This is a genomic window from Gammaproteobacteria bacterium (assembly GCA_029884425.1).
In the GTDB taxonomy this organism is placed as follows: Bacteria; Pseudomonadota; Gammaproteobacteria; order S012-40; family S012-40; genus JAOUHV01.
In genome coordinates, this window is the sequence record JAOUHV010000004.1 from 57,672 (window position 1) to 101,130 (window position 43,459).

The 43,459-nt window shown below is 52.4% G+C and carries 40 protein-coding genes (1 of these 40 running past the window's edge); 23 read left to right on the top strand and 17 right to left on the bottom strand.

Annotated features, from left to right (window positions below):
- On the top strand, nucleotides 1-2,980 hold the 3' portion of the coding sequence (gene carB / locus OEW58_01825) for a carbamoyl-phosphate synthase large subunit (protein MDH5300084.1). It extends 248 nt beyond the left edge of the window; 2,980 of the gene's 3,228 nt are visible here — the last part of the coding sequence; the start codon falls outside the window, past its left edge; its stop codon occupies nucleotides 2,978-2,980.
- Nucleotides 2,977-3,453 (top strand): transcription elongation factor GreA, encoded by a 477-nt coding sequence (gene greA / locus OEW58_01830; protein MDH5300085.1) that lies wholly within the window; start codon nucleotides 2,977-2,979, stop codon nucleotides 3,451-3,453. Before carB ends, greA begins: the two co-directional genes overlap by 4 nt.
- Nucleotides 3,454-3,495: 42 nt before the next feature.
- Here the strand turns inward: greA and OEW58_01835 are convergent, their stop codons facing one another.
- From OEW58_01835 to OEW58_01850, 4 genes are all read right to left on the bottom strand, one after another.
- The gene (locus OEW58_01835) at nucleotides 3,496-5,295 is read right to left on the bottom strand and encodes a long-chain fatty acid--CoA ligase (GenBank protein MDH5300086.1); all 1,800 of its coding nucleotides are present in this window, start codon (nucleotides 5,293-5,295) and stop codon (nucleotides 3,496-3,498) included.
- A 293-nt stretch (nucleotides 5,296-5,588) separates the two neighbouring features.
- Nucleotides 5,589-6,389, bottom strand: a complete 801-nt coding sequence (locus OEW58_01840) for a hypothetical protein (GenBank protein MDH5300087.1) — start codon at nucleotides 6,387-6,389, stop codon at nucleotides 5,589-5,591.
- A 1-nt stretch (nucleotide 6,390) separates the two neighbouring features.
- On the bottom strand, nucleotides 6,391-6,915 hold the full coding sequence (locus tag OEW58_01845; GenBank protein MDH5300088.1) for a DUF2062 domain-containing protein: 525 nt from the start codon (nucleotides 6,913-6,915) through the stop codon (nucleotides 6,391-6,393).
- Nucleotides 6,916-6,932: 17 nt separating this feature from the next.
- Complete coding sequence (locus OEW58_01850; GenBank protein MDH5300089.1) at nucleotides 6,933-7,595, bottom strand: Smr/MutS family endonuclease; 663 nt, start codon at nucleotides 7,593-7,595, stop codon at nucleotides 6,933-6,935.
- A gap of 29 nt (nucleotides 7,596-7,624) precedes the next feature.
- On the opposite strand from OEW58_01850, the gene surE reads away from it, so the two are divergent.
- The 6 genes from surE to OEW58_01880 all read left to right on the top strand — a co-directional run bounded on the left by surE (nucleotide 7,625) and on the right by OEW58_01880 (nucleotide 12,432).
- Entirely contained in the window at nucleotides 7,625-8,371 is a 747-nt protein-coding gene (surE, locus tag OEW58_01855) for a 5'/3'-nucleotidase SurE (GenBank protein MDH5300090.1), read from the top strand.
- A gap of 6 nt (nucleotides 8,372-8,377) precedes the next feature.
- Complete coding sequence (locus OEW58_01860) at nucleotides 8,378-9,037, top strand: protein-L-isoaspartate(D-aspartate) O-methyltransferase (GenBank protein MDH5300091.1); 660 nt, start codon at nucleotides 8,378-8,380, stop codon at nucleotides 9,035-9,037.
- Nucleotides 9,037-9,615, top strand: coding sequence for a DedA family protein (locus tag OEW58_01865; GenBank protein MDH5300092.1), 579 nt, complete (start codon nucleotides 9,037-9,039; stop codon nucleotides 9,613-9,615). Before OEW58_01860 ends, OEW58_01865 begins: the two co-directional genes overlap by 1 nt.
- The gene (locus tag OEW58_01870) at nucleotides 9,612-10,376 is read left to right on the top strand and encodes a peptidoglycan DD-metalloendopeptidase family protein (GenBank protein MDH5300093.1); all 765 of its coding nucleotides are present in this window, start codon (nucleotides 9,612-9,614) and stop codon (nucleotides 10,374-10,376) included. The genes OEW58_01865 and OEW58_01870 overlap by 4 nt, the downstream gene beginning before the upstream one ends.
- An 87-nt stretch (nucleotides 10,377-10,463) precedes the next feature.
- Complete coding sequence (rpoS, locus tag OEW58_01875) at nucleotides 10,464-11,396, top strand: RNA polymerase sigma factor RpoS (GenBank protein ID MDH5300094.1); 933 nt, start codon at nucleotides 10,464-10,466, stop codon at nucleotides 11,394-11,396.
- Nucleotides 11,397-11,607: 211 nt separating this feature from the next.
- The gene (locus OEW58_01880; protein MDH5300095.1) at nucleotides 11,608-12,432 is read left to right on the top strand and encodes a M15 family metallopeptidase; all 825 of its coding nucleotides are present in this window, start codon (nucleotides 11,608-11,610) and stop codon (nucleotides 12,430-12,432) included.
- Between the two features lie 49 nt (nucleotides 12,433-12,481).
- Here OEW58_01880 and OEW58_01885 read toward each other — a convergent pair whose 3' ends face one another.
- Nucleotides 12,482-14,539: a monovalent cation:proton antiporter-2 (CPA2) family protein gene (locus tag OEW58_01885; GenBank protein ID MDH5300096.1), complete on the bottom strand. Its 2,058-nt coding sequence runs from the start codon at nucleotides 14,537-14,539 to the stop codon at nucleotides 12,482-12,484.
- Between the two features lie 26 nt (nucleotides 14,540-14,565).
- Between OEW58_01885 and OEW58_01890 the strand changes: the two genes are divergently transcribed.
- Nucleotides 14,566-15,432, top strand: a complete 867-nt coding sequence (locus OEW58_01890) for a ferritin-like domain-containing protein (protein MDH5300097.1) — start codon at nucleotides 14,566-14,568, stop codon at nucleotides 15,430-15,432.
- Between the two features lie 8 nt (nucleotides 15,433-15,440).
- Nucleotides 15,441-16,169 (top strand): hypothetical protein, encoded by a 729-nt coding sequence (locus tag OEW58_01895; protein MDH5300098.1) that lies wholly within the window; start codon nucleotides 15,441-15,443, stop codon nucleotides 16,167-16,169.
- On the opposite strand, the gene recJ is transcribed toward OEW58_01895, so the two are convergent.
- The 5 genes from recJ to OEW58_01920 form a co-directional block, all read right to left on the bottom strand.
- Nucleotides 16,133-17,902, bottom strand: coding sequence for a single-stranded-DNA-specific exonuclease RecJ (recJ, locus tag OEW58_01900; protein ID MDH5300099.1), 1,770 nt, complete (start codon nucleotides 17,900-17,902; stop codon nucleotides 16,133-16,135). The two genes, OEW58_01895 and recJ, sit on opposite strands and share 37 nt — an antisense overlap.
- A 39-nt stretch (nucleotides 17,903-17,941) precedes the next feature.
- Complete coding sequence (locus tag OEW58_01905) at nucleotides 17,942-19,066, bottom strand: GAF domain-containing protein (GenBank protein MDH5300100.1); 1,125 nt, start codon at nucleotides 19,064-19,066, stop codon at nucleotides 17,942-17,944.
- 90 nt (nucleotides 19,067-19,156) lie between these two features.
- Nucleotides 19,157-19,636, bottom strand: coding sequence for a L,D-transpeptidase (locus OEW58_01910; protein MDH5300101.1), 480 nt, complete (start codon nucleotides 19,634-19,636; stop codon nucleotides 19,157-19,159).
- Nucleotides 19,633-21,117 carry an ABC transporter substrate-binding protein gene (locus OEW58_01915; protein ID MDH5300102.1) on the bottom strand — a complete coding sequence of 495 codons (1,485 nt, stop codon included), beginning with the start codon at nucleotides 21,115-21,117 and terminating at the stop codon, nucleotides 19,633-19,635. The genes OEW58_01910 and OEW58_01915 overlap by 4 nt, the downstream gene beginning before the upstream one ends.
- 3 nt (nucleotides 21,118-21,120) lie before the next feature.
- Nucleotides 21,121-21,591 (bottom strand): CYTH domain-containing protein, encoded by a 471-nt coding sequence (locus OEW58_01920; GenBank protein MDH5300103.1) that lies wholly within the window; start codon nucleotides 21,589-21,591, stop codon nucleotides 21,121-21,123.
- A 59-nt stretch (nucleotides 21,592-21,650) separates the two neighbouring features.
- Between OEW58_01920 and OEW58_01925 the strand changes: the two genes are divergently transcribed.
- On the top strand, nucleotides 21,651-22,046 hold the full coding sequence (locus tag OEW58_01925; GenBank protein MDH5300104.1) for a S4 domain-containing protein: 396 nt from the start codon (nucleotides 21,651-21,653) through the stop codon (nucleotides 22,044-22,046).
- Nucleotides 22,047-22,222: 176 nt separating this feature from the next.
- Here OEW58_01925 and OEW58_01930 read toward each other — a convergent pair whose 3' ends face one another.
- From OEW58_01930 to OEW58_01945, 4 genes are all read right to left on the bottom strand, one after another.
- Entirely contained in the window at nucleotides 22,223-23,575 is a 1,353-nt protein-coding gene (locus OEW58_01930) for a hypothetical protein (protein MDH5300105.1), read from the bottom strand.
- 5 nt (nucleotides 23,576-23,580) lie between these two features.
- Nucleotides 23,581-24,366: a M48 family metalloprotease gene (locus OEW58_01935; protein ID MDH5300106.1), complete on the bottom strand. Its 786-nt coding sequence runs from the start codon at nucleotides 24,364-24,366 to the stop codon at nucleotides 23,581-23,583.
- A 65-nt stretch (nucleotides 24,367-24,431) separates the two neighbouring features.
- The gene (locus OEW58_01940; GenBank protein ID MDH5300107.1) at nucleotides 24,432-24,914 is read right to left on the bottom strand and encodes an SH3 domain-containing protein; all 483 of its coding nucleotides are present in this window, start codon (nucleotides 24,912-24,914) and stop codon (nucleotides 24,432-24,434) included.
- Nucleotides 24,915-25,041: 127 nt separating this feature from the next.
- A complete protein-coding gene (locus OEW58_01945) occupies nucleotides 25,042-27,213 on the bottom strand; it encodes an adenylate/guanylate cyclase domain-containing protein (protein MDH5300108.1) in 2,172 nt (723 codons plus the stop codon).
- 169 nt (nucleotides 27,214-27,382) lie between these two features.
- Between OEW58_01945 and OEW58_01950 the strand changes: the two genes are divergently transcribed.
- Entirely contained in the window at nucleotides 27,383-27,787 is a 405-nt protein-coding gene (locus tag OEW58_01950) for an NUDIX domain-containing protein (GenBank protein ID MDH5300109.1), read from the top strand.
- A 65-nt stretch (nucleotides 27,788-27,852) separates the two neighbouring features.
- Nucleotides 27,853-30,639, top strand: coding sequence for a chemotaxis protein CheW (locus tag OEW58_01955; GenBank protein ID MDH5300110.1), 2,787 nt, complete (start codon nucleotides 27,853-27,855; stop codon nucleotides 30,637-30,639).
- Here the strand turns inward: OEW58_01955 and OEW58_01960 are convergent.
- Nucleotides 30,626-31,570 carry a 2-hydroxyacid dehydrogenase gene (locus OEW58_01960; protein ID MDH5300111.1) on the bottom strand — a complete coding sequence of 315 codons (945 nt, stop codon included), beginning with the start codon at nucleotides 31,568-31,570 and terminating at the stop codon, nucleotides 30,626-30,628. The two genes, OEW58_01955 and OEW58_01960, sit on opposite strands and share 14 nt — an antisense overlap.
- A 111-nt stretch (nucleotides 31,571-31,681) precedes the next feature.
- Here OEW58_01960 and OEW58_01965 point away from each other — a divergent pair, with 111 nt between their 5' ends.
- The 6 genes from OEW58_01965 to OEW58_01990 all read left to right on the top strand — a co-directional run bounded on the left by OEW58_01965 (nucleotide 31,682) and on the right by OEW58_01990 (nucleotide 36,471).
- Nucleotides 31,682-32,611 carry an ABC transporter permease gene (locus OEW58_01965; GenBank protein ID MDH5300112.1) on the top strand — a complete coding sequence of 310 codons (930 nt, stop codon included), beginning with the start codon at nucleotides 31,682-31,684 and terminating at the stop codon, nucleotides 32,609-32,611.
- On the top strand, nucleotides 32,611-33,408 hold the full coding sequence (locus tag OEW58_01970) for an ABC transporter permease (protein MDH5300113.1): 798 nt from the start codon (nucleotides 32,611-32,613) through the stop codon (nucleotides 33,406-33,408). The genes OEW58_01965 and OEW58_01970 overlap by 1 nt, the downstream gene beginning before the upstream one ends.
- Nucleotides 33,409-33,423: 15 nt before the next feature.
- Entirely contained in the window at nucleotides 33,424-34,455 is a 1,032-nt protein-coding gene (gene nagZ / locus OEW58_01975) for a beta-N-acetylhexosaminidase (protein ID MDH5300114.1), read from the top strand.
- Nucleotides 34,456-34,674: 219 nt separating this feature from the next.
- Nucleotides 34,675-35,043, top strand: coding sequence for a DsrE family protein (locus tag OEW58_01980; GenBank protein MDH5300115.1), 369 nt, complete (start codon nucleotides 34,675-34,677; stop codon nucleotides 35,041-35,043).
- A gap of 128 nt (nucleotides 35,044-35,171) precedes the next feature.
- On the top strand, nucleotides 35,172-35,732 hold the full coding sequence (locus OEW58_01985) for a hypoxanthine-guanine phosphoribosyltransferase (protein ID MDH5300116.1): 561 nt from the start codon (nucleotides 35,172-35,174) through the stop codon (nucleotides 35,730-35,732).
- On the top strand, nucleotides 35,725-36,471 hold the full coding sequence (locus OEW58_01990; GenBank protein MDH5300117.1) for an S-methyl-5'-thioinosine phosphorylase: 747 nt from the start codon (nucleotides 35,725-35,727) through the stop codon (nucleotides 36,469-36,471). The genes OEW58_01985 and OEW58_01990 overlap by 8 nt, the downstream gene beginning before the upstream one ends.
- 2 nt (nucleotides 36,472-36,473) lie before the next feature.
- Here the strand turns inward: OEW58_01990 and OEW58_01995 are convergent, their stop codons facing one another.
- Complete coding sequence (locus tag OEW58_01995; GenBank protein ID MDH5300118.1) at nucleotides 36,474-37,487, bottom strand: peptidoglycan binding protein CsiV; 1,014 nt, start codon at nucleotides 37,485-37,487, stop codon at nucleotides 36,474-36,476.
- 111 nt (nucleotides 37,488-37,598) lie between these two features.
- Between OEW58_01995 and def the strand changes: the two genes are divergently transcribed.
- Nucleotides 37,599-38,150 carry a peptide deformylase gene (gene def / locus OEW58_02000; protein ID MDH5300119.1) on the top strand — a complete coding sequence of 184 codons (552 nt, stop codon included), beginning with the start codon at nucleotides 37,599-37,601 and terminating at the stop codon, nucleotides 38,148-38,150.
- A 50-nt stretch (nucleotides 38,151-38,200) separates the two neighbouring features.
- Here the strand turns inward: def and mfd are convergent, their stop codons facing one another.
- Complete coding sequence (gene mfd, locus OEW58_02005) at nucleotides 38,201-41,689, bottom strand: transcription-repair coupling factor (GenBank protein ID MDH5300120.1); 3,489 nt, start codon at nucleotides 41,687-41,689, stop codon at nucleotides 38,201-38,203.
- A 207-nt stretch (nucleotides 41,690-41,896) separates the two neighbouring features.
- On the opposite strand from mfd, the gene OEW58_02010 reads away from it, so the two are divergent.
- The 3 genes from OEW58_02010 to OEW58_02020 all read left to right on the top strand — a co-directional run bounded on the left by OEW58_02010 (nucleotide 41,897) and on the right by OEW58_02020 (nucleotide 43,221).
- Nucleotides 41,897-42,130: a type II toxin-antitoxin system HicA family toxin gene (locus OEW58_02010; GenBank protein ID MDH5300121.1), complete on the top strand. Its 234-nt coding sequence runs from the start codon at nucleotides 41,897-41,899 to the stop codon at nucleotides 42,128-42,130.
- Between the two features lie 15 nt (nucleotides 42,131-42,145).
- Nucleotides 42,146-42,589: a type II toxin-antitoxin system HicB family antitoxin gene (locus tag OEW58_02015; protein ID MDH5300122.1), complete on the top strand. Its 444-nt coding sequence runs from the start codon at nucleotides 42,146-42,148 to the stop codon at nucleotides 42,587-42,589.
- A gap of 68 nt (nucleotides 42,590-42,657) precedes the next feature.
- Nucleotides 42,658-43,221: a hypothetical protein gene (locus OEW58_02020; protein MDH5300123.1), complete on the top strand. Its 564-nt coding sequence runs from the start codon at nucleotides 42,658-42,660 to the stop codon at nucleotides 43,219-43,221.
- The last annotated feature ends 238 nt before the right edge of the window (nucleotides 43,222-43,459 follow it).

Genomic DNA, 43,459 nt, shown 5'->3' on the forward strand with positions numbered 1-43,459 from the left:
TGATGCGTTGTTACCGACCATGGGTGGCCAAACGGCGTTGAACTGTGCGCTGGATCTGGATCGTCATGGCGTGCTGGAAAAATTCAACGTTGAAATGATCGGTGCTTCCAAAGATGCCATCGACAAAGCGGAAGACCGTGAGCGTTTTCGCGAGGCGATGACCAAAATCGGTTTGTCCACGCCGCGCTCTTTTGTGGCACACAGCATGGAAGAAGCCGAGCAGGTGATTCCGTCCATCGGTTATCCGGCGATTATTCGTCCGTCATTCACCATGGGTGGCAGCGGTGGCGGTATTGCGTACAACCACGATGAATATCGCGAAATTTGCGAACGCGGTTTGGATTTGTCACCGACCAATGAACTGTTGATCGAAGAATCCGTGCTGGGTTGGAAAGAATACGAAATGGAAGTGGTGCGTGACCGCAAGGACAACTGCATCATTATCTGTTCCATTGAAAACTTTGACCCTATGGGTGTGCACACCGGTGACTCTATCACCGTGGCGCCAGCACAGACGCTGACGGACAAAGAATATCAAATCATGCGCAATGCCTCGCTGACGGTGTTGCGTGAAATCGGTGTGGATACCGGCGGTTCCAACGTTCAGTTTGCGATCAATCCTGATGACGGTCGCATGATCGTTATTGAGATGAATCCTCGCGTGTCACGCTCATCGGCGCTGGCTTCCAAAGCGACTGGTTTCCCGATTGCCAAAGTGGCGGCAAAATTAGCCGTGGGTTACACCCTGGACGAACTGCAAAATGACATTACTGGTGGTGCGACACCGGCGTCATTTGAGCCGTCCATCGATTACGTGGTTACCAAAATTCCACGTTTCACATTTGAAAAATTCCCTCAGGCGGATGCCACTCTGACGACACAGATGAAATCTGTGGGCGAGGTGATGGCGATTGGTCGTTCCTTCCAGGAATCCATGCAAAAAGCATTGCGTGGCCTGGAAACCGGCAAAACCGGCTTGGATGAAATCGTTGATCGCAATTTGCCAGACGAAGAGCGCAATAATCTGATTCGCCACAATCTGGCAGTGCCATGCGCTGATCGTATGTACTACATCGGTGATGCATTCCGCGCAGGTTTTTCACTGGATGACGTGTTTAATTTGTCCAAGATTGATCGCTGGTTCCTGATCCAAGTTCAGGAGTTGGTGGAGATGGAAAACGCAATCCGTGGCAAATCCTTGAATGACATCGATGCCAATACGATGCGCCAGTACAAACGCAAAGGTTTCTCTGATGCGCGTTTGGCAAAAGTGTTGGGCAGCTCGGAAAACAGCGTGCGCGAATATCGTCATAAACTGGCGGTGCGCCCGGTGTACAAGCGGGTTGATTCGTGCGCGGCGGAATTTGCGACAGCAACGGCGTACATGTACTCAACTTATGACGAAGAGTGCGAATCACAGCCGACCAATAAAGACAAAATCATGGTGTTGGGCGGTGGTCCAAACCGTATCGGTCAGGGCATCGAATTCGACTACTGCTGTGTGCACGCTGCATTGGCCATGCGTGAAGATGGTTACGAAACCATCATGGTTAACTGCAATCCTGAAACGGTTTCTACGGACTACGACACATCGGATCGTTTGTACTTTGAACCGCTGACACTGGAAGATGTGTTGGAAGTGATTCTCAAAGAGAATCCCAAGGGCGTGATCGTGCAGTATGGTGGTCAAACGCCGCTGAAATTGGCTAACGCGCTGGAAAAAGCTGGTGCGCCAATTATCGGTACGTCGACTGACGCGATTGACCGCGCAGAAGACCGCGAGCGCTTCCAGCAAATGGTACAAAAACTGGGCTTGAAACAGCCGCCAAACTTTACTGCGCGCAGTGAAGAGCAGGCGCTGCAATTGGCCAAAGAAATTGGTTTCCCACTGGTTGTTCGCCCATCTTATGTATTGGGTGGACGCGCGATGGAAATCGTTTACAGCGAAGAAGATTTGGCGCGCTACATGCGCGAGGCCGTATCTGTTTCCAACGATTCGCCAGTATTGCTGGATCGTTTCCTGGATGACGCGATTGAAATTGACGTTGATGCGGTGTCCGATGGTGAAAATGTTGTTGTTGGCGGCATTATGCAACACATCGAGCAGGCGGGAATTCACTCTGGCGACTCCGCGTGTTCGTTGCCTCCATACAATCTGAGCGAATCCATTCAGGAACGCATCCGCGAACAAATTCGCATGATGGCGTTGGAATTGGGCGTGAAAGGTTTGATGAATACGCAGTTTGCGGTTAAAGGCGAAGAGATTTATCTGATCGAAGTTAATCCGCGTGCGTCTCGTACCGTGCCGTTTGTTTCCAAGGCGATGGGTGTGCCTTTGGCCAAGATCGCAGCGCGTTGCATGGTCGGTCAAACATTGCCTCAGCAAGGTCTGAAAGAAATGCCGAAAACGCCGTATTTTTCGGTCAAAGAAGCCGTGTTCCCGTTCATTAAATTCCCTGGTGTTGACCCTGTGTTGGGTCCAGAGATGAAATCTACCGGTGAAGTCATGGGCGTGGGTAGGACTTTCGGTGAGGCATTTGCCAAGGCGCAGTTGGGCGCAGGCGTAATTTTGCCTTCTTCAGGCAATGCGTTTATCAGCGTGAAGGACAGTGACAAGTCCAAAGCGATCGAAGTTGCGAAGCTGCTGGTCAGCAGTGGTTTCAATATTTTCGCTACTGGCGGCACGTCAGATGCGTTGACCAAGGCAGGTGTTGCCAACGAGCGCGTGAATAAAGTGACCGAAGGTCGTCCGCATATCGTGGATATGATTAAGAATGGTCAAGTGAATTTGATTATTAACACTGCGCAAACCAAACAGGCGATTGCTGATTCGTTTGACATGCGTCGCGCAGCGTTGCAGCACAAAGTGTGTTACACCACGACAATTGCAGGTGGTTTGGCGACGGCTGAAGCGATCAAACAACTGGATAAAAACAGCGTTAATTCAATTCAAAGTTTACATAAGGAGCTGGCGGGATGAGTAGAGTACCTTTGACAGTGCGCGGTGCGGAAAAACTGCGTGAAGAATTGAATCATCTAAAAACTGTCGAGCGTCCTCGTGTCATCCAGGCTATTGCTGATGCGCGTGAACACGGTGATTTGAAAGAAAATGCGGAGTACCACGCTGCGCGTGAGCAGCAGGGTTTTATCGAAGGTCGCATTCAGGAAATTGAAGGCAAGTTGTCGAACGCGCAAATTATCGATGTGACCGAAGTTAATGCCAATGGCAAAGTGATTTTCGGCGCCACGGTGGTTTTATCCGATGAGGAAAACGGTGGTGAGGTAACTTACCAGATCGTGGGTGACGACGAGGCGAACATCAAGGAAGGTCGCATTTCAGTGAACGCACCGATTGCGCGTGCGTTGATTGGTCGTGAGGAAGGCGATTTCGTGAGTGTACAAACACCAGGCGGTGTTCGTGAATACGAAGTCGTTGAAGTGCGATACCTGTAACTGATTTTCATCCGAAAAAAAGCCCTCTTACGAGGGCTTTTTTTATGCGTAGAGTTTTTCAATTTCCTGCTGATAAAACTCCATCAGCGGTTTGCGGCGCATTTTTAGCGAGGCGGTCAATAATCCATTGGCGTCGGTCCAGGTGTGCAGCGACAAATGTATCTTGCGAATCTGTGCGTAACCTGGGAAGGCGTGCATGCATTGGCTGACGCGGCTGAGTGCATGATCCATCACCACTTTGCTTTGTAAACTGTCTGCGCTGATTGGTACGTTGAGTTTGGCGGCGAGTTTTTTCCATGCCTCATGTTCAAGAACGATCACAGCGGTGAGGTAGGGACGTTGCTCGCCAATCACAATGGCTTGTTCAAACAGCGGGTCCAGTGTGATGGCCATTTCGATATCCACCGGCGGTACTTTCTCACCGTTGGACAATACCATGATCTCTTTTTTGCGACCGGTGATGTAAATGTAGTTGTCAACGATTCGCGCCAGGTCGCCAGTTTTGAGCCAGCCATCGGCAGTGAAGGTTTCTTTGGTGGCTTGCTCGTTTTTCCAGTAGCCCAGCATGTTGCCCGGGCTCAGTGCCTGCAGTTCACCGTCATCGGCGACGCGAACAGCTATTCCAGGCAAGGCAGGGCCGATGCTGCTGGGGTGATTGTTGTGGTCAGGGTTAACGCTGATGACCGGGCTGGCCTCGGTTAAACCATAGCCTTGCAAAATGGGTAGCCCTAAGCCGATGAAGGTTTGGGCAATGGTTTCGGGCAGTGGTGCACCGCCACTGATGGCAAAGCGCAGCCGACCACCTAATTTGGCGAGTACTTTGGCCGCGACCAGTTTGTTGAGCACGGGCCATAACAACATGGAAGGCGTAAAGTGGCCTCGTCCCTGTTGTTGCTCGAACCGATGCCAACCAATGTGGACGGTGGAGTGGAATAGCTTGCGCGCCAAGGGGGATTTTTCTTCCAGTTGATTGGAGATTTTGGCGTACACTTTTTCGAAAATTCGCGGCACGGTGATGATGACCGTGGGGCGGATTGTCAGCAGATCTTCGGCTAGCTGTGGAATACTGCGGGCAAAGGCGACGCTCGCGCCGCACAGTATCGGGATGTAAAGTCCGACAGTGCGCTCCAAGGCATGGGACAGCGGCAAAAATGACAGAAACAGGTCGTCGTTGTATACCGGTTGGGCTTTTACCCCGGCCCGGGCATTAAACAGGATGTTTTGATGCGACAGCATGACGCCTTTGGGCTGGCCGGTGGTGCCAGAGGTATAAATAATGGTGGCAAGATCTTCGGTCTTGGCTATGTGCATCTCGTCGTCACGGCAGGGTGTGGCACCGACCAGCCAGTCATTGACTGTCTGTGTTGGTAGTGACGCCTGGGTGGGAAAACGCTCCAGCGATAGTAGCATGGGGGTGTTTTCAAAGCTGTGGCTGGCTTCGCGGACGATATCGTACTGCGCTTGTGATTCGATAAGAACAACTTTGATATTGGCCTGATTGACGATGTGGCTGACATTGTCCGGGCGATCGTTGGGATACAACGGGACGGTAATTGCGCCGAGGCGCAGCGCTGCGACCTCCATGAGAACCCACTCGGGGCAGTTTCGCAGCATGATGCCGACGCAATCGCCAGCTTTGATCTGGAGCTGCTTTAGCCCCCCTTGAAAATGGCAGATGCGCTGCTCGAACTGGCGCCAGGTGTAGTCTTGCCAGCGGTTTGTCGTTTTATCGAAATAACGGAATGCGAGTTTATCTGCCGAACGTTTGCTGCGTTCTCTGACGACCGAGCAAAGGGTGTTGGCCACATCGCTTTGAATAACGTCTAACTTCCCTTCAGTCATGATTCAACCCTGATGATGACAATGAACGTGGTTGCTGCAACGGCTATACCGTTGACCTGCTATTTTTGTGCTAATTCGCGGCGTTGGCTTTAAGCTTATGTGATTCAGTGGGGATGCGCAATTTATCGTTTGCAATGTTTTCGGGGGGTGTATGTGGTTGTTTGATATGCCCGAAATTAACCGAGTGGATGAAATTTTAAGCGCTAAGCCAATGTTTTCTGGTGTGATTTATCGATGGTAACGAGAGCGTCAAAATTTTGTTCCACGTGGAGCAAAATTTAACCAAGTCAAAATTATTGACTTGGAGGCGGTAGCGGGATGTTGGTGGAGGTTAGCAGGCCCAGCGAAAAATTAGTTGTGCCCTGATCGTTAAACAGCAGCCAACTGAATTTGACGGGCCCCAGCGGTGGGTAAATCCAGCTATGACCCGAGATCCGTAAGTTCAACTCAGGATGACTGGCAACGCCGACGATCTCCAATTGGTATTGGTAACGCAGAGTGTCGAAAACTGCGTAGGGGGTTTCGACTTTTTCTATGCCCAGGTATTGATAACCTTCGGTGACGTTAGCGACTTTTTCGCTACAGACACCGTTATTGCATCGCCATAATTCGTAGCTCAGCAAGGCGGGGGCTTCGGGGGTGGGAGCACCCAGCGAGGCGATGCCAGCATCCGGGCCGCTGCCGTTGAGCGGCGCAGCCCAATAGATCTCGCCTTGCGCGCTTAGGCGAAAGCCTGCGTACACGAGTTGTCCGTTGTCTTGTTGCCAGAACGTACGTTCCATGAAAAACGGTGGGTAATTGACGATATTGCTGCGCCACTGCTCGGTGAACAAGGTTTTATTTTGTAATGCGGAGATACCAGCGGTGGTCGCAGTGTTGGGTTGCCAGGTGAGTGTGATGTCGCCACTAATGCTCAACGGTGCGTCTTGCCCCGTGTACTGGCCGCTGATGACGTAGTTTGCCTGTTCTGTGCCCTGGTACTGACGCAGGCTTAAATTGTCGGGCAGAGCATAGCTTGGGGTGTGTTCTGAGCTACACCCTGTTAGCCAAACCAACGCGAGCAAAAGTGCAAAAGCCGCGGCAGATTTCATCATCTTATCGTTTGGACTGCATTTTTTTCTGACGCTTTTTCCAGTTATGTATAACCAGCATGCGCCAGCCGAACCTTGCCAGAATGTTGCCTAGAACCGCTGCGCTGATCGCAGAGATAATGCTACCCAGCAAAAATGGTTTCCAGATGTGGTCAAGCTCATGACTTAGCCAGTCCCAGGAAAGTTCGAATTCGAAGGGGCTGGGAGGAATATTCAGGATCCAGGCACCCAATTGATAGGTAACGTAGAAAACTGGGGGCATGGTAATGGGATTGGTTAACCAAACCAATGCCATGGAGATTGGCAGATTGACGCGGAATATCAGCGCGCAAGCGGCCGCTGGCAGCATTTGGAATGGCATGGGGATGAGCGCCCAGAACAAGCCAACGCTGAATGCGCCGCTGACCGATTTGCGGTTCAAGTGCCAAAGGTTGTTGGCTAAAATTAAATCACCAAATATTTTCAATGACTTATGATTCGACAGCGTGTGCTTGTCGGGAATATATCGTTTGATACGGCGTTTTATCATCGGGATGCTGAGTGAGGTTATTTTCTTAGGAGTACATAAACTGCCCCGGTGCCGCCGTCTTGCGGCTGGGCAGAGCAGTATGCCAATACGTTAGGGTGTTGACGCAGCCAGTAGGCGACGCGTCGTTTGAGTATCGCTTCCCCTTGTGGGGAGCTCAGGCCTCGGCCATGCACAATGAGCAGATTTTGCCCGTATCGATCTGAGTTTTCCAATACTTGTGCGAGGATGAGTTTGGCCTGTTCAACTGTTTTTCCATGCAAATCAATTCGTGTACTTGGTGGGAGTTGGCCGCGGCGAAGTTTTCGTAAAACGGAACGCTGCAAGCCGTCTGTTTGGTAGGCAAGGAATTCCTGCTGGGGCAAATCCTCAGGAAAAGCAGCGTCGTGAATTGATATGAGCTGAGCACTTTGCGCCAGGGGATCATTCCGCAGAGGACGTTTTGCAGCGCGTTTTGGCTGCTCCAAGCTGACGCGGTCGTGCTGTAAACGACGGGCACCTTCCACTGCGTCCAGGAACAGGGCTCGCTCAGCGTCAGATATTTTTGTTGTTTTAGATGACGTCGCCATTGCCCGAATTTTTCCGGTAAAACCAAGTCGCTCAGTATACGGCAGCGCACATTGCGATGGAAGAGCCGTCCAAACGCTTCGCTGTTGCCTCAGATGAAACCAAGGTATACTCAACCGATTTGGATATTTCCTTGAAAAATAACATGAAGATTCTAGTCAGCAATGATGATGGCTACACCGCGCCGGGCATACTGGCGCTGGCTCAGGCGATGCGGTCGCTTGGTAACGTATCGGTGGTGGCTCCCGACAGAAACAAAAGTGGTGCAAGCAGCTCGCTGACCCTGGATTTGCCCATTCGCGCGCAGAGAATGAGTGACGGCGTGATTCGAGTGGAAGGAACGCCGTCGGACTGCGTCCACTTGGCATTGACTGGCTTACTGAGCGAGGAACCCGACCTGGTGGTTTCTGGCATCAACAATGGCGCCAATCTGGGGGATGATGTCATTTATTCCGGTACAGTGGCGGCAGCGATTGAGGGCCGTTTCTTGGGCTTGCCTGCAGTTGCTGTGTCTTTGGTGGGGCATGATGGTCAGCACTTGGCCACGGCTGCAGCGGTGGCGGTGAGGGTAGTAAAGCATTTGGCGAATGCGCCGATTCCTGCCAACACTATTCTGAATGTGAATGTACCTGATATTCCCCTGCATGAATTGAAAGGAATTTTGCCTACCCGGCTGGGTAATCGGCATAAGGCCGAACCTGTTGTTCGTCAGCTCGATCCGCGTGGCAAAGAGGTTTACTGGATCGGCCCGGCGGGACCCGAAGCGGACGCAGGTGAGGGCACGGATTTTTGGGCGGTCAACCAGGGATATGCCTCGGTCACCCCTATCCAGGTGGACCTGACGCGGCATCAGGCATTGAAGGAATTGTCTGTTTGGCTAAAGGGTGTGTAGGGCTGAATGAATAGTCGGTTGCAAGGTATAGGCATGACGTCGCAACGCACCCGCGAACGACTGGTACAGCGGCTCCAGGCGCAGGGAATTCGGTCGTTGCCGGTGCTTGAGGCGATGCGCAGTACTCCACGCCATATTTTTATGGACGAAGCCTTGTCCAGTCGCGCCTACGAAGATACGGCGTTGCCTATTGGATTTGGCCAAACGATTTCCCAACCCTACATTGTTGCGCGGATGACAGAGTTGCTACTGGCTGGCGGGCCACTGCAAAAAGTGCTGGAAGTAGGCACTGGTTCCGGATACCAGACGGCGGTGTTGGCACCACTGGTTGGTGAAGTATTTACCGTGGAGCGCATTCGTGCGCTGCAAATGCGTGCGCGCGGCAGTTTGCGCGAACTGAAAATTTCCAATGTGCGTTTTAAATACGATGACGGAAACCTGGGGTGGCCGGAACACGCGCCATTTGATGGAATATTGGTGACTGCTGCGCCAGTTGGCGTGCCGCCCGCGTTGCTGGCGCAATTACGTATTGGTGGTCGGCTGGTGATTCCATCGTCGGAAAATGGCCAACAATTTTTGAAGCTGATCATTCGTGAAGAAGAAGGCTATCAGCAACAAATTCTTGATGCAGTGCAGTTTGTACCGTTGTTAGGTGGTGTTCAGTAATGCGCATGTTTTCCAAAATGTACGACAAGGTTCTTGTTTGGGCGAAGCATCGTCGGGCGAGTTACTATTTGGCTGGTTTGAGTTTTACTGAATCTTCTTTTTTTCCGGTTCCGCCGGATGTGATGTTGGCGCCGATGTGTTTGGCAAATCCTTCGCGTGCGCTGCATTTTGCGATGATTACCACGATTTTCTCGGTGCTTGGTGGTGCGTTCGGATATTTCATCGGTGTGTTTGGTTTTGATCTGGTCGAACCCATCATTCAAGCCAATCCAAGTTACCAGTCTGCGTATGAAACGGCGGTACGCTGGTTTGGTGAATGGGGTGTATGGGTGGTGTTTATTGCGGGTGTGTCACCGATTCCCTACAAAGTTTTCACTATTGCGGCAGGTGTTGCCGGAATGGCATTGGTGCCGTTTTTACTCGCATCGCTGATTGGGCGCGGCCTGCGGTTTTTTGCCGTGGCGCTGGTGATTCGTTGGGGAGGTGAGCGCATGGAAACAACTTTGCGACATTACATTGAATACATCGGCTGGTTACTGGTGGCAGCTATCGTTGTCATCTACGTAGTGAGCAGATGATACAAACTGTGATTGCCCAGCTTGGCCGGGTCTGCAGCATTTTTTTCATATTATTGCTCTCTGGCTGCGGAACTTTGGTGCATCACAAGGTTGAGCGTGGCGAAACACTGTATTCCATTGGTTGGCGATATGGTCAGGATTATCGCGATGTTGCCCGCTGGAATAAGCTACGACCTCCCTATCAAATTTCTGAAGGCCAGTGGCTGCGGGTTGCGCCGCCAGAGCCACAATGGTGGGAGGACGAATATCCTGATCGTGTGCGTAAATCGACTGCTCCGCGTGCTCAAGCGCCGACACCGGCCAAGAAAATTTCTCCTGAGAAACCTGTTCAGCAGCCCGCAGTAAAAACTGCGCCATTGCAACCTGTTGTTCCTGCGGATGGCGCGCTCGCATGGCGTTGGCCAACAGCGACAAAATCTCGCGCGCAGATACATCAACACGATAATCGGCAGAAAAAGGGCATTGACATTGAGGGCCAGCTAGGGCAGAACATATATGCAGCTTCTGCGGGTAAAGTGGTGTATGCTGGCGGTGGCTTGGTTGGCTATGGACAGCTAATTATCATCAAGCACAATGGAGCTTTTTTGAGTGCGTATGGTCATAACCAGTTGTTATTAGTGAAAGAGGGGGAAACGGTCAAGTCAGGGCAAATGATAGCTAAAATGGGACAAACCGATGATGGTCGCAGTCTGTTGTATTTTGAGACGCGCCGCAATGGTCAAGCAGTTGATCCTTTGTCGATTTTGCCAGCGTTACCGTGATAGTTTTCGTGTTGAGCAACGGCTGCCCAGGCGGCGTGAATACAATACTAGAATAAAAACTTAGCGCCACGCTAGAAGGAGGACAGGATGGTTCCCACGGAAGATGACGTGAGTTGGATCGAGCAGGATGAGCTCGTCGAGGATGAGAAAGACGAAGACGTTGCCGTCGTCGTTGATGTATCCGAGGGCCAATTGGATGCTACGCGGTTATATCTGAATGAAATTGGCTTTTCGCCATTGTTAAGTGCCGAGGAAGAAGTGTATTTCTCGCGTCTGGCACAAAAAGGCGATGAGTCTGCTCGCAAGCGCATGATTGAAAGCAATTTGCGTTTGGTGGTAAAGATTGCTCGACGTTACCTGAATCGAGGCTTGGCATTTCTCGATTTGATCGAAGAAGGTAATTTGGGACTGATCCATGCCGTCGAAAAATTTGATCCAGAACGCGGGTTTCGTTTTTCCACTTACGCAACGTGGTGGATAAGGCAAACAATAGAACGCGCGCTGATGAATCAAACCCGTACCATTCGCCTTCCTATTCACGTTGTCAAAGAACTAAACACCTACCTTAGAGTTGCCCGTCAATATGCCCAGACGGTTGATCATGAACCAAGCCCTGAAGAAATTGCCCGTTTTCTGGAAAAGCCAGCCGAAGATGTGAAGCGCATTATGGCGCTGAATGAACGCGTCACTTCGGCAGACGTGCCAATTGGTCAGGAAAACGGTCGTTCGGTGTTGGACTCCATTCCTGATGAAAACAACTCTGACCCGATATTGAAACTGGAGGACGAGGATTTTAGTCGTCATCTTGATGAGTGGTTGGAGCAGCTGAACGACAAGCAGCGCCAAGTGGTCATCGGTCGGTTTGGTTTGAATGGCCAGAATATGGCAACGCTGGAAGAAGTGGGTGACCAGATTGGGGTAACCCGTGAGCGTGTCAGGCAAATTCAGGTGGAGGCGCTGCATAAGCTGCGCACCATTATGGAAAAAGAGGGATTTTCAGCCGAGGCGGTATTCTTGTAGGCTTTTAACTGCTTAATTTATAAAGAATTGGCCAGCCGATAAAAAGCTGGCCTTTTTTTTATTTTTGCTGGCAGAATGTTTAAGAATTGACTTAAATAGTGCGATATAGGAAGGAAGAGGACAGGTCGATGGTCCCGGTTTGTGGCATGGCAGGGGCTGCTGGTCGAGATACGGGTCCATTGGTGCGTGAAGGATTGATGGGGTTGATCAAGTGGATAGACGTTCGTTTTTAAAGAGCATGGCAACCGGATTGGTCGTTGCGGGTTCTCCGGGCTTGGCGACGGCGGCGGGCGATATGGACACGGTGGCGGATCGCCACGTAAAGGATTATCTCACCAAGATTAAAAATTTTAATGAGCACTTTCAAGACGATATTATTCTGGATGAACGTCAGTTCGCCTTGTTGAAAAAAGTGGCTAATCGACTTAATAACGTTCAGCGAATGGTGGGCTATGCCAATTTTTCCATGTTGGACATGGATGGAGCGTTATCGGTAGGGCGACGCTACAGCAGCGTGGGTGAGTTCACTGCCGAGGAAAAGGATTTTCTCGAGAAGCTGTTTTATACCAATGCCGGTGAATACGGCTTTTATGGTGAGAAAGTGTTTGCCGGGTTTACCGCCAAAGTGGCAGATAGAGATACCTTGAAGATTCCTGGCAGTGGTCATTATTTGTTCCGTGGCAAGCCCGAGGCGCTATACAACAAGATCGCCAGAGACCTGCGTAACAACGTTGTGCTGACGTCCGGTGTGCGTGGTTTGGTCAAGCAGATGCATTTGTTTGTGCTGAAGGCGATCGAATCGAAGGGGAATTTGTCCATGGCTTCGCGTTCACTGGCGCCTCCCGGGTATTCGTTCCACGGCATTGGCGATTTTGATGTGGGCAAGCGTGGTTATGGCTATCGTAACTTTACCGAAGATTTTGCGCAGACCGATGAGTTCAAACGCTTGTCGGATTTGGGTTACATCAATATCCGCTATTTCGAGAATAATCCGTTTGGCGTGCGCTTTGAGCCTTGGCACATCAAGGTGGTTTGATGCTGGCGACAACGAAAAAATTAAAATAGCTGCCTAGGCAGCTATTTTTTTATCCACGTAACAAGATGGCTTCGGCATGCTCCAAATCTTCTGGTGTGCCGTACAACACGACAACGTCCAGTGTTTGTAGGCGCGTATCCATTCCAGGATTGGTAACGATATTGTCACCGCGGCGCAAGCCGGTGATGCTGATACTGCAGGCGTCCAGTTTCATTTCGCGCAGTGTTTTTCCAACCGCAAACGCGCCATTGGTAATCTCCACGCTGTGCAGACCTTCGCGGCTGACATTGGCACCCGTAATGTCAGTCATCTCCCGTCCGGGGAAAAACTGGCGCAAAATTTTGTAGCGATTGGTGCGCACGTCCTGCACGTGTTTGACGATGCGTTTGACGGGTACATTCAGTAGCATCAAAACATAAGAAGACAGCATCAGGCTGGCCTCTAGCGTTTCTGGCACGACTTCAGTTGCGCCGGATGCCAGCAAATTATCGAGACTGGAGTCGTCGCGCGTCCGTACCAGGACGGGAATGTCTGGACGAAGTTGCTTGGCCTGCTGCAGGATTTTTTCGGTGGCGCGATTGTCGTCAAAACTCAATACCAGCACCTTGGCACGCATCAGGCCGGCGGCTTCCAATATTTCGCGATGGGTGGAGTCACCGTAGTTGACATTTTGCCCGGCAGCGCGGGCTTCGCGTACCCTGACTGGATCAAGATCGAGCGCGGTGTAGCGGAAGTTTTCCTGCTCGAGAAAACGCGCAATGTTTTGTCCAATTCGACCAAACCCGCAGATCAGTACGTGATCTTTCAAGTTTTTGTTGGCCGCATCAATTTCAGCCTGTGCCTTTTGGCGATCACTGCCATAGGTGGATGCGAAGACGAACTTGGCGACGTGACCGTTGTAGCGGATCAAGGCGGGTGTCAGTGCCATGCTGAGAATGATCGCCGCAAGCACAATTTGCGAGTCGGTTTCCGAAATGATGCCATCACCGAAAGCCAACGAGAGCAGCGCAAAACCAAATTCACCACCTTGTGCCAAGGTAATTCCGGTACGCAGTGCAACGCCTTTTTCATGCCCTATGCCGGCACACAGTAAGGTGATCAGCAAAATTTTCAGTACGATCAATCCCACGAGTACCAGCAACACCCAATGGATGACTCCGGGCAGGGCGTGGATGTCCAGCAACATGCCGACAGTGATGAAAAACAGACCCAGTAGCACGTCGCGGAAAGGGCGGATATCGGCCTCAACCTGATGGCGGAATTCTGTTTCGCCCAGCATCATGCCCGCCAGGAATGCACCCAGTGCCAATGACAAGCCGGACAAATGTGTGGTCCAGGCCGCCGACAGCGCAAACAACAGAACCGCAAGGGTGAAAAGCTCGGAAGAATGCGAGCGGGCAATTTCGTGGAAAATCGGTCGCAACAGCCAATGACCGATCGCCAGCATGGCGGCGAGTACGACCACACCTTTGGCCAGCGCCAGCCCGAGTTCCATTGTCAGTGAGGTTTCTCCCTGTCCGGCGAGCACCGGCACCACGATGAGCAGCGGTACCACCGCCAGATCCTGGAACAACAGAATGGCGACCGACAGGCGGCCATGGCGTGAGTTCAGTTCGATCTGTTCCGACAGTTGTTTGATGACGATCGCCGTTGACGACAAAGCCAGTGCACCACCGATGACGATAGCCGCTTCGCCGCTGGTGCCCAGCAACCAGGCAGTGACGCCGATGACGAGCATGGTCAGAACAACCTGTGTGCCGCCCAAGCCAAAAACATCCCGGCGCATGGCGACGAGCTGCGGCAGTGAAAATTCCAGACCCAGCGTAAACAGCAGGAACACCACGCCAAACTCGGCAATGAAGCGCGTTCCCTCGGTGTCGGCAATCCACCCCCAACCATGCGGACCAACCAGCACACCGACAAACAGGTAGGCCAGGATAGGTGGTAAATTCAATCGACGGAACGCAGCCACGGCGATAACCGAAACCGCGAGCAGGATGACGATCTCTTGTAGAATAGTGTGCTGCATGTCTTTGTTGGGAAAGGGGTTATGAAAACGATTATCAGCCCATTCTACCTGAGCCAACAGTTGGGCGCACCTTGTCATTCAGGTAGAATCAGCCTGTGAATTTTATGGATGAGCGCTCAGACAAAGGTGTATCGGTCATGGTGGTAGAAAACGCGAGTCCAGAGCTAGAACCCGGTCAAGGTTTGTTCGATGTTGCGCGCTATTGTTTGCTGCTGAGAAATCCAGAGCAGAAAGTTGCGGCAACGCTGCTGGCGGCCCAGCGCTGGGCGCAGGGGGACTATCCTCTGGCGGGCAGTTCATTGATCGAGCCGGTCCCCGATCCGGGCAGGCCGGAGCGCCCCCATTTGGTCACCAATCACGAATTGCCCATGCGTCGCCTGGGTAGTCAGGAAGGTCACGCTGCGTTCATGCACGCGATCGCACATATTGAATTTAACGCGATCAATCTGGCCTGGGATGCGGTGTACCGGTTTCGTGATTTGCCGCGCGGTTTCTACGATGACTGGGTGCGCATTGCCTGCGAAGAGGCTAGTCATTTTTCCTTAGTGCAGGCCTACATGCAGAAGCTGGGTTTTGAGTACGGCAGTTTTGATGCGCATAACAACTTGTGGGACATGGCGGTACTCACCGATGATGACGTGCTGCGACGCATGACCCTGGTGCCCCGCGTACTAGAGGCGCGTGGTCTGGACGTGACGCCTGGAATGATGACCCGTTTGCAGAATCAAAAATACCACGATGCGGTGGCGATTCTCGAGGTGATTTATCGTGAGGAAATCGGCCATGTCGAATCCGGAACGCGCTGGTTCCGATATCTCTGTCAGCAACGGGGTATCGACGACCTGCAAAAGTTTGAAGAACTGATTGATGATTGGGCGAGGCACCGTATCCGTCCCCCCATCAATGAGCAGGCCCGGCGGGAAGCCGGTTTTACCCAGGAAGAAATCAATTATCTTTATTCATTGCTTTAGGAGGCAGGATGCGTGTTTGGATGGGATTGATGGTTGTGGTCATGCTGATCGGATGCAGTTCCAATCCATTGCGGACGGGCGGCCCGGAAACCGTCGGCGAGGTACTGATTTTTCTGGAACAGTCCTCCGGTCAATCTCAGCGTTACGTTCGTTACCTGATGTCTGACAATGGGATACGAATCGAAGTTGGAGGGAATAATCAAAAGTACTGGCTGTTTGATGCAGAGCAATATCAGTTATTTTCGGTGGATATGAGCAGCCGTACGGTAGAGGTGTTCGCCAAGGGTATGCCGGATGATCAGCGGATTCCATTGGCCTGGACGCATCAGGAAGATGATAGTTTCGCCATGCCCCGCAATGTTGCCCGCACACAGTCCGGCGTTTCGGCGCGTCACCACCGATTGGATTTGGCTGGTCAGCCCTGTCTGGAGCTGGTGGCGGTGCGCTCAATGCTGCCGGCGAGCTTGCAAAAGCTGAGTGATTATCGCCGCTACATGGCGCGCTATGCTGCTGCCGGTTGGCAGGATGCATCATCCGCCGCCCGGGATTGTCAGCGGGCGATGTTTATTCAGCAGCCCGAGTTGGCGTTTTCCCAGGGATTCCCACTAAGGGAGTGGAATGTGGCAGGTGATCAGCGATTCTTGCAGGATGCCAGGGAAAACGTGAAGATGGATGCTCAATTATTTGAAATTCCAAAGAATTATTCCAAAGTCTCAGGTGCCACGCCGACGTTTTGAGGCAACAGGCACTCCATCATCAATTGTAGTCGGGTATCACCACGGAATTCGTTGATGTCGAGTTTGTAGGCGAGGTGTACCCGGTCACCGTTTTGTACCGCCGGGGATTCTCCCGGTTCCAATTGGTTAAAACCAACCGCTTCCACTGGCTGAGGCAGCCTGGGGTGACGCAGAGTGAGCTTCAAATGTTTGTCGCTCATCACGCGTACCTGTAAAACCTCAAAGTGGCCGTCGAACACAGGCTCCGGGAACGCCTGCCCCCAGGGGCCGGATTGGCGCAGGCTGATGGCCGTTTCCAGGTTGAATTCGTCCGGCTGCAGTTCGCCATCGCTGTAGACCACCCCTTGCAGTTGTTCGCGGCTGAGATAATGGGCGACCTCGTCGGCGAAAGCCTGCTGGAACGCCGGCAGATGCGCTTTGGCCAACGACAGACCGGCGGCCATGGCGTGACCGCCAAACTTGTTCAGCAGGTGAGGATGACGTTTGCTGATGGCATCCAGAACGTCGCGGATGTGGACACCGGCCACCGAGCGCGCGGAGCCTTTCAGGTGTTGTTCGTCTTCTTCGGCCAAGGCGATGACGGGGCGGTGCAGGTGGTCCTTGATGCGCGAGGCCAGGATGCCGATGACGCCCTGGTGCCACTCGGGCTGGTAAATGCAGACCCCCAGCGGCAGCCGATCCACACTGCCCAAATTCAGTCGGCGCAGGTCGTCCAGCGCCTGACTTTTCATTTCCTGTTCAATGACTTTGCGTTCCTGGTTAAGGTTATCCAGTTGAACGGCCAGTTGCCGGGCCTGTCCCAAGTTGTCCGCCAGCAGGCAGTTGATACCGATGCTCATGTCCTCCAGTCGGCCCGCCGCGTTCAGGCGCGGGCCCAGGCCAAATCCCAGATCATTGGCGACCAGTTTGGTCAGGGGGCGTTTGGATACCTCAATCAATGCCTGGATACCCGGGCAGGCCATGCCTTGGCGAATGCGCTGCAGACCTTGCGATACCAGAATCCGGTTGTTGTGATCCAGGGCGACCACGTCGGCGACTGTGCCCAGTGCGACCAGATCCAGCAGGGTTGCCAGATTGGGCTCGGCCAGGGTGCGTTGTTCGAACCAGCCAATGCTGCGCAAGTGGGCGCGCAAGGCCAGCAGCACGTAAAAAATCACGCCAACGCCGGCGAGGTTTTTGGATTCAAACAGATCCCCTGGCTGATTGGGATTCACGATGGCATCGGCAGCGGGCAGTTGGTCAGCTGCCAGATGATGGTCGGTGACCAGCACCTGCATGCCCAGGGTTTTGGCGGTGGCAATGCCATCAAAGCTGGCAATGCCGTTGTCCACGGTGATGATCAAATCCGCGCCCAGCTGGTGGACTTCTTCGACAATGCCGGGGGTGAGTCCATAGCCGTATTTGAAGCGGTTGGGAACATGAAAGCTGACGCGGCGAGCGCCCAGCATGCGCAATCCCTTGATGGCAACGGCGGTGCTGGTGGCGCCATCGGCGTCAAAATCACCAACCACCACGATGCGTTGCTCGGTCTGCATGGCGTGATGCAGCAGCGCGACTGCTTGGTCCATGCCCTTGAGCGCATGGAAAGAGAGTAATTGTTTGAGGCCGCAGTCGAGGTCATTGCTGTGCTGTAATGGGCGGCGCTGGAAAACCCGCTTGAGCACCGGGTGTAACTTGTCGTCAAACGAGAGATGGTCGGAGATGATGGGGCGTTGTTTGATGATCTGATTCATGCTGCGGCCACGCAAAAAACAAGGCCGCAGTATAGCAGATCAATAGTTGAAAAAACGGCGCGCCATTTTGACTGATTTGGACTGCATTAGAGCCTTGACGACCTTGGGATCAAATTTTCGCCCGGCGCTGCGTTCCAGTTCCAGCAGCGCACTGTCGTACCCCAGGCATGTGCCGTAAGGGCGATCATTCAGCATCGCGTCCAAATGATCAGCAACGACAATGATGCGCGCTAGCAGCGGAATTTTTTCACCCACCAGACGATGAGGGCCGCTGCCATCATACAGTTCGTGATGAAATTTGATGATGGGTAGCAGATGATGCAGCGGCTTGACGGTATGCAATAAATCCGTGCCCATTTCCAAATGTTTTTTGATGATTTGCTGCTCACGGAATTTGCTGACATCGCCACCGCGACGGCGCACCAGCATGTCGTCGGATAGGCTCATCATGCCTACATCGTGTAGCAGTGCGGCCAGCTTCAGATTGACCAGTTGGGCACGATCCAGTCCCATTTCCTTACCGATGGCGACGCTGTACATGCTGACGCGTTTGGCATGGCCGGCGGCGTTGGGATCACGTTTTTCGATGGCTTCAATCAGCACCTGAATCACCGCATGAAACGTATCATTGAGGGCGTGATACAGTCGGGCGTTGTCCAGCGCGACACCAATTTGTGCGGCCAGACTGGCCAGCATACGACTGTCGGTGTCGTTGAAGGTACCTTGTTTTTTGTTGAGTGCTTGCAGCACGCCAATTAGTTTGCTGCGCACCATGATGGGCACACACAGCATGTTGCGGGTTTTGAAGCCGGAGCTGCTATCTGCCTGGCGAAACAATCGGGTATCGTTTTGGGCGTCTTGAATGATGACCGGTTCGCGATGTTCAGCAACCCAGCCGGCGATGCCTTGACCTTTGGCCAGTTCAATGGTTTTAACCCGTTCGCCTTGATCGCCAATGGCGACATCAAAATACAGTCCGCCGGTGGTTTCGTTGACCAGCAACAAACTGGTGGCATCGCAGTTGATCAAGGTGCGGGTTGCCTCAATGGCATTTTGCCGCACCGTGTCTTCTTCCAGTGACGACATGATCATCGTGGAAACCGCCAGGACGGAATCCAGTTGCGATGTCAGCGAGCTGTTTGGGTTACGGGTTGCGTCTATCATGTCCATGGGTCCGGGCAAGTCAGGGGAGCTAACTTTATGTCGGCCCTGGGCAGGGAAACAGTGTGATCAAGCTCACGCCTGACGTTGGTTTTATTCGATATAAACCGGGCAATATGGCGGAATGGCGGCAAAAAGTTCCATGATATCTTGGTTTTGCATGCGAACGCAGCCGTGCGATAGGGGGATGCCCATGGGTTCACTGTCTGGTGTGCCGTGGATGTAGATGTAACGGCGCATGGTGTCGACGTCGCCCAAGCGGTTTTTGCCGCGTTCGTTGCCGCACAGCCAGAGAATGCGACTGAGAATCCAGTCGCGCTGTGGAAATTGCGCGGCGAGTTCCGGGTGATAGATTTCACCGGTCGGACGCCGTCCCACGAAGACGGCATTGATTGGCTGGTTGTCGCCAATTTTGGCGCGCACATAATGCTGACCGCGCGGTGTGCAGCCGCTGCCACTTTTTTCGCCGGGGCCGTTCTTGGCGGTCGAAATCGTAAATGTTTTTAGCACATCGTTGCCGCGCAACAACTGCAGTTGCTGCTTGGCAATCGAAATGTGCAGACGCAGACTCATGGTGTTTTGTTCGCCAAAATCAAACCGTCGTAATCACCATCCACTGGCAGACGATAATTGCTGATGTTTTTGCGGCTGATCAGTACATTGTCCTCATACCACAGCGGCACGTAGGGCAGGTTTGCGTGGATTTTTTCCTGCAGGCGGCGATATACCTCGGCCTGTTTTTGCAGGTCGCTGAACTTTTCTGCTTCCTCAATTAACTGATCGATTTCCTTGTCAGTAAAGCGACCGCGATTGGCACCATCGGGAGGTGTTGAGGCAGAATGGAACACATAGCGGTAGATGTCCGGTGTTTTAATGCCGACCCAGGCCAGCGAAAATAACTGGAATCGACCGGATTTAATATCACCGTAGAAGGTGCCCCAGTCATAACTCTGAATATTCACATGGACGCCGATTTGCTCCATCTGGCTTTGCAAAATGGTGGCGATGCGGATGCGGAACGGATCATTGGAGGTTTTGTAACTCAGTTCCAGCGGCAGTTTTACTCCCGCCTGTTGCAGTAGTTGCCGTGCTTTTTGCGGGTCGTACTGATAGCTCACCAGATTGTTATGGCCAGCCCAATGGGTGGGTGGCAATAATGCGTTGGCTACGCGCGCTGAATCACCAAAAACGTAGTGAATAATTTCATCCCGGTTAATGCCGTGGGCGATGGCTTGACGAACTTCAAGTCGGCCCAGTATGGGATCTTCCAGATTGAATCCCAGATAGGCGTAGTTGGCGCCCTTGCTGTGCTGAATGTTGACGTCGTGATTTTTCACCAGATAATTGATGAGCTCGGGCGGAATATCATTTTGCATGATGTCCAACTCGCCACGCATGAGTTTCAGCACGCGGACTGTGGGGTTGGGAACGTTGATAAATTCGACGTTTTGTTTATCCGCGCTACGCTGCAGGCGCAGTCGGCCTTCTTCGGGCCAGTCGACAAACCGGAACGGGCCGCTGCCGACGGGTTCGCGCTCAAAACGGTGATCTTTCGCCTGCAAGTCGGCGGGCAAAATTCCAATAACCAGATAGGCGGGGAACAGTGGGTCAGGACGCGTCAGTATGAACTCAATTGTTTGTTCATTTGGTGCGCGAATTTCCTGAATGATGGAAAGCGAACCTCGATGCGGGGAGGCATTTTTTTCGTTCAGGATATATTCGTAGGTGGCTTTAATATCGCGACTGGTGAGCGCTCCACCATGATGGAAGCGGGAGGCGTGGCGCAAGGTGAAAACATAATGGGTCGGTGACTGTTGTTGCCAGTCGGCCAGCGCCGGAATCGGCAGCATTTTTTCGTTGAAGTCGACCAGTCGTTCAAAAATCAAGCGACCAATGCGGGTGGATGCCGCATCCGTCGCGTAACGTGGGTCAACGTTGGCGGGCATGCTGGCCAAACCGAAACGAATGGTATCCGATTGCGGCGAGCTGCAGCTGCTAAGCAGCAGCACGAGCAGCACTGGGAACAATATCAAGCGGCGAACAATGGCGATCAAAGCTTATTTCCAGTCCTTGTAAGGGTGTTTAACCAGGCTCACGTTGTAGTAGCGCACGTCATGGGACACTTCCTGATCAACCCATTCGGGCAGAGGGAATTGCTCGTTCTCGCTGCTGAGTTCAATTTCAGCAACGATCAGGCCGGCATTGTCTCCATGGAATTCGTCGACTTCCCAGGTTTTTCCCTGGTGTTCTACAAAATGTCTGGTTTTTTCAATTAGCGGTTTGACGCACAAAGTATTGAGGAGTTCGTGTGCATCTTTTAGCGGAATCGCATATTCGTATTCCTGGCGGTGGATGCCCAGCGTCGCACTTTTGATGTTGATATTGGCAAGCTGATCTTCAATGCGAACGCGTACGGAGGATTGTTGACCGCCACTAAGGTAACCCTGTCGATAGGATTTGGACTGGCGGACGTGCCGACGCCAGTGATCATTTTTGAGTGTAAATTTGCGTTCTATTTCTACAGCCATCTGCCAATACCGTATAATTTCCAGTCAGTGCAGATTATACCGTTTAAATGGCCGAAAGCATGAGTGACGATAAAAATATTGACGATGATGTCCGTTTGGACAAATGGCTATGGGCTGCCCGGTTCTTTAAAACTCGCAGTCAGGCGGCGGAGGCCGTCAATGGTGGCAAGGTGCATGTCAACGGCGTGCGCGGCAAGTGCAGCCGCAAAATGCAGATTGGTGACAAGGTGCAGATTACCCGAGGTATTGATGTTTACCAGGTGACGGTACTGGATTTGGCAGATAAACGTGGCTCGGCGGCCTTGGCGCAGTCGCTGTATGAGGAGAGCGAGGAAAGTATCAAACGCCGTACCGAGGAATCGGCCATGCGCAAATTGCTTAACGTTAGTGGTGCACCCGCTGGGCGGCCGTCAAAACGCGATCGTCGCGAAATTCGCCGCGTTAAAGGGCATTAACCGGGAAACAAATTTCCACGTAGAACTCGCCAATATCAGTGCGAAATGGCAAAAGTATGGATGTGGTATTGATGCCTGACACAATGCCTTTGGTTTCACCACTTGCAGCATGTTGACGACGGACTCAAGCATGGGGCCGATAAGTCTGGCGTCCATGTTTTCTCCCCCTGGATTGATCAGAAGCTATAAGCGGTGGATAAAAAGCCTGTGATGGAAGTGATTTCTGTTTCCTGCACCAGCGCTTGACCACCAACCATCTGAGATTTTCCTGTCCCTTGGCTGGTCGACAACCCTGCGGTGATGGAAGTGCTGCGGGTGAAATTGGTGATGCTAAAACTGCCACCAAACAAGTCGACGTGCTCAGGTTGACCAGTACGGCCTTCGACAATCTGTGGCGTATTTGCGAAATTGGTAAAGGCACCGGCACGAATAGCCCACTGACCGTTAATGTAGAACTCAGTACCGAACGAGTAGTTGATCAAGGGCTTTGGGATGCCATACATGCCTTGGTAGACGCTGAGACTGCCGCTGAGCAGCAAGCGTGGACTGGCAAAATAGGCGATGCCGGCGTTGACATTATAGGGGAAAACTCGTTGGAAATTGCTGGATTTCTTCTCAATGGTGACCTGGTTGTATTTGCACAGGCCGTTTTGATCCAGGGTAGTGGGATCCTCTTCGATACCGTTAAAGTCGGTGGAATAGCAACTCTGCTGTTCATCATTGCGAGAGCGCAGCAAGGTGGTTTGTGAAAAGGTTACGCCGATGGAAACTTTGTCGATGGGACTGAGCATGACGCCCAGGATCGGTTTGATGCCATATTCGGTTAACGTGATGTACTGGTTGATCCAGTGGTTGGTATTGACGGTATTGGTACTGTCTTTTAAATAACTGCCACTACCATCTGAGGTACGCTTGCCCGTGACTGGGTCAATCTTCCAGTCGGGATCAGTAAGCTGATACTGCTGATTGAATATCATGTCCTGTTTACGGTAGTGGCCGTACAACGTCAAGCCAACGGACAGATAATTGTTTATTTTGAATGCGTACGATGGACCAATGTTGTAGGTGTTGTCCTGACTGTTGAAGTTAATGTCGAACACATTTCCTGGTCCGGGAGTGTCGTAAAATTTTTGATCCTGGTCTTCCAGTGCCGAGTCGACAATCGCATAAGAAAATCCGGCGGTGCCGGGGCCCAGCGGTTGGATCATGCCGAAGAAGTTGGGCAACAGAATTTGAGAGTGACGTTGCCAGTCATTGCCACCGAGTACATTTTTATAGCGGGTGGTAGTGCGGTGAAAGGCGTTAGCGTTGGCGGAAAAACCGGCACCGCCGGAAAATACCACGCCTGCCGGGTTGTAATACAGGCCAGCCGGATCATCGGCGACGGCAACATAGGCGCCGCCCATGCCAGAGGCGCGGTCACCAATCAGCAGATTATTGTAGTGATATTCATCGGCAATGACTGTCGATGCTGCCAGCGAAATCACGCCGGCGATGGCAATCGTTGAAGTACGCTGCCACTGGGTCATATCCACTATCCACCTTTGGAATACTTTTTAAATCGGGACTTTGCCGTTGCACCCTTGAAGTCGTTCAGCCCTTCGCTTTTGATGACGTCGTCAATGGCGGTGAACCGCTGTTGACTGATTGGATGAGTGGACGCTTCTTGTGTGCTATGGCGGTTGTCGACACGTTTCAGGTAACGCTTGAGCGCATGGACGTCATATCCGGTACTGGCCAGTAACAAAATGGCTTGGGTATCGGCACCGTATTCGTCATCGTGATTGAAGCCGGTTTTAAATAACAAGTCGACGGCTTGATCCAACGCTTGTAAAAAGGCGGCGGCGGCCGAATCTTTGCCACCACTGAGAAGTCGTGCGGCTCCGGTGACATTCTCGTTTTCATCTTTGCCTTTGATCTTGAAGGAATTGACGATGTGGCGTTCGCCAATATGGGCTATTTCATGCGCCAATACGGCCGCCAATTCTGATTCGTCTTCCATTTTCTGTAGCGCGCCACGGGTAATAAACACATAGCCACCGGGGGTGGAATAGGCGTTAACGAAGTCTGCATCCAGAACGGCAAAGCGGAATCCCAACTCAGGACGATTGGCATTGGATGCCAGTGACTGTCCGACCAGATTGACGTACTCAGTGAGCTTGGGATTATTAAGCAGCGGAACGCGTCCCAGGATGCGAGCCGCAATGTTCTGACCGAATTCAATTTCTGCCTGGATGTCATTGTCAGTGATTTGCTGCAAGGTCACTTGATGTTCACGTTGATGAAAATCCCCGGCAACGCTATTGGCAGAAAAAAACAAGCCGCCCGTGAGTAGGGCGGCAAGTAGTGTAGAAGTTGTTCTTTGGGAGGTTGTTAGTGTGTTTATCATTTAAATGGTCTTTCATCCAAGAAACTAACTAGTTTGTCCGAACTAATACTCATTTTCTCGACGGTTGCCAATGCCTGGAAATCAGTGGCGGTTTCGTACTGGCCAAGGCGATTACGCTCATCACCTTGCAAACCACGTACCGCTGCAGTGGTTGATACGGACGATGCGCGCAGGCGGGCATTGTCTTGCAGGTTCTCGTCATTTAGCGCCAAACGACGAGCCGCTCTGCCAGGAGGGTTGGGAGACACGGACAAGCGTGAGATCCAGCCCTCTTTGTCATGGTAGCGTACCTTGAACCAGCGATTGTTCTTGTCGGTGGTGACGAGTTTTTCGCCTTTGGTTGCACTTTCAATGGTTTGGGATGAAAACGTTGGTTCGGATTTGATGCTGGCTTTGGCACTGAGGATATACAAATATTCCTCGGCATAAGCCTGGCCGGACAGAAGTGCAACTCCTACCAGTAGCGCCAATCGTTTCATAAATGTTCTCCGATCAATGTCAGTTCGTCTTGATAACAGGATCGGCGTCAGGGCGAACTCTCTTTAATGGCAGAAGAATTATAAAGTGTGATGGTAGTCACAGTTAATTCTCCGATTAAAAGTAGGATTACTTGCTGGTCATGGTGAAAACACCGTCCCAGGAGTCCGCTGGAGCTTCCTGCATGTAGTGCAGGCAACGTTGGTTGAGCATGTCGAATGCAAAATCCAACGAAGTTTTAGCCAGCAGGGACGCCGCTTCGTGCCATTGTCTGGCGAGATAATGGTCGAAGGCCTGCTGGGCAATGGCCGCCAGTTGTTCAGCCGCCCGGCGTTCCTGTTCGCTCATCTCCGCGATGATTCCTAGCGGTTGATAGATGCGAACCGGTTGTTTTTTTCCTTTGACTCGGACCAAGTCAATCAGGCGGCACACGATTTCATCTTTGACATCCTGCTGAGTGGTTTCGGTGATCAGAACGCAGGTCTGGTATTGCTTGGTCAAACCTTCCATGCGCGAGGCCAAATTCACCGTGTCACCAATGATGGTGTAATCGAGCTTGGTGTCCGAGCCGATGTTGCCAAGGATTGCGTGCCCGGTATGGATGCCTACGCCGATGGCAAGCGTGGGATAGCTTTGATTGGTCAGCCACTGGTTGACATTCACCAAACGTTTTTCCATTTGCATCGCCGCACGAATCGCATGAAAAGCGTGTCGTTCCATTTTTACTGGCGCCCCCCAATAGGCCATGATGGCATCGCCGATGAATTTATCGATGGTGCCTTGTTCAGCAAAAATGGCTTCGGTCATGTCAGAAAAATAATGATTGAGAATATCGACCACTTTTTCCGGAGGTAAGGTTTCGGACATGTTGGTAAAGCCACGGATGTCAGAAAAAAGTACGGTGATACGTTCTTTCGATCCGATGCCGGCCTTGGCAAATTCTTCATGATTGTCGACCACGGTATTGAGCACCGCTGGTGATAAGTATTGGGACATCATATTTTTGAAGCGCTGCTTTTCCTTGCCTTCAGTTAATGCCAGTACCGCAAAACTGCTTAACCAGGATGAGGCGATGCCCAGCGCAGGTGAAGCCAGATTGATTACCCAGTTTTGGCCAAACAGATAATAGGCACAGGCAAACAGAGTCACGCCGAGTGCAATAGGTAGCAGTGCTTGGGCAACGCCACGCTTGCCCAGAAAAATCCCGTAAACGGTGATAAAAATCAGCAACCAGATCAGCACGTATGTCAGCCAGGTAGGTGCTTGTTGCAGAAAATCATTTTGCAAAATATTACTGGTGATTGAGGCGTGAACATTGACTCCTGGCAAGCTGGCGTCCATTGGGGTGTTTTTCAAATCGAACAGGCCTGCCGCACTGGCACCAATGAAAACATATTTGTTTTCAAACTCACGGGGATCGACAATCAGCTTGTCGGTGTTTCCATTTTGCATTTGTTGAATGGCGGCGAAGATGCCACTAATGGAGTAGGCTTTAAACTCTGAGTAATAATTAACCAGATATTTTTCGTCGCTATCCAGTGGAATTGTGCGTTCGCCAATATGCAGTTTGCCATCGTGTTTGATAATTTCGCTGGGTTCCCACTGATCGAACAGGGCAGCGGTCGACAGAGAGGGAAATACCAGATCTTGATAGCGGTGCATCAGGCGGACACGTCGATATACGCCATCCTTATCACTATTGACGTCGACTACCCCGATACCGGCGCTGCTTTTCCATAAATCTTCAAAGGGTAAATAGAAATTGTTGTTCTGCAGACTGGTCAGGCCGTCGATTTGGGTATCGCCGTAGCGCAAATTAAGCGAAAAGGTGCCGGAAAATTGTTCAGGCAACGGACGGTTTAGCTGATGCTGATTAGAGGCGTCCGCCTGATCCAGCACAAATCGTGTTGCGTGATAGGCAAATGGTGCTTCGGCGGTGGCTGCGACCAGAGCTTGATCATCGTCGGTATTCTGCTGGGATTCGGTAAAGGTGATATCAAACATGACCGCCTTGGGCGGGGCGAGGGCAAAAAAGTCCAGCAATCCCGCGTAGACAGATCGTGGCCAGGGCCAGCGTCCCAGCGAACTTTCCAAGGCCTTTAATGAGGCATCATCAATAAGGATGACGGCGACATTAGCGTCGGGCTGCCGGTCGGCGCGCATGGTTTGCATGCGTGCGTCGTAGGACCAGTTTTCCAGTGGCGTGAGCAATCCTGCGCCGTAAAGAAAGCTGATCAACAGGCCGTTGATCAGACTGATCAGGGCGATTTTTTTGATATGTTTACCGATGCGTTTTTGCACAGGTGCCACCTCCGCGGTGAACTAATACAAGGATATCGAGAGAAGTTGGCTAGCCTTGAGTGACAAAAAACGTTAAGGTTGCCATATAGTTAAAAAGTTGGCAGCACCTCGAGTTGTTGCCCTGGAGGCGAGTGGGAAAGGGTAGTGTTGACCAATGGAACAGAAAAGCATGTCCGCAGGAGTAGTTGTAGTGATGCGCGACGCTCAGTCGTATCACTATCTATTGTTACGTGCCTATCAGCATTGGGATTTTCCCAAAGGGATGGTTGAGGCTGGCGAGCAGCCGTTTGACGCCGCGCTGCGCGAAGTGCGCGAAGAATCGACGATTTGCGATCTGGAGTTTCCCTGGGGCAAGGAGTTTTTGGATACCGGCCCCTATGGGCGGGGCAAGGTTGCAAGGTATTACCTGGGACTGACTCATCAGCGCCAGGTTGATTTGCCCATCAATCCGGAAATCGGTCGTCCGGAACACGAAGAATATCGCTGGGTGAGCTATCAGGAAGCCAAAAAGCTGGTGACACCTCGAGTGCGTACGGTACTGGAGTGGGCCAATCAGCGACTCTCGTTCAATTAGATTGTTACTACATTTTTAATATCTTCTTGCCGTTACTGTGGTTGGGATCCTCCCGGTCACAGTAAATGAAGCATACCGAGCAAAACGAAAAACTTCTCTTTTTCAGGGTTGGGCCGGTGACCTGCTGCACGCCGATTGGCGAAGTAGACAGTGTCGTCATGCCCGAACCGCTGGCCAGCATGCCCTATCACGCCGAAGGTGTGATGGGGATGTTTCATTACCGGGACAAAACCGTCGCGCTGTTGTCGCTGCATCACAAATTTGGTTTGCCTATACCCGATGATCCCTTGAGTGGTCGGTTTGTCGTCGCCTATACCGAGCATGGTTTGACGGGTTTTTGGGTGGATGAAGTTCTGGAAATCAGTTCGGATTATCCTGCCGACTGGAGTCCCGCGCCGTATTTTGATGGCCCCAGCCCGTTTGAAAAAACCTTGTACTGGCAAGAACGCATTTGTCTGTACAGCCGTTTCGACAAGTTGTTGACTACCCCCAGTGTAAATGCGCTGGCCCATTACGCACCGCAAGGTGATGTGGTGGCACAGGATGCCCCGGTTTTAGATGCTGTCGTATCGCCGCAGATTGAAGAGCCCGTGCCGGCAGCCCTTGTTTTGGTCGAAGGCGAGGATGTGCTGCCGGTCGGCGACGAACTGCTGGTTGACGAAACATCGCAGGCGCTTGCCGCCGAGATGCCGTCGCAGTTGTTGAGCGAACAGATTGAATTGCCACCGGCTCGGCCCGAGCTGTCGGATTCCACACCGACATTGATTTCCGAATCAGAGCCAGAGGCTGAACCCGAACCCGAGATTACCCAGGCGTCTGAACCTGAACTTGGGCCTAGGGCCGATCAGATGGCGCCTCTCGATGAGGTGCAGGCCGGCGAAGAGACGGACGACATTGTTGGGCTATTGGCTGCCAATGTAGAGGTTGCAGAAAACCCAGCCGTTCCTGTGCTTGACCCAGCGGCAGATCGTTCGGGACCCGCTGCTCGGGAGGTTGAATGGCCGGCGGCTGCGCGGGAAATGCACAGTGGATTTAGTCGTTACGCCGACGAATGGGATGGGCTGGCGGCCGATTGGAACAGTGAATTTCCGCCCATGCTGACGGATGTGGCTGAGTCGAATCGTCCAGTTTCCGAACTCGCCAGCCTGATTCCGGTGGACGATGTCTGCACCCCGTCAGACAGTTTGATCATTATGGCGGACAGTGATGTGCCCGTTGGCATTGGCGATTTGTCGGCGGAGTTTGCCCAGCATGCCGAGATCCTCAGTGAGATTGCTGCAGGGGGATTGTTGTCGGACGAGGTTCTGGAGTCTGCCGACGAGCATACTCCGCCAGACAGCTTGACCGTTGTGGCGGAGGGGGATGAGACAACGGAGCTTGATCAGCCTGCCGAGGCCGTTGGTGACATCATGGAGGCGGGTGACTTGCCGGGCGAGGTCGCGGATGACGTGGTATCGATGCCGTTGTCCACGCAAATGATTATTGCCGACGAAGTTGTGGATGATGCTACGCCCTGGACCGTCCCTGCAGAACTGGATGTGCCTGTGAGCAATGGTGATGTTGCGGATGAATTTACCAAGTTTGCCAGTGTGTTAAGTGAATTTGCTAATGTTGAATCGTCTGCTGCGCCCGCAGCGAAGAGCCATCCATCGCACGGCGTTTCACTGTCGCGGATTTTCCCGCTGGATACAGCCCCGGTAACTGAGCCACGTGACGCCAATCAAGTGCCGCAGGATCAAGCGCCGGTCGAAGATGACGATGAGATTTTGCCGTTGCCATGGAGTTCGGAGGTGGCGGAGGCGACGCCGGACAAGGTTGAGCAGATAGACGGTGAGGCACGGCAGTCTGCGCAGAATCCATGGGGGCCAACGACCCTGTTGGATGATAGCGATGTGGCGATGGATGCGGTGTCTGTGGGGTTGGTAGATGGTGATTCCAGATGTGAAGTTAAATCTAATATCATTGATATAACTACTGAAAAAGAAAAAAGAAAATCACACATTGTTTCTCGTGAAACACCGCTGTCACCGTCAAATCCTCCTGCGCGTTTGCGTGTGCCGGCGGTACGCGATTCAGCGGTGACGACGACGATTTCGGAGCTGGTTGATCTGGAATCTGAGCTGGACGAAAACGATTCCGTCCTCGTGACGGGAACGGTGGCTCAGAAACCACCGGCAGTGCCTCCTCGTCCCGTGGAGTCCAAGTCGGTTGCCGAGCCGTTTGAGGATACGCATCGTTCCGCCAAGATGCTGATCGACGACGACGGCGAGCCGGTGAACTATCTGGTTGGCGTGGTGGAACGCGCCCGCGAGCAATATGCGCAAATGCACCAGGCAGATCACCTAGTTCGGCGGCGTACCTCAGGACTGTTTAGTCGGTGGCGTCTGCTTGTGCTGTTGTTGATCCTGGGGGTGTTGATTGCCGGGGGCTTGGTCTGGTTTGGTGATGGGGCGCCAGATTCTGCGCTGAGAAATGTTCAATCGGAACCGGCGGCGGTGCCATCATCCTTACCCCCAGCGCAGAATGTGTCCAGTCTGGATACGCCTCGCAAGGCCATTGGCGATGAGCCGTTTGATATTCACTTGTCGCTGGTTGATGTGGCGTTGTTGCATCGCTATTTGTCCTATCAGGAGGATGGCCCACTGTGGTTTTCCATCGATAATCAGGTGATAGCGCCGTGGCAAACTTACCGGGTATTGCCCAACGACACCCTGTGGGACATTGCCCAGGCCTACCTCAACAATCCCTTTCGCTATGATGATTTGGCTCGCTGGAGCCAAATCAATAATCCCGACCGGATCTATCCCGGCGACAAAGTTCTCTACAAGCCGACTCCTGTTACATCACGTTGATGGGCGAGCCCGTGCGGAACGCGGTGATGTTGGCCGCGATTTGGTCGCATAGGCGTTGCCGTGCTTCGCGACTGGCCCAGGCAATATGGGGTGTGACGACCAGATTGGGAATGTCGTGTCTCAACATGGGATGGTCCGCTGATGGAGGCTCCTGGCTGAGGACGTCAACGCAGGCACCGCCAATGCTGCCTTGCTGCAGGGCCTGAATCAGGGCGGCTTCATCGACGATTCCGCCGCGTGCGGTGTTGATCAGCAGAGCGCCGGGTTTCATCATCGTCAGTTGTTTTGCACCGATCAGGTGGCGGGTTTGCTCGGTCAACGGGCAATGCAGACTCACCACATCGGCCTGTTGCAACAACTGGGGCAATGGCACACGGTCAGGGGCCGGATGCGAGCCCTGTGCGATCAGGACCTTCATACCAAACGCAGTGGCGATATTGGCCACTGAGCGACCAAGTTCACCGTAGCCGATAATGCCCAGGGTCTTGCCATGCAGCTCGGTGATGGGGAAATCCAGCAGACAAAAAAATGGGCTTTGGCTCCAGCGACCAGCGTGCACCGCGTGCTGGTAGTCCGGGGTGCGGGTGAAAAAATTCAGCATAAAACTGAACACCAGTTGCGTCACCGAGGGTGTCGCGTAACGGGTGACGTTGCAGACGGTGATGCCCAGTGCTTTTGCTGTCACCAAGTCGATGTTGTTGGTGCCGGTGGCGGCGACGCAGATCAGGCGAAGTTCTGGGCATTGCTGTAAGGTCTGACCATCAAGCACGATTTTATTGCTGATGGCAATTTGTTGGTTTTGCAGGGCAGGCAGTAATTCACGGGCAGCAGTGGTGGGGCGCAGTTGCAGCGCGTCCACGGCGTTATGCAGAGCATCAAACTGAATGTCGTTGTTGTCGACAGTTTGGCTATCCAAAAAAACGGCGCGCATAAGTTTTTCTCCCGCTGAGGTGTTTCGGTGATATTTTTGCATACAAAAGATCGGCTTAAGTTAGAATGCCGAAATGTTTCGGGTTTGGACAGAATAAAACGCTGGTTCTGAATGCTTAATTATATTGTTTCTCGCCTGCTGAGCGCCTTGGTTGTCGTACTGGGTGTGGTGTGTATCGTATTTTTCCTGATTCATCTGGTGCCGGGTGATCCCGTTGAAATGATGCTGGGTGAATCTGCTCGTCCGGCCGACCGCGAGGCACTGCGGGCAGCACTGGGGCTGGACAAACCACTGATGGTGCAATTCTGGGATTATTTGCGCGGACTGGCGCAGTTTAATCTGGGCGAATCACTGCACTTTCGTCGACCGATTACCGAATTACTCGCTGAACGCATTCCTGCCACCGCGCAACTGGCGGTGATTTCCCTGATCATCGCGATCGCATTTGCGCTGCCATTGGGTGTGCTGGCCGCGACCCACAAGGGCAAACTCGGCGATCATCTGGCCATGGGCTTCTCGTTGTCTGGTGTCTCCATTCCCAATTTCTGGATGGGACCGATCCTTATCATGATTTTTTCCATCTGGCTGGGGTGGTTGCCGGTGAGCGGCAAGGACGGCTGGGAATCCATCGTGCTGCCGGCGTTTACCCTGGGTACCGCCTTGGCGGCGATACTGGCGCGGATGATGCGCAGCACGTTGCTGGAAGTACTGGGCGAGGATTACATCCGTACCGCGCGCGCCAAGGGTCTGTCCGAGACGCTGGTGGTTTATCGTCACGGTGTGCGCAATGCGCTGCTGCCGGTGATTACCCTGGTGGGGTTGCAGTTGGGAACTTTGCTCGGTGGTGCGGTGATTACCGAAACCGTATTTTCCTGGCCCGGTGTCGGCCAGTTGACCATTGAGGCGATTCAGCGCCGCGATTATCCGGTGGTGCAGGCGTGCGTGCTGTTGATCAGTCTGGCTTACGTGGTGGTGAACATTTTGACAGATATTGTCTACGCCTGGGTTGATCCGCGGATTCGTTTGGGAGAGGGAGAATGATGCGCTGGTTTCCCTATGTCATTGTGGCGAGCTGGCTGGCGATGGCCGTGCTTGGACCGTGGTTGCCGCTGGAGCCGGATAAAGTCGACTTGCCGAATATTTTGCAGGGGCCGGTCAGTGGTGCCTGGTTGGGATACGATGATCTGGGACGACCGATTTGGGATCGTCTGGTCATGGGCGCGCAGACGTCGTTGTACGTTGCCGTTTGGGTGATGGTGATTTCATTTTTGATCGGTACGTTCATCGGCTCGGTCAGCGCCTATGTGGGTGGTTGGGTTGATCTGGTGGTGGTTCGGGTCATCGATATTTTTCTGGCCGTTCCCGGTATTTTGCTGGCGATTGCCTTTGCGGGCGTGATGGGGCCTGGGGTTGAAAACGTGGTCATCGCCTTGTCCATTGTTGGCTGGGTGGGGTATGCGCGCCTGAGTCGTGCGCAGATCATGGCGTTGAAACAGCGTGATCATGTGGTCGCAGCGGTGTCACTCGGTACCCGCCCCATGCGCATCATCAATCGGCATTTGCTGCCGCTGATCAGTGCGCCGCTGATTGTCGAAGCGACGTTTGGTATTGCCGGCGTGGTGATTGCCGAAGCCGGATTGTCGTTTTTGGGTCTGGGTGTCCAGCCTCCCGAAGCCTCCTGGGGCAGCATGATTCGTGATGGAACGCGCTACATGCTGGTAGCGCCACATATGGTGTTGGTACCAGGCATTGCCATGATGCTGGTGGTGCTGGCCGTGAATTTATTGGGTGACCAGTTACGCGATCGGCTGGATGTCCGGTCCCGTGACCGTCGGTAATAGAGGAAAAATATTATGGTACTAGGGCCATTGATGCTGGATTTGGAAGGCATCGAATTGGATCATGTGGAAAAAGAAATTCTGCGTCATCCGATGGTAGGTGGTTTGATTTTCTTCAAACGCAATTTTGAAAGCAAACAACAAATCACCGACCTGGTGCGTTGTGTGCGCGAACAGCGTCCTGAAATTTTGATCTGTGTGGACCACGAAGGCGGACGCGTACAACGGTTTCGCGAAGGCTTTGCACCACTGCCAGCGCTGCGCAAACTGGGACATTGGTTTGATCATGATCAGGCAAAAGCGAGCGCTGCTGCGGCTGAAATGGCATGGCTGATGGCGGTGGAATTGCGCGATGTGGGTATCGATTTCAGTTTTGCGCCGGTACTTGATCTGGATCACCAGCGCTGCCAGGTGATTGGCGATCGCGCGTTTCATCAGGACAAAGAAAAAGTCACCGCTCTGGCCAAGGCGTACGTTCGTGGCCTGCGTGAAGTCGGCATGGCCAATGTGGGCAAGCATTTTCCCGGACACGGTTATGTCAACGAAGATTCGCACCTGGAACTGCCGGTCGATCGTCGGGAATTAAATGATATCTGGAGCAACGACGTTTATCCGTTTGAACAGCTGAATGCGGAAGGTTTGCTGGACGCCGTGATGCCGGCGCATGTGGTGTACGAGCAGATCGACAGCCAGCCTGCTGGTTTTTCGCCGACCTGGATTCGCGAACTGCTGCGCGGCCGTATGGGGTTTGACGGTGTTGTTTTCAGCGACGATTTGAACATGGCCGCAGCTCATGTTGCTGGCAATTTTGCAGATCGTGCCGAAGCGGCAATCCAGGCGGGTTGTGACATGATTTTGGTGTGCAATAATCGTAAAGGCGCTGTTGAGGTGTTGGACAAATACCGTTGGACGCTCGATACAACCTCAACCCAGCGCCTGGAAAGAATGCGTGCCAAGCCAATGTCATCCGCTTCCAGTCGTGCCGATGTTCGTCGCCACCAAAATGCGTTGGCCTTGGCTGATCACATCAATCAGTCTAAGGTTTAAGAAAAGACACAGAAATATTTAACTGTGCAAAATAGAGGTAAAGTCGGCGCGATTTGGTCCGCTAATTAATATCGTCGAATGCTAATATACCGTCATGCTGCGGTGTCTAATCGACTGAAACGGCACACAAATTGAATATTAGTAATTGCTAATTTTTGTAGGATAATTTTTGGGCCCGGCGGAAACCGTTGCCACGGAACATTAACACTGGAGAATCACATGGCGGATAAACTATTAATCATCATGGTTAACACTGATCCTAAAAATCCATCCGAGCTGGGCGCCCCGTTTTTTCAGGCCACCGTTGCTGCAGCGATGGAGTTTGACGTGGAAGTCATTTTGACGGGACGGGCTGGCGAGCTGGCCAAGAAGGGCGTTGCCGAAAACCTGTTCGTACAGGAAGGCAGCACCAAGAGCGTATACGAATTCATCAAAGATGCCCATGAGGCGGGTGCGGTGTTCAAAGTTTGTACACCGACGCTGGATTTGTGGGGAGACGATTTGATTCCTGAAATCGAAGAAACCGTGGGCGGTGCCTACGTCATCAGCGAAGCGATGGATGATGACACGGTGACTTTCACCTACTAGTCCGGATTGCCTTTAAGGCAATTTTTGTTGGCAGAATAACGCGCCCTGGTTGTGTCATCACAACCAGGGCGTTGTTTTACGGGTTCGCCAAGCGGTATACTTTTTCCTTTTTTCCCAGGGGTTAGGGCATGGCCATTAGTGCAGACACCGCTCGCGGTGTGTTACAGCGCGCTGAGCTGATTATTTCCAAACAGGAACTTTCCCTGGCATTGGATGACATGGCGCAAAAGGTGGAACATCAGCTGGGTGACAAAAATCCCCTTGTGCTGGTGTTGATGACAGGTGGATTGATTCCCGCCAGTGAAATGTTGTTGCGCATGCGGTTTCCGCTTGAACTCGATTACATCCACGCGACGCGTTATGGAGATTTGACGCAGGGCACAGAGCTTCGCTGGATCGCCGAGCCGAAGAAAAATCTGGCAGGGCGTCATGTGTTGATCATCGATGACATTCTCGACGAGGGACAGACGCTGGCTGCAATCATCCAGTTCTGTCACAAGCAAAAAGCAGCTTCTGTGAGTACTGCGGTATTAGTGGAAAAAATTCACACCCGCAAAGTACCAAATCTCAAGCCAGACTATTGTGGTGCAACCGTTCCAGACCGTTACGTGTTTGGCTTTGGCATGGACTACAAGGGTTTCTGGCGCAATCTTCCCGAAATCTACGCAGCAGACAAAAAAGATGAGTAAAAAACTGGTTGGTATTATTGGTGGTACGGGCTTGACCAGCCTGGAGAATTTAAAAATTCTGAATCGGGAAATCATGCACACGCCTTACGGTGAACCCTCCGGTCCACTGGTGCACGGCGAATTGGCTGGCAAAGAAGTGCTGTTTTTGCCGCGTCATGGCGCGGGACACACTATTCCACCGCACAAGATTAACTATCGCGCTAATTTGTGGGCGTTGAAAGAAGCGGGCGTGGATCGCGTGGTTGCAGTTGCTGCGGTAGGCGGTATTCGCGCAGACATGCTGCCGAAAAAAATCATGATTCCCGATCAGATCATTGATTACACCTGGGGACGGATCAACACCTATTTTGAAGAAGGTTTGAGTCATGTGACTCACATCGACTTCAGCTATCCGTACAGCCAGTCGCTGCGCGAGCAAATCATTGCCGTTTGTCGCGACCTGAAAATGGATGCAGCGGAAACAGGCTGTTACGCTGCCACCCAGGGTCCACGTTTGGAAACCGCTGCAGAAATTAACAAATACGAACGCGATGGTTGTGACATCGTGGGTATGACTGCGATGCCTGAAGCGGCATTGGCGCGTGAACTGGAACTGGAATATGCCGCCATTGCGGTGGTTGCCAATGAAGCCGCTGGACGTTGCCCAGACGATTTGACCATGGAAATGATCGTCGAAAATCTGGACGAGGGCATGGCCAAGGTCAGACGTATTCTTGCCGAGTTGCTAATCCGTGTATAGTGCTAACGCCCGCCCAAGGCACGTGATGCTTTGGGCGTGGTATCCACCTTGGGTGCTGGTTTAGCGGGGGCCTTTTCATAGGCAGTGACTTTGGCCAGTACGCCGAACAGCGGGTGGTCAAAAAAGTAAACCTGATTGCTGCGCAGGCGACGTGAGTCTTGAATGCGGTAATCGGCAATCGCTGGCGTCATCAATTTGGTCAACGGTTCTGGTGGCAGTTTGACGCCGGCATCGGCGAACGCTAAACCTTTCAGATTGTCGTCACTGATGCGGCCAGCCGTTTTGGTCGTGTTGCGGCGATAGGTGACATCCACCATCAAATGCAGATAGCGCGACCATTTGACGCCAACCGTACCGAACACCAGGTTGGTTGACGGGCCGACTTTGGTCACAGGAATGCTGTTGAGCACAGGATCAACGGCAATTTCTTCTGCCTCACCGGCTTTGGATTGTTGCTCCTCCGCCTTCATGGCTTGCTGCAGCAGCTTTTCGGCGTCGCCCGAGGGGCTGGGGGCGGGTACCAGGGGTTGGGTTGCCCCAGACTTCACCGTGGCCTGTTCCCATTGAATTTCTTCCTCGGACTGGTAACCCATGGTTTGCGGGTCTACGGTCTGGTCATTGATCATGACCGGCATAGGGTCAACGTCACGGTCAACCTGCTGGATCCATGCTTTGTGCAGCAACAGGTGGTATTCGGGGCTGGCGGCCAGTCTTTCAGCTACCTCGACCAGACCAGACTGTGGGGTGGGCACCCCCTGAACGTATTTGTCAGGCTTGGATTCGGCGGTCATCGCCGCGATTTCGGGGGGGTAGAGAATTTCAGCGGCATCCGCCATTTCGGAATTTTGACCAACCGGGCGCCAGATTTCGTGGTTCTTGGTGTTGTTGGCGTAAGAAAACACCACGACATCAATTTGGTACCAGCGGCTGTTTTTATCTTCTGCCGGGGCGGCGCTTGAGTCGAAAGCGACAAACAACATCAAAGCAGTAGCAGACGACATGAAGAATTTGTGCATGGGCATCATAATTCCGTGGCAAGGTGCGAGTAAGGCAATGATTCTACATGATATCCTAGTCGGGTAAAACAACGTCTGTCTGCTGGACAGACCCGTCAACTGAGGTGTTTCATGAACCAATACAAAGTGCTGCGCTGGGGAGATTCCCGCCTGATCACTCCAAGCGTGGAAGTCGAAGATCCCACAGGCGCTACCATGAAGAAGATTATCGACATCATGTGGCAAGTCATGAAGGATTACAATGGCGTCGGTTTGGCCGCTCCGCAGATCGGCATCAACCTGCGCCTGATGATCTTTGGCCTGGAAAAAAGCGATCGCTATCCCGACGCCGAGGCCGTGGAGCCGACCGTGCTGATCAACCCCGGCTGGGAGCCGCTCAGCGACGAAATTGAACCGGGCTGGGAAGGCTGCCTGAGCATCCCCGACATGAACGGCATCGTGCCGCGCTATCGGCAGATTCGTTATTGGGGCCTGAACGAAAGAGGCGAGAAGATCGAGCGCGAAGTCAGCGATTTCCATGCCCGCGTGTTTCAGCACGAATACGATCACCTGGATGGCATCCTTTATCCCATGCGCATCGAAGATCTGGCCGACTTTGGTTTCCGTACTGAACTGGAAGCCTCGGGCAGATTTGGCCGCAACGAGGACATACCGGAGGAATAAAACTCCGGTTGTGATTTGTGTATGGTGCGCACCCTACGGGTGGATAAAGGCTACGCCACAAACTCCCGCATCAAATTCTGCAATTTCTCTACGCGCTCTTTCGCGGTGGCGTATTCGCCCAGCACGCGCAATTTGTCCTGGCCATCCATTTTGTACAGCATAGGTTTGGTTTGAATCAGTTTGATGATCTTCATCGGGTCGATGTTGGGTCGTTCGGTGAAAATAATCCGGCCGCCCTTGGCGCCAAATTCGATTTTCAGAATGCCGAGCGGATTGGCTTGCAGTTTTAGTTCGGTAATGGTGATCAGCATCTTCAACTGATCAGGCATCAGGCCGAAGCGATCGATAATTTCCACCTGCAATTCGCGCAATTCTTCTTTGTCCTGGCAGTTGGCGATGCGTTTGTACAACGTCAAGCGCGCATGAACGTCGGGCAGATAATCGTCGGGGATGAGCGCCGGAGTTTGCAGATCAACCTCGGCACCGTGATCCAGCGGACGATCCAGTTCAGGTTGTTTGCCTTCCTTGAGTGATTTAACCGCGCGTTGCAGCAAATCGTTGTACATCGAGAAGCCGACTTCGTGGATCTGGCCACTTTGTTCTTCGCCCAGCAATTCGCCAGCGCCACGAATTTCCAAGTCGTGAGTTGCCAACATAAAACCGGCGCCAAGATTTTCCAGTGATTCGATCGCTTCCAGACGTTTTTCGGCATCCGGTGTCAGTGTTTTGCGATTGGGAATCAACAAATAGGCATAGGCGCGGTGGTGCGAGCGACCCACGCGTCCGCGCAGCTGATGCAACTGCGCCAAGCCGAGTTTGTCCGCACGGTTGATGATAATTGTGTTGGCGGTGGGAATATCGATACCGCTTTCGATGATGGTGGTACAGACCAGAATGTTGAAACGGCGATGATAAAAATCGCTCATCACCATTTCCAGCTCACGCTCACGCATCTGACCGTGAGCAAATTCCACCTTCGCATCGGGAACCAGTTCCGCAAGTTCGCGGGAAGTGCGTTCGATGCTTTCCACATCGTTGTGCAGAAAATACACCTGGCCGCCGCGTTTTAATTCGCGCGTACAGGCTTCTTTGATCAAGCCATCGTCCCACTGACTGACGAATGTTTTTACCGCCAGGCGCTGTGCCGGTGGTGTGGCGATAATCGACAAATCGCGCAGTCCAGCCAGTGACATATTCAACGTGCGTGGAATCGGTGTCGCGGTCAGGGTCAGCAAATCTACATTGGCACACAGTGCCTTGAGTTTTTCTTTTTGGCGAACACCAAAACGGTGCTCTTCGTCGACGATCACCAGTCCAAGATTGGAATATTTGATGTCTTCGTTAAGCAGTTTGTGTGTGCCGATGACGATATCCACCTTGCCGGACTTCAAACCAGCAATAACGTCGGTTTGTTCTTTTTTGCTGCGGAAGCGTGACAATAATTCAATTTTGAATGGCCAATCAGCAAAACGGTCGAGATAATTTTCATAGTGTTGTTGTGCCAGCAGCGTGGTGGGAACCAGCAGCACCACTTGTTTGCCACCGTTGGCCGCAACGAAGGCCGCGCGCATTGACACTTCGGTTTTGCCAAAGCCTACATCGCCGCAGACAACGCGATCCATGGGCCGTTTGCGCTGCATGTCGCTGAGTACGGCTTCGATAGCTGTTTGTTGGTCGGGCGTTTCTTCAAACGGGAAACTGGCGGCAAAGGTGGCGTAATCTTCGTCGTGGGTGCGGAATGCATGTCCCTGACTGGCTTCGCGGCGGGCAAAAATTTCCAGCAGTTCGGCGGCAACGTCGTGGGCTTTTTCAGCGGCGCGTTTTTTGGCGCGATCCCATTGATCAGTGCCGAGTCTGTGCAGCGGAGCGTTTTCTGGCGCCGCGCCGGTGTAGCGGCTGATCAAGTGCAGCGAGGATACGGGGACATATAATTTGTCGCCGTTAGCGTATTCCAGCGTCAGATATTCCGCAACATTGCCACCCAGTTCGAGTTTTTGCAGACCCAGATAGCGGCCCACGCCATGATCCTGATGCACGACCGGCGAGCCGATATTCAGCTCGGTCAGGTTGCGAACAATGTTGTCGGCATCGCGCTGTTGTTTGTTGCGGCGTCGACGTTGCTGGACACGCTCGCCAAACAATTGCGCTTCGGTGATCAGTGCGATTTTTGGATTGTCCAGCACCAGACCGCTTTCCAGAGGTGCGACGGTGAGTCCCAGCATGGTTTGGGATTGGGCAAATTCCTGCCAGTGTTTGCAACTGGCGGGAACAATGCCGTAATTGCGCAGCATTTCCAGTAATACTTCGCGACGTCCTTCGCTTTCGGCGACGAACAGTACGCGGCCACCGAAGTCGCGAATAAATGCGGTCAACGCATCCGCAGGTTGTTCTGTGCGCGCATTGAACGCGAGCTTGGGTAGTGCCAGGGTGGCGAAATTGCTGAAGCGTTTGTTTTGCAGATCGTTGGCTTCAAAATTTTGCAGCTGCAGTGAGGGCAGTGCGTTGAGTCGTTGCATCACCTCATCAGGGCGCAAATATAATTTGCTTGGCTCCAGAATCGGGCGCTCGATATCGTAGCGGCGCTGCTCGTAGCGATCTTCGATGTCGGTAAATAATTTTGTCGTGGCATCGGCAGCGTGAGTGGTGCGGATGACCAAGGTATTTTTCGGCAAATAATCGAACAGGCTGGCCAGCTCGTCAAAAAACAACGGCAGATAATATTCCACGCCGTTGGGAATGTGGCCTTTGCTGACTTCACGATAGATTTGATTTTTTTGCGGATCGCCTTCAAACATGTCCAGGTAGGCGCGGCGAAAACGGGTGATGGCTTGATCGGTGAACGGAAACTCACGCGCAGGCAATAAGCGAACCTGCTCGATTTTCTTTTCGGTGCGCTGGGTTTCCACATCAAACAGGCGAATGCTGTCAATTTCGTCGTCAAACAAATCCAGACGGATGGGTTGTGTGCTGCCGCTGGGGAATAAATCGATGATGGAGCCGCGCACCGCAAATTCGCCATGATCCATGACTTGCGAAACGGCGTTGTAGCCGCTGGTCGTGAGATTGGTGCGCAATTGTTCGATGTTGATGCGATCGCCAGTGTTGATCACCAGACTGTTGCCGACCACGAATTCTTTGGGGCAGAGGCGTTGCATCAGGGTGGCGACGGGGACGATGAGTACGCCGCGCGGCGTTTGCGGCAGACGGTACAGGGCTTCCAGGCGCTGCGAAACGATGTCCTGATGGGGCGAGAACACGTCGTAGGGCAGGGTTTCCCAGTCGGGGAAGGCCAGGATCGGCGTGTTTTCCACCCCGCGCAGGTAAAACTGCAGCTGTTCTTCCAGACGGTTGGCGCTGCTGGTGTCCTCGGCCAATACGACCACCACCCCGTTGTGGGCCTTGGCTTGTTCGGCGATCAACAGCCCCATGCTGCTGCCGTACAGGCTGGCGCACAGGTGTGGTTGCGGGCCGGGAGCGGCGCTGGGCAACTGGAAAATGCTCTGTTTATCCGCTGAAGGGGCGTGGGTATCCGTCGACATGGGGTGTTTTACGGCTCTGGTCTGTCAAAAAGAACCGCATTTTCGCATATTTGGCGGAGGGGGTGTAGGGAGGCTGAGGCGTTACAGTCGGTTAGATCTAAGCGGATGAGTAGGGCTTTTCACCGTTTTCGCATAGTTTTATCTGAGCAAAACAAAAAATATAATTGAAAATCGGACTAAAACGTCCGATACTGGTGATTGCAGCGCATGGATGACAACAGCATGAATGGAAACGAGCTGATTAAGCGACTTAAAGAGCTGGCAAAGCAACGGGGATGCGAGATTCGTCTAGATTCAAAACACGGCAAGGGCTCTCACGCGACACTTTATTTTGGTGATCGACGAACCACTATCAAGGATAGGAAAAAGGAAATCGGTCCTGGGCTGCTAAAGAGCATGCTCGATGATCTTGGTTTGAGTAAGAAAGACATTAATCAATAAATTTAGGAGATGACTATGCAACTCGCATATCCCGCTGACGTCAGCGTCGATGAAGAAGGTTTTTATTTAATTAAGTTTTCCGGTGTTCACGGTGCCGCTACCGATGGCGAAACTATGGAAGAGGCGATCGATAATGCCTACGAATGTATTGCTGAAGCGATTGCTTCAGTGATGGCAGAAAAAGAACCATTGCCTTTGCCACAAAAACCTAAGGAGGGGCAGATTGTTATTCCACTTCCTTCGGATTTGGCATTGAAAGCCAGCTTTTATTTTTTGGCGAAACAGAGTGGTGAGCCTAATACTGCTTTGGCTAAAAAACTTGGTATGGACGAAAAGGAAGTACGTCGTATGATGGACCCGTATTATGGCACCAAGACACCAAAGTTGTGGGAGGCGATTAAAAAGCTGGGTGGCGAGATTACTGTTTGTTTGGATGTGAAGCGGGGAAGGGCAGCATGATGTATTGCTTGAATATTAGTCTATTTTTCGATGAAAATTCTTTTATTTAACGAGCCGCGGATTTAAATATGTTGTTAATATCGAGAAGAATGTACGCAATTATATTTTTCCTTTGCATTGTAAAGGCTGCATACGCAGAGCCTAGTTTATCTGTCCGTTATCTCATCAATGAGCCTGTTTCATTGTTGGATTGGGGAACATATTTTCTAAAAAAAGACCTTGAAAATAGTATAAAGCAAACTGACTCGGCACCCGCAGTCCGGTTTGTTGACGTTGATTATGACTACGAAAAAAATATGATTATTTTGCAAATAAGGTATCACATTAAAACAGGGGAGCTTTCTCATGTGGTAATAAAAGACTTTTGCAGGTCTCTCTTGAATACCGTTAGATTAGAAATGTATGTAGATCCAAAAACGGGGAAGCTACAATTTCCAACGTTAAAACAATCTAAAGTAAGCGAGTATTTTTTTCATAACGGATACCATGACGCCAATCAGCCGGAAACTCTTGCATCGGATATCGACCGCATAACTAATATTGATGTTGGTGTGTGGCGAGGAAATGAGTTTGTAAATTGTAAAGGTGAGCTAATGGGAAGTGATATTTATTACATGGGTAGTGAAAAATAAAGTTTTGATCTAATTACCACGCTCCTGCGTTGGAATGCATGTAGACCGTCAAGTAGACAGTTAGATATGGGGTCTCACAGAGGATTATGGGAGCCAGCGTCAGAGCAGATGCTTCATACGGTACTGTTCATAATTCTGTGTCATTTCTTTAAACTACACCAAAAAGAGATGAAACATGACCCACAAAATTCAATTCGACATGGACGCAGCCATCCAGGCCTTGCGTGAAGGAAAAGAC

Coding starts and splice junctions, on each gene's coding strand:
- greA (MDH5300085.1), top strand. CDS start 2,977: ATGAGTAGAGTACCTTTGACAGTGCGCGGTGCGGAAAAACTGCGTGAA.
- OEW58_01835 (MDH5300086.1), bottom strand. CDS start 5,295: ATGACTGAAGGGAAGTTAGACGTTATTCAAAGCGATGTGGCCAACACC.
- OEW58_01840 (MDH5300087.1), bottom strand. CDS start 6,389: ATGATGAAATCTGCCGCGGCTTTTGCACTTTTGCTCGCGTTGGTTTGG.
- OEW58_01845 (MDH5300088.1), bottom strand. CDS start 6,915: ATGATAAAACGCCGTATCAAACGATATATTCCCGACAAGCACACGCTG.
- surE (MDH5300090.1), top strand. CDS start 7,625: ATGAAGATTCTAGTCAGCAATGATGATGGCTACACCGCGCCGGGCATA.
- OEW58_01860 (MDH5300091.1), top strand. CDS start 8,378: ATGAATAGTCGGTTGCAAGGTATAGGCATGACGTCGCAACGCACCCGC.
- OEW58_01865 (MDH5300092.1), top strand. CDS start 9,037: ATGCGCATGTTTTCCAAAATGTACGACAAGGTTCTTGTTTGGGCGAAG.
- OEW58_01870 (MDH5300093.1), top strand. CDS start 9,612: ATGATACAAACTGTGATTGCCCAGCTTGGCCGGGTCTGCAGCATTTTT.
- rpoS (MDH5300094.1), top strand. CDS start 10,464: ATGGTTCCCACGGAAGATGACGTGAGTTGGATCGAGCAGGATGAGCTC.
- OEW58_01885 (MDH5300096.1), bottom strand. CDS start 14,539: ATGACAAGGTGCGCCCAACTGTTGGCTCAGGTAGAATGGGCTGATAAT.
- OEW58_01890 (MDH5300097.1), top strand. CDS start 14,566: ATGGATGAGCGCTCAGACAAAGGTGTATCGGTCATGGTGGTAGAAAAC.
- OEW58_01895 (MDH5300098.1), top strand. CDS start 15,441: ATGCGTGTTTGGATGGGATTGATGGTTGTGGTCATGCTGATCGGATGC.
- recJ (MDH5300099.1), bottom strand. CDS start 17,902: ATGAATCAGATCATCAAACAACGCCCCATCATCTCCGACCATCTCTCG.
- OEW58_01905 (MDH5300100.1), bottom strand. CDS start 19,066: ATGATAGACGCAACCCGTAACCCAAACAGCTCGCTGACATCGCAACTG.
- OEW58_01910 (MDH5300101.1), bottom strand. CDS start 19,636: ATGAGTCTGCGTCTGCACATTTCGATTGCCAAGCAGCAACTGCAGTTG.
- OEW58_01920 (MDH5300103.1), bottom strand. CDS start 21,591: ATGGCTGTAGAAATAGAACGCAAATTTACACTCAAAAATGATCACTGG.
- OEW58_01925 (MDH5300104.1), top strand. CDS start 21,651: ATGAGTGACGATAAAAATATTGACGATGATGTCCGTTTGGACAAATGG.
- OEW58_01930 (MDH5300105.1), bottom strand. CDS start 23,575: ATGACCCAGTGGCAGCGTACTTCAACGATTGCCATCGCCGGCGTGATT.
- OEW58_01940 (MDH5300107.1), bottom strand. CDS start 24,914: ATGAAACGATTGGCGCTACTGGTAGGAGTTGCACTTCTGTCCGGCCAG.
- OEW58_01950 (MDH5300109.1), top strand. CDS start 27,383: ATGTCCGCAGGAGTAGTTGTAGTGATGCGCGACGCTCAGTCGTATCAC.
- OEW58_01955 (MDH5300110.1), top strand. CDS start 27,853: ATGAAGCATACCGAGCAAAACGAAAAACTTCTCTTTTTCAGGGTTGGG.
- OEW58_01960 (MDH5300111.1), bottom strand. CDS start 31,570: ATGCGCGCCGTTTTTTTGGATAGCCAAACTGTCGACAACAACGACATT.
- OEW58_01965 (MDH5300112.1), top strand. CDS start 31,682: ATGCTTAATTATATTGTTTCTCGCCTGCTGAGCGCCTTGGTTGTCGTA.
- OEW58_01970 (MDH5300113.1), top strand. CDS start 32,611: ATGCGCTGGTTTCCCTATGTCATTGTGGCGAGCTGGCTGGCGATGGCC.
- nagZ (MDH5300114.1), top strand. CDS start 33,424: ATGGTACTAGGGCCATTGATGCTGGATTTGGAAGGCATCGAATTGGAT.
- OEW58_01980 (MDH5300115.1), top strand. CDS start 34,675: ATGGCGGATAAACTATTAATCATCATGGTTAACACTGATCCTAAAAAT.
- OEW58_01985 (MDH5300116.1), top strand. CDS start 35,172: ATGGCCATTAGTGCAGACACCGCTCGCGGTGTGTTACAGCGCGCTGAG.
- OEW58_01990 (MDH5300117.1), top strand. CDS start 35,725: ATGAGTAAAAAACTGGTTGGTATTATTGGTGGTACGGGCTTGACCAGC.
- OEW58_01995 (MDH5300118.1), bottom strand. CDS start 37,487: ATGCACAAATTCTTCATGTCGTCTGCTACTGCTTTGATGTTGTTTGTC.
- def (MDH5300119.1), top strand. CDS start 37,599: ATGAACCAATACAAAGTGCTGCGCTGGGGAGATTCCCGCCTGATCACT.
- mfd (MDH5300120.1), bottom strand. CDS start 41,689: ATGTCGACGGATACCCACGCCCCTTCAGCGGATAAACAGAGCATTTTC.
- OEW58_02010 (MDH5300121.1), top strand. CDS start 41,897: ATGGATGACAACAGCATGAATGGAAACGAGCTGATTAAGCGACTTAAA.
- OEW58_02015 (MDH5300122.1), top strand. CDS start 42,146: ATGCAACTCGCATATCCCGCTGACGTCAGCGTCGATGAAGAAGGTTTT.
- OEW58_02020 (MDH5300123.1), top strand. CDS start 42,658: ATGTTGTTAATATCGAGAAGAATGTACGCAATTATATTTTTCCTTTGC.